The 51816-nt window shown below is 60.0% G+C and carries 48 protein-coding genes; 31 read left to right on the top strand and 17 right to left on the bottom strand.

Going from position 1 to position 51816, the window contains the following annotated elements; genetic code table 11:
• Positions 1 to 71: 71 nt before the first annotated feature.
• Both B7L09_RS11815 and B7L09_RS11810 read right to left on the bottom strand, forming a co-directional pair.
• The gene (locus B7L09_RS11815) at positions 72 to 575 is read right to left on the bottom strand and encodes a L,D-transpeptidase family protein (protein WP_094468951.1); all 504 of its coding nucleotides are present in this window, start codon (positions 573 to 575) and stop codon (positions 72 to 74) included.
• Positions 576 to 638: 63 nt separating this feature from the next.
• The gene (locus B7L09_RS11810; RefSeq protein WP_094468950.1) at positions 639 to 1190 is read right to left on the bottom strand and encodes an NUDIX hydrolase; all 552 of its coding nucleotides are present in this window, start codon (positions 1188 to 1190) and stop codon (positions 639 to 641) included.
• A 218-nt stretch (positions 1191 to 1408) separates the two neighbouring features.
• On the opposite strand from B7L09_RS11810, the gene B7L09_RS11805 reads away from it, so the two are divergent.
• The 5 genes from B7L09_RS11805 to purT all read left to right on the top strand — a co-directional run bounded on the left by B7L09_RS11805 (position 1409) and on the right by purT (position 4796).
• Entirely contained in the window at positions 1409 to 2008 is a 600-nt protein-coding gene (locus B7L09_RS11805; RefSeq protein ID WP_094468949.1) for a CoA pyrophosphatase, read from the top strand.
• Between the two features lie 54 nt (positions 2009 to 2062).
• A complete protein-coding gene (locus B7L09_RS11800) occupies positions 2063 to 2587 on the top strand; it encodes a gamma carbonic anhydrase family protein (RefSeq protein WP_094468948.1) in 525 nt (174 codons plus the stop codon).
• Entirely contained in the window at positions 2584 to 2799 is a 216-nt protein-coding gene (locus B7L09_RS11795) for a DUF1289 domain-containing protein (protein ID WP_094468947.1), read from the top strand. The genes B7L09_RS11800 and B7L09_RS11795 overlap by 4 nt, the downstream gene beginning before the upstream one ends.
• Positions 2800 to 3047: 248 nt before the next feature.
• Positions 3048 to 3515 carry a preQ0 transporter gene (locus tag B7L09_RS11790; RefSeq protein ID WP_094468946.1) on the top strand — a complete coding sequence of 156 codons (468 nt, stop codon included), beginning with the start codon at positions 3048 to 3050 and terminating at the stop codon, positions 3513 to 3515.
• 99 nt (positions 3516 to 3614) lie between these two features.
• Complete coding sequence (gene purT, locus B7L09_RS11785; protein ID WP_014719785.1) at positions 3615 to 4796, top strand: formate-dependent phosphoribosylglycinamide formyltransferase; 1182 nt, start codon at positions 3615 to 3617, stop codon at positions 4794 to 4796.
• A gap of 113 nt (positions 4797 to 4909) precedes the next feature.
• Here purT and B7L09_RS11780 read toward each other — a convergent pair whose 3' ends face one another.
• From B7L09_RS11780 to B7L09_RS11770, 3 genes are all read right to left on the bottom strand, one after another.
• Positions 4910 to 6223: an MFS transporter gene (locus B7L09_RS11780; RefSeq protein WP_094468945.1), complete on the bottom strand. Its 1314-nt coding sequence runs from the start codon at positions 6221 to 6223 to the stop codon at positions 4910 to 4912.
• A 310-nt stretch (positions 6224 to 6533) separates the two neighbouring features.
• Positions 6534 to 7769: an HlyC/CorC family transporter gene (locus tag B7L09_RS11775; RefSeq protein WP_094468944.1), complete on the bottom strand. Its 1236-nt coding sequence runs from the start codon at positions 7767 to 7769 to the stop codon at positions 6534 to 6536.
• Between the two features lie 12 nt (positions 7770 to 7781).
• The gene (locus B7L09_RS11770) at positions 7782 to 8594 is read right to left on the bottom strand and encodes a cytochrome C assembly family protein (RefSeq protein ID WP_094468943.1); all 813 of its coding nucleotides are present in this window, start codon (positions 8592 to 8594) and stop codon (positions 7782 to 7784) included.
• A gap of 210 nt (positions 8595 to 8804) precedes the next feature.
• Between B7L09_RS11770 and ffh the strand changes: the two genes are divergently transcribed.
• The 11 genes from ffh (at position 8805) to B7L09_RS11715 (ending at position 19312) form a co-directional block, all read left to right on the top strand.
• Positions 8805 to 10181 carry a signal recognition particle protein gene (gene ffh, locus B7L09_RS11765; protein WP_010207982.1) on the top strand — a complete coding sequence of 459 codons (1377 nt, stop codon included), beginning with the start codon at positions 8805 to 8807 and terminating at the stop codon, positions 10179 to 10181.
• 250 nt (positions 10182 to 10431) lie between these two features.
• Positions 10432 to 10683 (top strand): 30S ribosomal protein S16, encoded by a 252-nt coding sequence (rpsP, locus tag B7L09_RS11760; protein WP_003175899.1) that lies wholly within the window; start codon positions 10432 to 10434, stop codon positions 10681 to 10683.
• A gap of 5 nt (positions 10684 to 10688) precedes the next feature.
• Positions 10689 to 11225 carry a ribosome maturation factor RimM gene (gene rimM / locus B7L09_RS11755; RefSeq protein WP_064454004.1) on the top strand — a complete coding sequence of 179 codons (537 nt, stop codon included), beginning with the start codon at positions 10689 to 10691 and terminating at the stop codon, positions 11223 to 11225.
• Positions 11207 to 11980: a tRNA (guanosine(37)-N1)-methyltransferase TrmD gene (trmD, locus tag B7L09_RS11750; RefSeq protein ID WP_176457691.1), complete on the top strand. Its 774-nt coding sequence runs from the start codon at positions 11207 to 11209 to the stop codon at positions 11978 to 11980. Before rimM ends, trmD begins: the two co-directional genes overlap by 19 nt.
• A 45-nt stretch (positions 11981 to 12025) precedes the next feature.
• Entirely contained in the window at positions 12026 to 12376 is a 351-nt protein-coding gene (gene rplS, locus B7L09_RS11745) for a 50S ribosomal protein L19 (RefSeq protein ID WP_003175895.1), read from the top strand.
• A 98-nt stretch (positions 12377 to 12474) separates the two neighbouring features.
• Positions 12475 to 13371: a site-specific tyrosine recombinase XerD gene (gene xerD, locus B7L09_RS11740; protein ID WP_094468942.1), complete on the top strand. Its 897-nt coding sequence runs from the start codon at positions 12475 to 12477 to the stop codon at positions 13369 to 13371.
• A gap of 326 nt (positions 13372 to 13697) precedes the next feature.
• The gene (locus tag B7L09_RS11735) at positions 13698 to 14429 is read left to right on the top strand and encodes a DsbC family protein (RefSeq protein WP_094468941.1); all 732 of its coding nucleotides are present in this window, start codon (positions 13698 to 13700) and stop codon (positions 14427 to 14429) included.
• A 132-nt stretch (positions 14430 to 14561) separates the two neighbouring features.
• Positions 14562 to 15866, top strand: a complete 1305-nt coding sequence (locus B7L09_RS11730) for a homoserine dehydrogenase (protein ID WP_094468955.1) — start codon at positions 14562 to 14564, stop codon at positions 15864 to 15866.
• Positions 15867 to 15975: 109 nt separating this feature from the next.
• On the top strand, positions 15976 to 17385 hold the full coding sequence (thrC, locus tag B7L09_RS11725; RefSeq protein WP_094468940.1) for a threonine synthase: 1410 nt from the start codon (positions 15976 to 15978) through the stop codon (positions 17383 to 17385).
• A 121-nt stretch (positions 17386 to 17506) separates the two neighbouring features.
• Positions 17507 to 18862 carry a transporter substrate-binding domain-containing protein gene (locus tag B7L09_RS11720; protein ID WP_094468939.1) on the top strand — a complete coding sequence of 452 codons (1356 nt, stop codon included), beginning with the start codon at positions 17507 to 17509 and terminating at the stop codon, positions 18860 to 18862.
• A gap of 162 nt (positions 18863 to 19024) precedes the next feature.
• The gene (locus tag B7L09_RS11715) at positions 19025 to 19312 is read left to right on the top strand and encodes a DUF3509 domain-containing protein (protein ID WP_094468938.1); all 288 of its coding nucleotides are present in this window, start codon (positions 19025 to 19027) and stop codon (positions 19310 to 19312) included.
• Between the two features lie 166 nt (positions 19313 to 19478).
• Here B7L09_RS11715 and B7L09_RS11710 read toward each other — a convergent pair whose 3' ends face one another.
• Both B7L09_RS11710 and B7L09_RS11705 read right to left on the bottom strand, forming a co-directional pair.
• Positions 19479 to 20432, bottom strand: a complete 954-nt coding sequence (locus tag B7L09_RS11710; RefSeq protein WP_094468954.1) for a TIGR02285 family protein — start codon at positions 20430 to 20432, stop codon at positions 19479 to 19481.
• Positions 20386 to 21585: a CaiB/BaiF CoA transferase family protein gene (locus B7L09_RS11705; RefSeq protein ID WP_094468937.1), complete on the bottom strand. Its 1200-nt coding sequence runs from the start codon at positions 21583 to 21585 to the stop codon at positions 20386 to 20388. The genes B7L09_RS11710 and B7L09_RS11705 overlap by 47 nt, the downstream gene beginning before the upstream one ends.
• A 147-nt stretch (positions 21586 to 21732) precedes the next feature.
• Here B7L09_RS11705 and B7L09_RS11700 point away from each other — a divergent pair, with 147 nt between their 5' ends.
• From B7L09_RS11700 to B7L09_RS11685, 3 genes are all read left to right on the top strand, one after another.
• Positions 21733 to 22275, top strand: a complete 543-nt coding sequence (locus B7L09_RS11700; protein WP_094468936.1) for a YaeQ family protein — start codon at positions 21733 to 21735, stop codon at positions 22273 to 22275.
• A gap of 66 nt (positions 22276 to 22341) precedes the next feature.
• The gene (recJ, locus tag B7L09_RS11695) at positions 22342 to 24051 is read left to right on the top strand and encodes a single-stranded-DNA-specific exonuclease RecJ (RefSeq protein WP_094468935.1); all 1710 of its coding nucleotides are present in this window, start codon (positions 22342 to 22344) and stop codon (positions 24049 to 24051) included.
• Between the two features lie 267 nt (positions 24052 to 24318).
• Positions 24319 to 25425 (top strand): NADH:flavin oxidoreductase/NADH oxidase, encoded by a 1107-nt coding sequence (locus B7L09_RS11685; RefSeq protein ID WP_094468933.1) that lies wholly within the window; start codon positions 24319 to 24321, stop codon positions 25423 to 25425.
• Positions 25426 to 25606: 181 nt separating this feature from the next.
• Here the strand turns inward: B7L09_RS11685 and B7L09_RS11680 are convergent, their stop codons facing one another.
• Entirely contained in the window at positions 25607 to 27232 is a 1626-nt protein-coding gene (locus tag B7L09_RS11680) for a glucan biosynthesis protein D (protein WP_094468932.1), read from the bottom strand.
• 392 nt (positions 27233 to 27624) lie between these two features.
• Between B7L09_RS11680 and B7L09_RS11675 the strand changes: the two genes are divergently transcribed.
• Positions 27625 to 27810, top strand: a complete 186-nt coding sequence (locus B7L09_RS11675) for a hypothetical protein (protein WP_010462962.1) — start codon at positions 27625 to 27627, stop codon at positions 27808 to 27810.
• 53 nt (positions 27811 to 27863) lie between these two features.
• On the opposite strand, the gene B7L09_RS11670 is transcribed toward B7L09_RS11675, so the two are convergent.
• Entirely contained in the window at positions 27864 to 28373 is a 510-nt protein-coding gene (locus tag B7L09_RS11670; protein WP_094468931.1) for a BRO-N domain-containing protein, read from the bottom strand.
• Between the two features lie 441 nt (positions 28374 to 28814).
• Here B7L09_RS11670 and B7L09_RS11665 point away from each other — a divergent pair, with 441 nt between their 5' ends.
• The gene (locus tag B7L09_RS11665; RefSeq protein ID WP_094468930.1) at positions 28815 to 30068 is read left to right on the top strand and encodes an AAA family ATPase; all 1254 of its coding nucleotides are present in this window, start codon (positions 28815 to 28817) and stop codon (positions 30066 to 30068) included.
• 2 nt (positions 30069 to 30070) lie between these two features.
• The gene (locus B7L09_RS11660) at positions 30071 to 30697 is read left to right on the top strand and encodes an RloB family protein (protein ID WP_094468929.1); all 627 of its coding nucleotides are present in this window, start codon (positions 30071 to 30073) and stop codon (positions 30695 to 30697) included.
• A gap of 44 nt (positions 30698 to 30741) precedes the next feature.
• Here B7L09_RS11660 and B7L09_RS11655 read toward each other — a convergent pair whose 3' ends face one another.
• The 8 genes from B7L09_RS11655 to B7L09_RS11615 all read right to left on the bottom strand — a co-directional run bounded on the left by B7L09_RS11655 (position 30742) and on the right by B7L09_RS11615 (position 40824).
• Complete coding sequence (locus B7L09_RS11655) at positions 30742 to 32223, bottom strand: APC family permease (RefSeq protein ID WP_094468928.1); 1482 nt, start codon at positions 32221 to 32223, stop codon at positions 30742 to 30744.
• 228 nt (positions 32224 to 32451) lie between these two features.
• Positions 32452 to 33876: a gamma-aminobutyraldehyde dehydrogenase gene (locus B7L09_RS11650; protein WP_094468953.1), complete on the bottom strand. Its 1425-nt coding sequence runs from the start codon at positions 33874 to 33876 to the stop codon at positions 32452 to 32454.
• 175 nt (positions 33877 to 34051) lie between these two features.
• Positions 34052 to 34876: an ABC transporter permease gene (locus B7L09_RS11645; protein WP_094468927.1), complete on the bottom strand. Its 825-nt coding sequence runs from the start codon at positions 34874 to 34876 to the stop codon at positions 34052 to 34054.
• Positions 34866 to 35813, bottom strand: coding sequence for an ABC transporter permease (locus B7L09_RS11640; RefSeq protein WP_094468926.1), 948 nt, complete (start codon positions 35811 to 35813; stop codon positions 34866 to 34868). Before B7L09_RS11640 ends, B7L09_RS11645 begins: the two co-directional genes overlap by 11 nt.
• Position 35814: 1 nt before the next feature.
• The gene (locus B7L09_RS11635) at positions 35815 to 36852 is read right to left on the bottom strand and encodes an ABC transporter ATP-binding protein (RefSeq protein WP_094468952.1); all 1038 of its coding nucleotides are present in this window, start codon (positions 36850 to 36852) and stop codon (positions 35815 to 35817) included.
• 235 nt (positions 36853 to 37087) lie between these two features.
• Positions 37088 to 38239: a putative ABC transporter substrate-binding protein YdcS gene (gene ydcS, locus B7L09_RS11625; protein ID WP_094468924.1), complete on the bottom strand. Its 1152-nt coding sequence runs from the start codon at positions 38237 to 38239 to the stop codon at positions 37088 to 37090.
• 82 nt (positions 38240 to 38321) lie between these two features.
• Complete coding sequence (locus tag B7L09_RS11620) at positions 38322 to 39809, bottom strand: gamma-aminobutyraldehyde dehydrogenase (RefSeq protein ID WP_094468923.1); 1488 nt, start codon at positions 39807 to 39809, stop codon at positions 38322 to 38324.
• A 100-nt stretch (positions 39810 to 39909) separates the two neighbouring features.
• Positions 39910 to 40824 (bottom strand): LysR family transcriptional regulator, encoded by a 915-nt coding sequence (locus tag B7L09_RS11615; RefSeq protein WP_094468922.1) that lies wholly within the window; start codon positions 40822 to 40824, stop codon positions 39910 to 39912.
• Positions 40825 to 40999: 175 nt separating this feature from the next.
• On the opposite strand from B7L09_RS11615, the gene B7L09_RS11610 reads away from it, so the two are divergent.
• From B7L09_RS11610 to prfB, 9 genes are all read left to right on the top strand, one after another.
• On the top strand, positions 41000 to 41722 hold the full coding sequence (locus B7L09_RS11610) for a tellurite resistance TerB family protein (protein WP_094468921.1): 723 nt from the start codon (positions 41000 to 41002) through the stop codon (positions 41720 to 41722).
• Between the two features lie 256 nt (positions 41723 to 41978).
• Positions 41979 to 43601: a methyl-accepting chemotaxis protein gene (locus B7L09_RS11605; protein ID WP_094468920.1), complete on the top strand. Its 1623-nt coding sequence runs from the start codon at positions 41979 to 41981 to the stop codon at positions 43599 to 43601.
• On the top strand, positions 43601 to 44137 hold the full coding sequence (locus B7L09_RS11600; RefSeq protein ID WP_094468919.1) for a chemotaxis protein CheW: 537 nt from the start codon (positions 43601 to 43603) through the stop codon (positions 44135 to 44137). The genes B7L09_RS11605 and B7L09_RS11600 overlap by 1 nt, the downstream gene beginning before the upstream one ends.
• Positions 44134 to 45393, top strand: coding sequence for a CheR family methyltransferase (locus B7L09_RS11595; RefSeq protein WP_094468918.1), 1260 nt, complete (start codon positions 44134 to 44136; stop codon positions 45391 to 45393). Before B7L09_RS11600 ends, B7L09_RS11595 begins: the two co-directional genes overlap by 4 nt.
• Positions 45390 to 46073, top strand: coding sequence for a chemotaxis protein CheW (locus B7L09_RS11590; protein WP_094468917.1), 684 nt, complete (start codon positions 45390 to 45392; stop codon positions 46071 to 46073). Before B7L09_RS11595 ends, B7L09_RS11590 begins: the two co-directional genes overlap by 4 nt.
• Complete coding sequence (locus B7L09_RS11585) at positions 46070 to 48364, top strand: hybrid sensor histidine kinase/response regulator (protein ID WP_094468916.1); 2295 nt, start codon at positions 46070 to 46072, stop codon at positions 48362 to 48364. Before B7L09_RS11590 ends, B7L09_RS11585 begins: the two co-directional genes overlap by 4 nt.
• Entirely contained in the window at positions 48361 to 49371 is a 1011-nt protein-coding gene (locus tag B7L09_RS11580; protein ID WP_094468915.1) for a chemotaxis response regulator protein-glutamate methylesterase, read from the top strand. The genes B7L09_RS11585 and B7L09_RS11580 overlap by 4 nt, the downstream gene beginning before the upstream one ends.
• A 48-nt stretch (positions 49372 to 49419) precedes the next feature.
• Entirely contained in the window at positions 49420 to 50421 is a 1002-nt protein-coding gene (locus tag B7L09_RS11575) for a diguanylate cyclase (RefSeq protein WP_094468914.1), read from the top strand.
• A 278-nt stretch (positions 50422 to 50699) separates the two neighbouring features.
• Positions 50700 to 51795 (top strand): peptide chain release factor 2 gene (prfB, locus tag B7L09_RS11570; RefSeq protein ID WP_141213455.1). Its coding sequence is split into 2 segments (ribosomal slippage): positions 50700 to 50771 and positions 50773 to 51795, totalling 1095 coding nucleotides; the frame shifts between segments, so codons are not numbered across the junction.
• The last annotated feature ends 21 nt before the right edge of the window (positions 51796 to 51816 follow it).

Raw genomic sequence — 51816 nt, 5'->3', positions numbered from 1 at the left:
CGGTCAGACACGTAGCTAGAGAGCAGCAGGTGGCTTTGTGTGGCGAGGGAGCAAGCTCCCTCGCCACAGGATTACGGACGAATCTCGATCATCGTGCCATCCGGCACCAGGCCCCAGACCTCACGCATGTCCATGTTGCGCATGGCAATGCAGCCGTCGGTCCAGTCCAGGGTGTGGAACCACTGCTCCGGGTATTCCTCGGTGTCGGGCGTACCGTGGATCATGATCATGCTGCCTGGCCTCACGCCTTCGCGGCGCGCACGGGCGGAGTCGCTGATATTCGGGTAGGAGATGTGCATGGCCAGGTTGAAGCGGTCGCTGGTCTTGCGCCAGTCCAGCCAATAGAAACCTTCGGGCGTGCGTTTGTCGCCTTCCATCAGTTTTGGTCCCTTGGGCCGTTTGCCCAGGGAAATGCGATAGGTCTTGAGCGGCTTGCCGTCATTGATCAATTGCAATTGGTGGGCGGATTTGAGCACCAGAACTTTTTCGATGACTTTGCCGTTCAGGGTTTCCGCAACGGAAGCCTGTGACAGGGTGACGAACGACAAGCAAAACACGGCAAGCAACCAGCGCATTGAAACGATATCCCTGAGAGGTGTCGCGACTATTTAGTTATAGGTGATTCTGGAGCCAGGACTTTAGGTGATGGCAGGCTGAGCAAGCGGCGGGATCGACTCGGATCGCACGGGGTAGACCTCGGTCCGCCGGTCAGCGAAGAAGCATTCTAAGGTACGGCCCACCGTGCGGAAAGCCAACTCTGACCACGGGATGTCGGCTTCGTCGAAAAGCTGCACTTCCAGGCTCTCGGGACCGGCGGAAAAATCCAGGTCCACCAGCTCCGCGCGAAAGAACACATGCACCTGACTGATGTGCGGCACGTCGATCAGCGTATAGATGCTCAGGTTGCGCACCCGCGCGCAGGCTTCCTCGGCCGTTTCGCGAACGGCTGCCTGCTCGATGGTTTCACCGTTTTCCATGAAACCGGCGGGCAGGGTCCAGTAACCGAGCCGAGGCTCGATGGCGCGTCGGCACAGCAATACTTTCGAGCCCCAGGTCGCCACGCAGCCGGCGACGATGTTGGGGTTCTGATAGTGAATCGCCTGACAGCTGTCACAGACAAAACGCAGGCGCGAGTCGCCTTCGGGGATGCGCTGGGTGACCGGGTTGCCGCACTGACTGCAAAATTTCATGCTGGGGTTCCTGAATGCTGCGCCTATCTTGGCGTGCGGCGGTGCCTGTCGGCAAGTTGTCGTTTAGCGACATGCAGTGGTTATGGGGTTGGGCGGCCGGTGCGATTGGTGCATGATGCAAGGTAGCGAATAAATCGAGAAGACTCATGCTGGACGAGCTACTTCACCGGGTANCGATTGGTGCATGATGCAAGGTAGCGAATAAATCGAGAAGACTCATGCTGGACGAGCTACTTCACCGGGTAAGCAACCACACGCCGCGTACCCTGGAATCTGATCGACGTTTCCCCGAAGCCGCGGTGCTGGTGCCCATCACCCGCAGTGACGAACCGGAACTGGTTCTGACCCTGCGCGCCAGCGGGCTCTCGACCCATGGCGGAGAAGTCGCCTTCCCCGGTGGGCGACGCGACCCCGAAGACCCGGACCTGATCTTTACCGCACTGCGCGAAGCCGAAGAAGAAATCGGCTTGCCGCCCGGCCTAGTGGAGGTCATCGGCCCGTTGAGCCCGCTGATCTCCTTGCACGGCATCAAGGTCACGCCTTATGTCGGGGTAATTCCGGACTTTGTCGAATACCTGGCCAACGATGCCGAGATCGCCGCCGTGTTCAGCGTACCTCTGGAGTTCTTTCGTGAGGATCCGCGGGAACACACCCACCGCATCGACTACCAGGGGCGCAGTTGGTACGTGCCGAGTTATCGTTACGGCGAGTACAAAATCTGGGGGCTGACGGCGATCATGATTGTCGAGCTGATCAACCTGCTCTATGACGACGAGATCAGTCTGCATCACCCGCCCAAAAGCTATATCAATACTTGAAGCCATCGTTCGTATGGCGTGAAACGCGGCTGCCTGAGCCTTGAGGACAATAAGATGAAATATCGCCTGGGCGACGCCCGCGTCGAGACTCATCCACGCAGCTGGGTGGCGCCGAATGCCACGCTGGTTGGCAAGGTCAAGCTGGAGGAGGGCGCCAACGTCTGGTTCAACGCGGTGTTGCGTGGCGACAACGAACTGATCCTGATCGGCAAGAACAGCAACGTGCAGGACGGCAGCGTGATGCACACCGACATGGGCTATCCGCTGACCCTGGGCACCGGCGTGACCATCGGTCATAACGCCATGCTGCATGGCTGCACCGTGGGTGATTACAGCCTGATCGGTATCAATGCCGTGATTCTCAACGGCGCAAAAATCGGCAAGAACTGCATCATCGGTGCCAACTCGCTGATCGGCGAGGGCAAGGAGATTCCCGACGGTTCGCTGGTCATGGGCTCGCCTGGCAAAGTGGTGCGTGAGCTGACCGAGCCGCAAAAGAAAATGCTGGAGGCCAGCGCTGCGCACTATGTGCACAATTCGCAGCGTTACGCCCGTGATCTGGTCGAGCAGGAAGAATGAACGCCACCGAACGACCGGTCCTCTCGCCATGCGTGAACATCTGCGCGTTGGACGAAGATGATATTTGCACCGGGTGCCAGCGCACCGTGGATGAGATTACGCGCTGGAGTCGCATGGACAACACCGAGCGCCGAGTGGTGTTGGGGCTGTGTCATGAGCGGGCGAAGTCGAGTGGGTTGATCTGGATGCTGCCTTCCAGATCCGATTCCTGAGCCTTGTGAGCCTTGTGAGCCTTGTGAGCTTTTGTGGCTGATGAGGTTTTTTGTGGCGAGGGAGCTTGCTCCCGCTGGGTTGCGAAGCAGCCCCATAGATGACAAACACATTCAACCTGACACACCGCGCCCCCTGATTTCAGGGCCGCTTCGCGCGCCAGCGGGAGCAAGCTCCCTCGCCACCGGGTTAATTGTGAGCCCGAGATAAAGTAATCTGTGCGCCAAATTGACAGGTATCCCGCCACCCCATGTTCTTCCTGATCGCCTACATCAGCAGTGTCGTGCTGATTAACTTCGCTTTCTCCACCGCCCCGCACCTGGACGTTATCTGGTCCGCCTGGGGTGGCCTGGTGTTTATCCTGCGCGACATGGTGCAAACCCGTTTCGGCCACGGCGCGATCATTGCCATGCTTGCAGCGCTGGTCCTGTCGTATGTCACTTCCGATCCGTCCATCGCGCTGGCCAGCGCCACGGCATTCGCGGTGTCCGAGTGCATCGACTGGCTGGTGTTCAGCATCACCAAGCGCCCGCTGCATGATCGCCTGTGGATAAGTTCGGCGCTGAGCATTCCCATCGACACCTTCATCTTCTTCGGCATGATCGATGCCTTCACCCCGGCCGTGATCCTTACCGCCATGGGCTCCAAGTTCGCCGGCGTGACGGTCGTGTGGCTGATCATGGCCTGGCGCTTGCGCAAACAGGCTGTCGCCAGCTGAAGCCAAACCTTGCGGTTCATGTAAAATGCCGCGCTTTCTCCCCATGGGACGCGCGCCAGGCGCCGCGACCCTCGATGATCCGCTTCTTGAGGACCTGAGATGACCCGTATCGGAACTCCATTGTCGCCAACCGCGACCCGCGTTTTGCTGTGTGGCTGCGGTGAGCTGGGCAAGGAAGTGGTAATCGAACTGCAACGCCTGGGCGTTGAAGTGATTGCCGTGGATCGCTACGCCAACGCGCCTGCCATGCAGGTCGCCCACCGTAGCCATGTGATCAACATGCTCGACGGCGCCGCCCTGCGTGCCGTGATCGAAGCGGAAAAACCGCACTTCATCGTGCCGGAAATCGAAGCCATCGCCACCGCCACCCTGGTGGAGCTGGAGGCCGAAGGCTTCACCGTGATCCCGACTGCGCGCGCCACGTCGCTGACCATGAACCGTGAAGGCATCCGTCGCCTGGCCGCTGAAGAGCTGGACCTGCCGACTTCGCCGTACCACTTTGCCGACACCTTCGAAGACTACAGCAAGGCCGTGCAGGACCTGGGCTTCCCGTGCGTGGTCAAGCCGGTGATGAGTTCGTCGGGCAAGGGCCAGAGCCTGCTGCGCAGCACTGATGACGTGCAGAAAGCCTGGGATTACGCCCAGGAAGGCGGGCGGGCGGGTAAAGGTCGCGTGATCATCGAAGGCTTCATCGACTTCGACTACGAAATCACCCTGCTGACCGTGCGCCACATCGGCGGCACCACCTTCTGCGCGCCGGTCGGCCACCGTCAGGAGAAGGGCGACTACCAGGAATCCTGGCAGCCGCAAGCCATGAGCCCGATTGCCCTGGCGGAATCCGAGCGCGTGGCCAAAGCGGTCACTGAGGCGCTGGGTGGTCGCGGCCTGTTTGGCGTGGAGTTGTTCATCAAGGGCGATCAGGTGTGGTTCAGCGAAGTGTCGCCGCGCCCGCATGACACTGGCCTGGTGACCCTGATTTCTCAGGACTTGTCGCAATTTGCCCTGCACGCTCGCGCGATTCTGGGCCTGCCGATTCCGTTGATCCGTCAGTTCGGGCCTTCGGCTTCGGCGGTGATCCTGGTGGAAGGGCAGTCCACCCAGACGGCATTCGCCAACCTCGGCGCCGCCTTGAGCGAGCCGGACACGGCGTTGCGTCTGTTTGGTAAGCCAGAAGTGAATGGTCAGCGTCGGATGGGTGTGGCGTTGGCGCGGGATGAGTCGATTGAGGCGGCTCGGGCTAAGGCAACGCGTGCTTCGAAGGCTGTTGTAGTAGAACTCTAAACCGNGTCGCGGCTATCGCGGGCAAGCCCGCTCCCACAGGGTTTTCGGTTGATCACAAATTTTGTGCACACCTGAAATTCTGTGGGAGCGGGCTTGCCCGCGATGGCGTCTTATCAGGCAACCCGATTCAAATCGTTATGCCGCGTCTCCTTCAGGCACAGCACNGCGATCAAGCTGAGCAGCGCTGCCGCCGACACATACCCGCCGACATAACTCAGCCCGCCCATCGCCACCAGCTTGGTCGCGAAGAACGGCGCCGCCGANGCCCCGACAATTCCGCCCAGGTTGTAGGCAGCCGACGCGCCGGTATACCGCACATGCGTTGGAAACAGCTCCGGTAGCAACGCGCCCATCGGTGCAAACGTCACACCCATCAGAAACAGCTCGATGCACAGGAACAGCGCCACGCCCCAGGTCGAGCCGTGGGTCAGCAGCGGTTCCATGGTGAAGCCCGACAGAATCGCCAGCACTGCGCCGATGATCAGCACCGGTTTGCGCCCGTAACGGTCGCTGGCCCAGGCTGACAGCGGCGTGGCGGCGGCCATGAACAGGACGGCGAAGCACAGCAGCCCGAGGAAGGTTTCGCGGCTGTAGCCGAGTGTCGACACGCCATAACTCAACGAAAACACTGTCGAGATGTAGAACAGCGCATAGCACACCACCATCGATCCGGCACCCAGCAGCATCGGCGCCCAGTACTGGCTGAGCAGCTCGACCAGCGGGATCTTCACTCGCTCCTGACGTGCCATGGCGTTGGCAAACACCGGGGTTTCGTGGAGTTTGAGGCGCACATACAGGCCCACCATCACCAGCGCAGCGCTGAGCAGGAACGGAATACGCCAGCCCCATGAGCGGAACTGCTCGTCGTTCAGTGTCATGGCCAGCGTCAGGAACAGGCCGTTCGCGGCCAGAAAGCCAATTGATGGGCCCAATTGCGGGAACATGCCGAACCAGGCGCGCTTGCCCTTTGGTGCGTTCTCGGTCGCCAGCAATGCTGCGCCGCCCCATTCCCCGCCCAGCCCGAGGCCCTGGCCGAAACGCAGCACACACAACAGAATCGGAGCCCAGGCGCCGATGCTGTCATAGCCCGGCAGCAAGCCGATCAATGTGGTGCACACACCCATCAGCAGCAACGAGGCGACCAGGGTTGATTTGCGCCCGATACGGTCACCGAAATGGCCGAACAGCGCTGAGCCCAATGGGCGGGCGATGAAGGCGATGCCGAAGGTCAGGAACGACGCCAGCATCTGCGCGGTGCCGGACGTCTGCGGGAAGAACACCGGGCCGATCACCAGCGCAGCAGCAGTGGCGTAGATATAGAAATCGTAGAACTCGATGGCGGTGCCGATAAAACTCGCCGTGGCCACGCGGGTGGCGGAGTTCGTCGGTTGGGTAGGCGCGTCGCTATAAGTCGTGCTGGTCGTCATGCGGTTATCCCTGACAGTCATGTGCCCCAGTGGAGCGAATTATTATGGTCGAACACCCAGGGATGTGGGAGTGAGGCGCGGCCGCTGCTCAAGGTAGGAACAGTCGTCGGTGTGGTGCGGATAATGCCGATGGTCTGGCCGGAACCTGCTGCGTGCGGGGTAAGCACGTGGTTCGGCGGGGGCTTGGGTAAGCGGATTCGATTATAGGAAGGTGGCTAACGATCAAACAAGTGGCTTGGGCTGAGTGATGGTTTTTGTGGCGAGGGCCCTCGCCACAGATAAACCCCACACCCCAGGCAGGTGTCAGGGTTTAGACAACGGCTGGAACCGAGCTGGTATGCCAGATCAGCACGCGCGTAACGCGGTTGTCTTCCGTCTCCAGAATTTCCAGGCGATAACGCCCGATCTTCAGGCACACCGCGCTGTCCGGAATCGTTTCCAGCGCCTCGGTCACCAGGCCGTTGAGGGTCTTGGGGCCATCGCTGGGCAGGTGCCAGCCCAGGCTCTTGTTCAGTTCGCGGATCGAGGCGGCGCCGTCGATGATGAAACGGCCATCGGCCTGCGGATGGATATGCGGGTTGTCCAGGCTGTGCTGACTTTCGAATTCGCCGACGATTTCTTCGAGAATGTCTTCCAGGGTCACGATGCCGAGCACTTCGCCGTACTCGTCGACCACCATGCCCAGGCGTCGCTGCTGCTTGTGGAAATTCAGCAGCTGCAGTTGCAGCGGCGTGCTTTCCGGCACGAAGTACGGTTCGTGGCAAGCGGCGAGCANNGCATCTTTGGTCAGGCTGGCATCAGGCAGCAGGTGTTGGATCTGCCGGGTATTGAGCACCGCTTCGACCTGGTTGATGTCGCTGTGAAACACCGGCAGGCGTGTGCGCTTGTTGTTGCGCAGTTGCTCGATGATCTCTTCAAGGGAGTCGTCGAGGTTGATCCCGTCGACGTCACTGCGGGGCACGAGGATGTCGTTGACCGTGATGTTGTCGAGCGCGTGGATGCCCGACAGCGGGTGCGGGCGGCAGACGGCTTGATCGTGATCGTCCTTGCGCTCGTTGGGGCTCTCGTCTTCGCTCTGTTGCACCACTTTGACCTTGCGGGCAAACGGTCGCATCAGCAGCCGGGTGAAGCCATTGAGCAGCCAGGCGGCCGGGTAGATGATTTTCAGTGGAGCACCGAGCAGCGTGTTGCCCAGGGCCAGGACGGCGTCGGGATAGCGCACGGCGAGGGCGCGCGGCAGGTAGTCGGAGAACACCAAAAGCGCGACTCCGGCGCCGAGGCAGGCAATCCATGGACCGTTTTCCGCCCAGATGAAGATCGCCAGCAAGGTGCTGATGACCACTGCCAGTGCGCGGCACAAGGTATTGCAGAAAATCAGGCTGTTGAGCGGGAAGCTCAGTTTCGCGACCGGTTTGTCGCTGGAACGCGAGGCGGTGCGCTGGGCCAGCAAGTGCTGTTGCGCCGTTTCGACGGCGGTAAACAGCCCCGACCATAANANCAGCAAGGTGATTACCGCGAGCATCGGCCCAAGGGGCAAGTTGTCCATGATCGCTGCCCGTCAGATATGCAGGATGTATTCGCGAACCAGCTTGCTGCCGAAATAGGCCAGCATCAGCAGGCAGAAACCGGCCAGGGTCCAGCGGATCGCTTTGTGCCCACGCCAGCCGAGACGGTTGCGACCCCACAGCAGCACGCTGAAAACGATCCAGGCCAGGCACGCCAGCAAGGTTTTGTGCACCAGGTGCTGGGCGAACAGGTTTTCGACGAATAGCCAACCGGAAATCAGCGACAACGACAGCAGTGTCCAGCCGGCCCACAGGAAACCGAACAGCAGGCTTTCCATGGTTTGCAGCGGCGGGAAGTTCTTGATCAGCCCGGACGGGTGCTTGTTTTTAAGCTGGTGGTCTTGCAGCAGCACGAGCAACGCCTGGAACACGGCGATGGTGAACATGCCGTAGGCAAGGATCGACAGCAGGATGTGCGCGAGAATGCCCGGCTCTTCGTCGATGACCTGCACCGTGCCGGCGGGGGCGAACTGCGCCAGCAGCACCGTGGCAACGCCGAGCGGGAACAGCAATATAAGCAGGTTTTCCACCGGGATTCGCGAACAGGCCAGCAGGGTCAGGGTGATGACGGCGGCGGCGATCAGGCTGGCGGCGCTGAAAAAGTCCAGGCCCAGGCCGACCGGCGTCATCAGATGCGTGAACAGGCTGGCACTGTGGGCCAGCACGGCAAGCACGCCGAGCGTGACCAGCAGGCGTTTGTTCGCCTTGGCGCCAGTGGCCAGGCGAGTGCCTTGATAGATAGTCGCAGCGGCGTATAAAAGGGCGGCGGCGAGGCTGGGTAGCAAACTGGGTGACAAGGGGACCATAAATCCTGTTAGGCAAGCCCGAAAGGCGCTGAGTTTGGCATAGAACCCCCGTAGCACGAAAGACCATGCAACCTGACGACGAGGTGTCCGCCAGACGCAGTCTTCGCTATAATCCGCGACCTGCCCACGCCGCAGGCTCGCCGAGCACATGTTTATTCCGGTCTGGGCCGCCATTATCCCGGTCTACACAGGGCCTGAAAGGATCGCGCAATGTTTGAAAACCTGACTGACCGTCTCTCGCAGACGCTGCGCCACGTAACCGGCAAGGCCAAGCTGACCGAGGACAATATTAAAGACACCCTGCGTGAAGTGCGCATGGCGTTGCTGGAAGCCGACGTGGCCTTGCCNGTGGTCAAGGACTTCGTCAACTCGGTCAAAGAGCGCGCGGTCGGCACCGAAGTGTCCCGCAGCCTGACCCCGGGCCAGGCCTTTGTGAAGATCGTCCAGGCCGAACTCGAAAGCCTGATGGGCGCGGCCAACGAAGATTTGAACCTCAGCGCCGTACCGCCAGCGGTTGTGCTGATGGCTGGTCTGCAAGGTGCGGGTAAAACCACCACCGCCGGCAAGCTGGCGCGCTTCCTTAAAGAGCGCAAGAAGAAGTCCGTGATGGTGGTGTCGGCCGACGTGTACCGTCCGGCGGCCATCAAGCAACTCGAAATGCTTGCCGGCGAAGTGGGGGTGACCTTCTTCCCGTCTGACCTGAGCCAGAAGCCGGTCGACATCGCTAACGCGGCTATTAAAGAAGCCAAGTTGAAATTCATCGACGTGGTTATCGTCGATACCGCCGGTCGCCTGCACATCGACGAAGAGATGATGGGCGAGATCAAGGCGCTGCATGCCGCGATCAACCCGGTCGAAACGCTGTTCGTGGTCGACGCCATGACCGGCCAGGATGCGGCCAACACCGCCAAGGCCTTCGGTGACGCACTGCCGCTGACCGGCGTGATCCTGACCAAGGTCGACGGCGACGCCCGTGGCGGTGCCGCGCTGTCGGTGCGTGCCATCACCGGCAAGCCGATCAAGTTCATTGGTATGGGCGAGAAGAGCGACGCGCTCGAGCCGTTCCACCCAGAGCGGATCGCCTCGCGCATCCTCGGCATGGGTGACGTGCTCAGCCTGATCGAACAGGCCGAAGCCACCCTCGACAAAGACAAGGCCGACAAACTGGCCAAAAAGCTGAAGAAGGGCAAGGGCTTCGACCTCGAAGACTTCCGCGACCAGCTGCAACAGATGAAAAACATGGGCGGCCTCGGCGGCCTGATGGACAAGCTGCCGAACATCGGCGGTGTGAACCTGGCGCAAATGGGCAATGCCCAGGGCGCGGCAGAGAAGCAATTCAAGCAGATGGAAGCCATCATCAATTCCATGACCCCGGCCGAGCGCCGCGACCCTGAGCTGATCAGTGGTTCGCGCAAACGTCGGATCGCCATGGGCTCCGGCACCCAGGTGCAGGACATCGGTCGCTTGATCAAGCAGCACAAGCAGATGCAGAAGATGATGAAGAAATTCTCCGCCAAAGGCGGAATGGCCAAGATGATGCGCGGCATGGGCGGTATGTTGCCCGGCGGTGGCATGCCCAAAATGTAAAGTATTCGAGCGCAAGCATGCTTGCGCTCCGACCCACAAGGATGTGGGATCTCCAGCAAACCCGCGGTTAGCGGGAGCTGACTCGCCGTTTTAACCGACGGCTCTATAGCAGATCTGAGTGGCACGCTGATAGGCGCCAGAAAAAGTCATTTGCAAAAGTCCGGATATTCCTTAGAATATGCGGCCTTTCGGGCACCTATGCCCGCTGTGCATTTAGATTTGCAGCACCGACTACAGGAACGATGTTCACATGCTAACAATCCGTCTTGCCCTTGGCGGCTCCAAAAAGCGCCCGTTTTACCACTTGACCGTAACCGACAGCCGCAACCCGCGTGACGGTTCGCACAAGGAACAGGTTGGTTTCTTCAACCCTGTTGCTCGTGGTCAAGAAGTTCGTCTGTCCGTGAACCAAGAGCGCGTAGCCTACTGGCTGAGCGTTGGTGCACAGCCATCCGAGCGTGTTGCCAAGTTGTTGAAGGACTCGGCTAAGGCCGCAGCCTGAGCAATATGAACGCGACGCCAGCTGTTGCTGATGATTTGATCGTTATCGGCAAGATTTACTCTGTTCATGGCGTTCGCGGCGAAGTGAAGGTGTATTCCTTTACTGATCCGACTGAAAACCTGTTGCAGTACAAAACCTGGACGCTCAAGCGCGAAGGGAGTGTGAAACAGGTCGAGCTGGTCAGTGGACGCGGGAGCGATAAGTTCCTGGTCGCAAAGCTCAAGGGTCTTGATGATCGTGAAGAAGCTCGTCTTCTGGCCGGTTATGAGATCTGCGTGCCGCGCAACCTGTTCCCTGAATTGACCGACGGCGAGTACTACTGGTACCAGCTGGAAGGTCTGAAGGTTATTGATCAACTGGGGCAATTGCTCGGGAAAATCGATCATCTTCTGGAAACCGGCGCCAATGATGTAATGGTGGTCAAGCCTTGCGCTGGCAGCCTGGATGATCGCGGACGCCTGTTGCCGTATACCGGGCAATGCGTGTTGGCCGTCGACCTGGCAGCGGGCGAGATGAAGGTGGAATGGGACGCGGACTTCTAAGCGTGGCTAATTTGCGCATTGAAGTGATCAGTTTGTTTCCCGAGATGTTTTCCGCCATCAGCGAGTACGGCATCACCAGTCGGGCGGTGAAACAGGGGCTGTTGCAGCTTACCTGTTGGAACCCGCGAGACTACACGACGGATCGACATCACACTGTGGACGATCGCCCATTTGGCGGTGGCCCGGGCATGGTGATGAAGATCAAGCCCCTGGAAGACGCGTTGGCCCAGGCCAAGGCAGCAGCCGGGGAGGCGGCGAAGGTGATTTACCTGTCCCCCCAAGGCCGTCAACTGACTCAGTCGGCGGTGCGCGAGTTGGCGAATCTGGATGCATTGATCCTGATTGCCGGTCGCTATGAAGGCATTGACGAGCGGTTTATTGAAGCTCATGTCGATGAAGAGTGGTCGATTGGGGACTATGTCCTGTCTGGCGGCGAGCTGCCGGCGATGGTCCTGATAGATGCGGTTACACGACTGCTGCCTGGAGCTTTAGGGCATGCGGACTCCGCGGAGGAAGACTCCTTCACGGATGGTTTGCTGGATTGCCCGCACTACACCCGACCGGAGGTGTATGCGGATCAGCGTGTTCCCGACGTATTGCTAAGTGGCAATCACGCACACATCCGGCGTTGGCGTTTACAGCAGTCCCTTGGTCGGACCTATGAACGACGCGCCGATCTTCTGGAAAGCCGCTCGCTTTCTGGAGAAGAGAAGAAGCTGCTCGAGGAATACATCCTCGCGCGGGACGATAGTTAACAACGTATCGATGGTAGGTCCGATGACTTACCTTAGGAGCACAGCATGACTAACAAAATCATCCTTGCACTCGAAGCAGAGCAGATGACCAAAGAGATCCCTACCTTTGCCCCAGGCGACACTATTGTCGTTCAGGTGAAAGTGAAGGAAGGCGACCGTTCGCGTCTGCAAGCGTTCGAAGGCGTGGTAATCGCCAAGCGTAACCGTGGTGTGAACAGTGCTTTCACTGTTCGTAAAATCTCCAACGGTGTTGGCGTAGAGCGTACTTTCCAGACCTACAGCCCGCAAATCGACAGCATGGCCGTTAAGCGTCGCGGTGACGTACGTAAAGCCAAGCTGTACTACCTGCGTGACCTGTCCGGTAAAGCAGCTCGCATCAAGGAAAAACTGGCTTAAGTCCAGCTTCCCGATGCAGAAAAAAGCAGCCTACGGGCTGCTTTTTTGTGCCTGAAATTTGTCAATTTGCCGGTAGTTTNCCAGTGACCTGAGCCACTATGCCCGCCATCGATCATCCCCTGATAGACCAATTCCTCGACGCGCTCTGGCTGGAGAAAGGCCTGTCCGACAATACCCGCGATGCCTATCGCAGTGACTTGGCCCTGTTCAACGGCTGGCTGCAGGAGAAAAACCTCGAACTGATCAATGCCGGTCGCGAGCTGATCCTTGATCACCTGGCCTGGCGCCTTGAGCAGAACTACAAGCCTCGCTCCACTGCGCGATTTCTATCTGGCGTGCGTGGTTTTTATCGCTACCTGCTGCGGGAAAAGCTGATCGCGGTCGACCCGACCCTGCAAATCGATATGCCGCAACTGGGCAGGCCGCTGCCCAAGTCTCTGTCGGAAGCAGACGTGGAAGCGCTGCTCGAGGCGCCCGACCTGAGTGAAGCCATCGGACAGCGTGACCGCGCCATGCTCGAAGTGCTCTACGCCTGCGGGCTGCGGGTGACTGAACTGATCAGCCTGACCCTGGAGCAAGTCAACTTGCGTCAGGGCGTGCTGCGCGTCATGGGCAAAGGCAGCAAGGAGCGACTGGTGCCGATGGGCGAGGAGGCGATTGTGTGGGTTGAGCGCTATATGCGTGATGCCCGTGGCGAATTGCTCGGCGGGCGGCCCAGCGACGTGCTGTTCCCCAGCCTGCGCGGTGAGCAGATGACCCGCCAGACCTTCTGGCACCGTATCAAGCACCAGGCCAAAGTGGCTGGGATCGGCAAGGCGCTGTCGCCACATACGTTGCGCCACGCGTTTGCCACCCATTTGCTCAACCACGGTGCGGATTTGCGGGTGGTGCAAATGCTGCTGGGGCACAGTGACTTATCCACAACCCAGATTTACACCCACGTCGCGCGCGCACGTCTGCAGGAGATGCACGCCAAGCATCACCCGCGCGGCTGACAGAACCCGAGATGGAGGGCAGTGGCCCGTCGTGGCGAGGGAGCTTGCTCCCGCTGGGGCGCGAAGCGACCCCAAAACCATGGACCACGGTTAATCAGGAAAATCGAGGTGCCTGTTTTACGACTGCTGCGCAGTCGAGCGGGAGCAAGCTCCCTCGCCCCAATAAGTGTTATCAAATGCGCACCATTATGTGTGTTGCGTCAGCCGGAGTCGGCCACAGGGGCCTTATGTGGTAGGCTTTGCCGGTTTGCACGATGGGCGGTTATGACCCGGTGTTTCGGCACGGGCGTTCTGATCGTCCCATTTGTCCGCCTTCAGGAGTTCTCATGCGTCTGATCCAGATTTTCGCCGCCGCAGCCATTGCGTTGGTCAGTACCTTTGCCGTCGCCGATGACGCGGCCGACAAAGCCATTCGTAAAAGCCTGGAAAACCTCCAGCTGGAAGTACCCGTAGAAAGCATCTCCGCCAGTCCGTTGCCGGGCCTGTACGAAGTCAAACTGCAAGGCAGCCGCGTGCTCTACGCCAGCGCCGACGGCCAATACGTGGTGCAGGGCTACCTGTTCCAGCTCAAGGACGGCAAGCCGGTCAACCTGACCGAGAAAGCCGAGCGCCTGGGCGTGTCCAAGTTGATCAACGGCATTCCAGTGGCTGAAACCGTGGTTTACCCGGCCATCGGCGAGACCAAGACTCACATCACCGTGTTCACCGACACCACCTGCCCGTACTGCCACAAGCTGCACGCCGAAGTGCCTGCGCTGAACAAAATGGGTATCGAAGTGCGCTACGTCGCGTTCCCGCGCCAGGGCCTGGGCTCGCCGGGTGACGAACAACTGCAAGCCGTATGGTGCTCGGCCGACAAGAAAGCCGCCATGGACAAAATGGTCGATGGCAAGGAAATCAAGTCGGCCAAATGCGCCAACCCGGTTTCCAAGCAGTTCGCCCTGGGCCAGTCGATTGGTGTGAACGGTACACCGGCCATCGTTTTGGCTGATGGCCAAGTAATTCCGGGCTACCAGCCTGCGCCACAAGTTGCCAAACTGGCGCTGGGCGCGAAATAATTCGCATCGTCATGGCCAGCCTTTGACGATCATGGTCCGGCGGCACCATTGCCGGGCCATTAATAGAGAGCCGCGAGCATGCGGCTGTTTTCACGGCCGGCCTTGAGTCGGCCGTTTCATGGGGAGTTCTCAGTGAAACCGGTCAAAGTAGGCATCTGTGGGTTAGGGACCGTCGGTGGCGGCACCTTGAACGTACTTCAGCGTAATGCTGAAGAAATTTCCCGCCGTGCAGGGCGTGGGATTGAAGTGGCGCAAATTGCCANGCGTACGCCAAAGCCTCAGTTCCAAACGACCGGTATTGCGATTACCAACGATGTCTTCGCCGTGGCCACGAACCCTGAGATCGACATCGTCATAGAGCTGATGGGCGGCTACACCGTTGCCCGCGAGCTGGTACTCAAGGCCATCGAGAATGGCAAGCATGTGGTCACCGCGAACAAGGCACTGATCGCCGTTCACGGTAATGAAATTTTCGCCAAGGCGCGCGAGAAGGGCGTGATCGTTGCGTTCGAAGCGGCTGTGGCCGGCGGCATCCCGGTGATCAAGGCGATCCGTGAAGGCTTGTCCGCCAACCGTATCAACTGGGTGGCCGGCATCATCAACGGCACCGGCAACTTCATCCTCACCGAAATGCGCGAGAAGGGCCGTACCTTCGAAGACGTGCTGGCCGAAGCCCAGGCGCTGGGTTACGCCGAAGCCGACCCGACCTTTGACGTGGAAGGCATCGACGCGGCCCACAAGCTGACCATCCTGGCCTCCATCGCCTTTGGTATCCCGCTGCAGTTCGACAAGGCCTACACCGAAGGCATCACCAAGCTGACCACTGCCGACGTGAACTACGCCGAAGCCCTGGGCTACCGCATCAAGCACCTGGGCGTGGCGCGCAGCACTCCGGCCGGTATCGAGCTGCGTGTGCACCCGACGTTGATCCCGGCCGACCGCCTGATCGCCAACGTCAACGGCGTGATGAACGCCGTGATGGTCAACGGTGATGCAGCCGGCTCCACGCTGTTCTACGGCGCCGGTGCCGGTATGGAACCGACGGCCTCCTCGGTCATCGCCGACCTGGTGGACGTGGTCCGCGCCATGACCAGCGACCCGGAAAACCGCGTGCCGCACCTGGCCTTCCAGCCGGACTCGCTGTCGGCCCACCCGATCCTGCCGATCGAAGCCTGCGAAAGTGCCTACTACCTGCGCATCCAGGCTCAGGATCATCCGGGCGTACTGGCCCAGGTCGCGAGCATCCTGTCGGAGCGTGGCATCAACATCGAATCGATCATGCAGAAGGAAGTCGAGGAGCAAAACGGCCAGGTGCCGATGATCCTGTTGACCCACCGCGTGCTCGAACAGCGCATGAACGATGCGATCGCCGCGCTGGAAGCCCTGGCCGGCGTGGTCGGTCCGGTCGTTCGGATCCGCGTCGAGCACCTGAACTAAGCCGTTATCGTTCACCGGGCCTGCGTGCGGGCCCGGGTTTGCGAACACTGTCGTTCACCGGGCCTGCGTGCGGGCCCGGGTTTGCGAACACTGTCTATTGGAGCCAGTCATGCGTTATATCAGTACCCGCGGCCAGGCACCGGCCCTGAATTTCGAAGACGTTTTGCTGGCAGGCCTTGCCACTGACGGCGGCCTGTATGTGCCGGAAAACCTGCCACGTTTCACCCAGGAAGAAATTGCGTCCTGGGCGGGCCTGCCGTACCACGAGCTGGCGTTCCGGGTGATGCGCCCGTTCGTCACCGGCAGCATTCCGGATGCGGATTTCAAAAAGATTCTGGAAGAGACTTATGGCGTGTTTTCCCACAGCGCCATCGCCCCTCTGCGTCAGCTGAACGGCAACGAATGGGTGCTGGAGCTGTTCCACGGCCCGACCCTGGCGTTCAAGGACTTCGCCCTGCAATTGCTGGGTCGCCTGCTCGATTACGTGCTGGAAAAGCGCGGCGAGCGTGTGGTGATCATCGGCGCTACGTCCGGTGATACCGGTTCGGCCGCCATCGAAGGTTGCAAGCACTGCGAAAACGTCGACATCTTCATCCTGCACCCGCACAAGCGCGTGTCGGAAGTGCAGCGTCGCCAGATGACGACCATTTTCGGTGAAAACATCCACAACATCGCCATCGAAGGCAACTTCGATGACTGCCAGGAAATGGTCAAGAACAGCTTCGCTGACCAGAGCTTCCTGAAAGGTACGCGCCTGGTGGCGGTAAACTCGATCAACTGGGCCCGGATCATGGCTCAGATCGTCTACTACTTCCACGCGTCCCTGCAGTTGGGCGGCCCGGCGCGTTCGGTGTCGTTCTCGGTGCCGACCGGCAACTTCGGCGACATCTTTGCCGGCTACCTGGCGCGCAACATGGGCCTGCCGATCAACCAGTTGATCGTCGCCACCAACCGCAACGACATCCTGCACCGCTTCATGAGTGGCAACCAGTACGTCAAGGAAACCCTGCACGCCACATTGTCGCCGTCCATGGATATCATGGTGTCGTCGAACTTCGAACGCCTGCTGTTCGACATGCACGGTCGCAATGGCGCCGCGCTGGCTGGCCTGATGGACAGCTTCAAGCAGGGCGGCGGTTTCAGCGTCGAACAGGAACGCTGGACCGAAGCCCGCAAACTGTTCGATTCCCTAGCCGTGGATGACGCGCAAACCTGCGAAACCATTGCCGAAGTCTACGAGCAAACCGGCGAACTGCTGGATCCGCACACCGCCATCGGNGTGAAGGCCGCACGCGAATGCCGTCGCAGCCTGGANATTCCAATGGTGATCCTCGGCACGGCCCATCCGGTCAAATTCCCGGATGCAGTGGAGAAAGCCGGCGTAGGAAAAGCGCTTGAACTACCTGCACATCTTTCTGATTTGTTTGAGCGAGATGAGCGTTGCACCGTGTTGCCGAACGATTTGAAAGCCGTGCAGGCCTTTGTCAGTCAGCATGGCAACCGCGGCAAGCCTCTGTAACCGGTAAAAGCTGTCACATTTTGAAGCCCGTCTCCTGACGGGCTTTCTCATTTCTGCATGCCACACTTGTCGTGTTTTCGCCCCAGAAAGGATGGGCGAGTTGATTGCGAAGGAAGTGGTAATGCTGTTTTTCAGAGGGTTTAAGCCAGCCGTGTGCTGGGTGTTTTTGATCGGCGTCCTGGGCTTGGTTCAAGCAGGGGCGGCCGCGCAATTGGCGACGCCGGAGTCCAGGGGGGCAGGCGTCGGCGCAACCATCGAACTGGATGCTCAGGAATTGAGGTGGATTGCCGAGCACCCGCAAGTCATCGTCTCGTCGGTGCAATACCCGCTTTATCTGTTCAAGGATGAACACGGTCAGTGGAGCGGTCTGAACAACGATCTGCTCAATCGCATCAGTGCCATGACGGGCTTGCAGTTTGTTCACGAGGAGTCGTTTTCCACCGACCAGCTGCTCGGGCGTCTGGAAAGTGCCGAGGCGGACATGAGCACAACGCTGGCAATGAATGACGAGCGTAAGGCGTTCCTGGATTTCAGTCATGCGTTCGGTGGCGCTGGATGGGTGTTTGTCGGACGGGCAGATGCCCCCGTCGTGCACTCCCTGACGCAGTTGGCGAAAAGAGTGCTGGTGTTGCCGGCCCGGCACGCACTCGAAGGCACGATTCGCCGCGACTACCCGGCGATCGAATTGCGCACGGTCAAGACTTACGCCGAGGCCAGGGCGCTGGTTGAAAGTGGTGAAGCCTTTGCCACCATTGAAAATGAAATCGGGGCGCAGCTCTATCCGTTAGGGCAACTCAAGGTCGGGCGCGCCGTGGAGGGCAAATGGGAGGCTGATCACCTCGCGGTACGCAAAGGTCAGTCGCCGTTGCTGAGCATACTCAACAAGGCGCTTGAGGCCTTTCCTGCGGCCGACTTGCGCGCCATTCGCCTGAAATGGCTCAGCGGTATCGCTCCCGTCGAGTCACCTTCTCGCTGGCGGCAGATGACTCACTGGTTTTGCTGGGGCATGTTTATCGTCAGCCTGTTCGGACTGCTTTCCTTGCTCTGGAGCCGCAGGCTCGCGGCGCTGATCAAGCAGCGCGTAGACGCTGAGAAGGGGCTCGGCGATCAGCTTGCTTTCCAGCATGCGTTGATCGACGCCATGCCCGATCCGATGTTTGTTCGTGATCTGCAAGGGCGCTTGATCATGTGCAACAAAAGTTATGAGGAGAGTCTCGGCACCCGTTTTGACCAGGTTCAGGGGCGACGGCTGGTTGAGCTCGATGTGCTGCCGGCGGAAACCGCAGCGCTGCTGCATGCTGAATTCATGGCGCAGATGGAGACCCGAAAGCCACGCTTCAGTGAACGTCAATTGCTGTTCAACAACGGTGTCCGGGACATCTACCAATGGACGGTGCCGTTCTACAGCGCCGACGGCCAATTGCGAGGGTTGCTGGGGGGATGGACTGATATCGGTCACCGGACAAGGCACCTGTGAACAGGCTGTTTTTTCCCTGTCATCTTTGCCGTGCATGCTCTATCGACCAGAGACGCCGACGCGTCTGCACCTGGAATCCAGAACTTTCTTCTCGGGCCGGTGGTCATTTACTGTGAACACGCCCCAGGCACTTTGTTTTCGGACTATTGAGTGGTGATCGAGATGGAAAGTATCAGTCTATTGCTCGGTGAGGCTCTGAGCCCGTATCAGGTCACGCTGACCCCGTCGGGCGCCCATGGCGAATGCCTGGTGACACTGAAGAATGCGACCGGCGCAATCGTGGTCGAACGGGCGTTCAATCAAGCTCAGTTAACCGATTACCGTCTGCTGACGGATGTCGTCGACGGTTTGCACCGTGACGTGCTGATTGCCGAAGGACGGCTGGAACCCTGCGTCATCGCGGCGCTGCGCAATGCGGCCCAGGATAAGGTCCTGGCCAATCGAAATTGAATTGTTCTTTTGTGGGAACCTTCCTGCACTCAGGTCGTCAGACCATGTAACAGCAGGATCAAGCATTGTGCTCCGGTGCTTGTGGCTTGTTGTACTGGTCTTTGTAGGCCACGTTTAACCCCGAGTTGTCTCCCCACTGCTCGGGGTTTCTTTTGCCTGCGATTTGTCACGGCTGCGCCTGATGCTCGAAAAACACTCTGGATTCTTCGAGGTAAGCGCTGCGACTTTCCGGGTCGAGCCACGCGGCGTAGGCCTCGCTCAACTGGGCGCGGGGAAGTTTGCGCAGCAGCTGATTGATCTCGACGATCGCTTGCCGGCCGATGGGTGTGTCGGTACAGCCTATATAACCGGACAAGAATTTTTCCGCGCCGCGAATCGGGTAAAACTGCAGCTCATCCTCCGCGATTCCCTGCTGCTGGGCCTGGTAACGGATTTCCGGGCGATAGCCCAGTAGCATTTGCAAACGGCCCAGGCGCTGCATCTGCAACAGGCTGGCAAGGGCATCGTTACCGTAATGGGGAGCCAGTGCGTCCGGTGGCGCCAGTTTTAGCAGCGTGTCGAGGACTTGGCCGTAACTGCGCTCGGCGACGACCCCGATTTTCTTTTGGCCACTGGCCAGCAGAGCCGCAAGATCGACTTCGCCGTCGATCAGAAAAGGATCCAGCTGCGCGCGGTCTTCCCGGCGGACGACAAGTCCATTGCTCACCGCGCGGAAGGCCGGAATGGAGAACGCAATCCATTGTTCGCGCTCTTTGGTCCAGACCAGTGACGGATCGCAGGTAAACGATTCTTCGCGGAGCATTTGCATGGCGCGGGCCCGGTTGACTCGCATCAGGGTGTGCTCGTATTGCGGCATCCCGGCTATCAACAGCGGCAGGATCTGATCGACAATCCCCTGACCTTTTTTCGGACCTTCAAAGATCATCGTGGGTGGCAAGTCGCGGAGTAACCAGATCAGCGTCATCGCGGATGGGGCCAGCCCGGCGAGAAGAAGCGTAACCAGCAGCGCGCGCACCACCCGCCCGCCATGCGTCAGGCAGAATCTGATGGACTGCGCTAGCCGGCGCCTCAGCTTAGATGGCTCCGTCTTTGCGCAGCTGTGCAATCTGCGACGCGTTATAGCCAAGTGCCTGGAGTACCTGTGCGTTGTGCTCACCCAGTTGTGGCCCGACCCATTCGCAATCGCCGGGTGTCTCAGAGAGTTTCGGCACAATCCCCGGCATCTTGAAGTCTTTACCGTCTGGCAGCTTGGCCTGCAGGAACATTTCCCGGGCCAGGTACTGCGGATCGCTGAACATGTCTTCGGCGCTGAAGATCCGACTGACAGGTACATCGGCCTGATTCAGCTGCGTGAGTACGGTGTCCAGCGGCTGCGANTTGACCCAGCGATCAATCACCCCGTAAATCTCGTCNCGGCGGCTATCGCGTCCGTCATTGCTCGCCAGCTGCGGGTCATTGGCCAGGTCTTCGCGGCCGATGGCGCTCATGAAACGCTTGAAGATTGCATCGCCATTGGCGCCGATCTGCACATGCTTGCCGTCGGCAGTGGTATGAATCGATGACGGCGTGATGCCGGGCATGATGTTGCCGGTGCGCTCGCGAATAAACCCGAACACGTCGAACTCCGGCACCATGCTTTCCATCATGGCGAAGATTGCTTCATACAGCGCCACATCCACCACTTGGCCNAGCCCGCCGTTGACCTCACGATGACGCAGCGCCATCAGCGCGCCGATGACCGCCCACAAGGCGGCAATCGAGTCGCCGATGGAAATCCCCGTGCGTACCGGCGGGCGGTCTTCGAAACCGGTGATATAGCGCAAGCCGCCCATGGATTCACCGACGGCGCCAAAACCGGGTTGATCCTTCATCGGCCCGGTCTGGCCGAACCCCGACAGCCGTACCATCACCAGTTTCGGGTTGAGAGCGTGCAAGACGTCCCAGCCCAGGCCGAGTTTTTCCAACACGCCAGGGCGAAAATTCTCGATCAGGATGTCCGCTTCGCCCAGCAGTTTTTTCAGGATCGCGAGGCCGTCCGGGTGTTTCAGGTTCAGGGTCAGGGACTTTTTGTTGCGGGCCTGGACGAACCACCACAACGAGGTGCCTTCGTAGAGTTTTCGCCATTTGCGCAGCGGATCACCGCCGTCGGGGGATTCGATCTTGATCACTTCGGCACCGAATTCGGCGCAGATGCGTGACGCAAACGGGCCGGCGATCAAGGTGCCCAGTTCGATGACTTTCAGACCTGAGAGCGGTTTGGCGGTGAACGGCATGCTGGATCCTGTAGGACAAAGGCTGAGCGGATATAGCCTTTTAACATAGCCCAATGTCAGACGACCAAGCTTCATCGCCTTCTATTCGTTGATTGCCTACTGCATCGGTTAGACTGGCCGCCTTTCCCTGTCTCTAGAAGCCCGTTCATGGCCCAGCCGTCCACGACCTACAAATTCGAACTCAACCTCACCGACCTTGATCGCTCGGTGTACGAGAGCGTCAAACAGACCATCGCCCGCCATCCTTCGGAAACCGAAGAGCGCATGACCGTGCGTCTTTTGGCCTACGCACTTTGGTACAACGAGCAGCTGTCGTTCGGTCGCGGTCTGTCAGACGTGGATGAACCCGCCCTGTGGGAAAAGAGCCTGGACGACCGTGTCCTGCACTGGATTGAAGTCGGCCAGCCTGACGCCGATCGTCTCACCTGGTGCTCGCGCCGTACCGAACGCACCAGCTTGCTAGCCTACGGCAGCCTGCGCGTCTGGGAAACCAAAGTGATCCCGGCCATCAAAAACCTGAAAAACGTGCACATCGCAGCCGTGCCTCAGGACGTCCTNGAGACCCTGGCCAAGGACATGCCGCGCGTTATCAAGTGGGACGTGATGATCAGCGAAGGCACGATTTTCGTCACTGACGACCGTGGTCAGCATGAAGTCCAGTTGCAGTGGCTGAGCGGCGAACGCGGCTGATTTTTCGCCGTTCGTCCGCGTTATCCGGTTTTATCCTACGTATTCAAGAGAAGCACCTGTCACCCCATGCGCATCGAACCTCGCCTGTTGCCCGACACCCTGCCATTCCTCGGCGACCTGCCGCCGCTGCTGACGCGTCTTTACGCGGCGCGGGGCGTGCAATCGGAGGCGGAACTGGACAAGAGCCTGGCGCGGTTGATTCCCTACCAGCAGCTCAAGGGCATCGACGCGGCGGTGGACCTGCTGGTGACCGCCCTCGAGCAGCGCCAGCGCATCCTGATCGTCGGTGACTTCGACGCCGACGGCGCCACGGCCAGCACCGTGGGCACCCTTGGCCTGCGTTTGCTCGGCGCGGCCCATGTCGATTACCTGGTCCCCAACCGTTTTGAGTACGGTTATGGCCTGACGCCGGAAATCGTCGCCGTGGCGCTGCAGCGCACGCCGCAGTTGCTGATTACCGTGGATAACGGCATCTCCAGCGTCGAAGGCGTGGCGGCGGCAAAAGCGGCGGGGTTGAAGGTGTTGGTCACTGACCACCACTTGCCCGGCGATGAATTGCCGNTGGCCGATGCTATCGTCAATCCGAACCAGCCCGGTTGCGAATTTCCGAGCAAGGCACTGGCCGGCGTCGGGGTGATTTTCTATGTGTTGATGGCCCTGCGCGCGCGGTTGCGCAGCCTNGGCTGGTACGACAACACGCCGCAACCGAACATCGGTGAATTGCTCGACCTGGTCGCCCTGGGCAGCGTCGCCGACGTGGTGCCGCTGGATGCCAACAACCGCATCCTGGTCCATCAGGGGCTGGAGCGTATTCGCGCCGGTCGCGCCCGGCCGGGGATCAAGGCGATCCTTGAGGTCGCCAAGCGCGACCATGCCCGTATCACCTCGACCGACCTGGGCTTNATTGTCGGCCCTCGCCTGAATGCGGCGGGGCGCCTGGATGACATGAGCCTGGGCATCGAATGCCTGCTCACCACCGACTTCGCGGCGGCCCGGGAAATGGCGGCGCAACTGGACGGCATGAACCAGGACCGTAAATCCATCGAGCAGGGCATGCAGCGCGAGGCGCTCGCCCAGCTCAAGGACTTGCCGGTGGAATCGATGCCCTACGGTTTGTGCCTGTTCGACCCGGAATGGCACCAGGGCGTCATCGGCATTTTGGCGTCGCGCATGAAAGAGCGCTATTTCCGTCCGACCATTGCCTTTGCCGATGCTGGCGATGGTTTGCTCAAGGGCTCGGGGCGTTCGGTTCAGGGCTTTCATATTCGTGACGCCTTGAGCGTGGTGGCCGCGCAGCATCCGAACCTGATCAGCAAGTACGGCGGCCACGCCATGGCGGCCGGTTTGACCTTGCCCGAGGCGAATTTCCCNCTGTTTGCCGAGGCCTTTGACGCAGAAGTACGCAGGCAATTGCGCGAAGAAGACCTGACCGGCCGTCTGCTGTCGGACGGGGTTTTGGCGGTCGAAGAATTTCATCTTGAACTGGCTCGTGCCCTGCGCCATGCCGGGCCTTGGGGGCAGCACTTCCCTGAACCTTTGTTTCATGGCGTGTTTCAGTTGGTTGAGCAGCGCGTCGTCGGCGAACGGCACCTCAAAGTGGTGCTCAAAAGTGAATGTGGCTCGGTGAAGCTTGATGGCATCGCCTTCGGTATCGACCGCGACATCTGGCCGAATCCGACCATCAAGTGGGTGGAAGTGGCCTACAAACTCGACCTCAACGAGTTTCGAGGGAACGAGACGGTGCAGCTGATGATTGCCCACATCGAACCGCGTTGAGCCTTTCGCGAGCAGGCTCACTCCTACAGGATTTGCGCAAACCCTGTGGGAGTGAGCCTGCTCGCGAAAGCGATCTTTCTGACACCCAATCCCTCGGAACCCTCCCTCATCCCCCGATGTCGACTAGGCTCTAAGCACTGCTTGATTATCCTTGTGACGTCTTGTCCAATTTTTGCCCGCGGGGGCGGGTGCTGCGCCTTTTTCCTGTCACTCGTCGACTTTTCAAACAGAACCCTGGAGCCTGCCCACTGATTCGAGAGGTGCCCCATGAGTCTGCTGCTTGAACCCTATACCCTTCGTCAATTGACCCTGCTCAACCGGATTGCCGTCTCGCCGATGTGCCAGTATTCATCCGACGATGGCCTGGCCAATGACTGGCACCTGGTGCACCTGGGCAGTCGCGCCGTCGGCGGCGCCGGGCTGATTTTCACCGAAGCCACGGCGGTCACGGCCGACGGGCGCATCACCGCCGAGGACCTCGGCTTGTGGAATGACGCACAGATCGAGCCGTTGCAACGCATCACGCGCTTTATTGCCGCCCAAGGCGCGGTCGCGGGCATTCAATTGGCGCACGCCGGACGAAAGGCCAGCACCCACCGGCCGTGGATCGGTAAGCATGGCAGCGTCAAACCCGAAGACGGTGGCTGGGTGCCGGTAGGGCCGTCGCCGATTGCTTTCGACCCGCAGCACACCCCTCCGAAGCCGCTGGATGAAAGCGAGATTGCTGAGGTCATTCAGGCCTTTGTCGCCTCAGCCAAGCGAGCGCTGACGGCCGGTTTCAAAGTGGTCGAAGTGCACGCCGCTCACGGTTACCTGCTGCATCAGTTTCTTTCGCCATTGAGCAATCAGCGACGCGATCAATATGGCGGCTCTTTCGAGAACCGCATCCGGCTGGTGCTGCAAGTCACCGAAGCGGTACGGGCGGTCTGGCCGGAGGAGCTGCCGGTATTTGTGCGAGTGTCGGCCACCGATTGGGTTGAAGACGGCTGGAACCCTGATGAAACCGTGGAACTGGCGCGCCGCCTCAAAGACCTNGGCGTGGACCTGATAGACGTTTCGTCGGGCGGTACCGCGGCCAACGCCGAAATTCCTACAGGTCCGGGCTACCAGACCCGCTTTGCCGAACGTGTGCGCAAGGAGTCAGGCATCGCCACCGGCACGGTAGGAATGATTACCGAACCGGCCCAGGCCGAGCACATCTTGCGCACCTGCCAGGCGGACATCATCTTCCTNGCCCGTGAGTTGTTGCGTGATCCGTATTGGCCGCTGCATGCCGACGACGACCTGGGCGGGCGCAAGGCGATTTGGCCAGCGCAATANCAACGGGCGACGCACCGGGATCAGCCGATTCATGAGTCGGATTTGCGTGATTGAGGGATGCTGTAAAACCAAAAAGCCCCGATCGAGTTGATCGGGGCTTTTGCGTTTCCGGGCTGAAATTTTTGTTGTTTGACCTGCCGTCATCGCGAGCAAGACACAGATTTTGTATCCAACGAAGAACCCCTGTGGGAGCGAGCTTGCTCGCGATGGGGCCAGTCCAGACACCGACTTACTATCAGGTGTACTTACGCTTATCCGGCGCTGGCGGGAAATACTGGTACAACCAGGTCTCACTCAACGTCCGGTCATTGGTGCGAATGAACAACCGCAGCTCAACCGGCGCCACGCTGTCATTGGTCGGGTACCAATCGAAGGTAATCCGATAGCCCTTGATGTCATCCAGCACCAGCACGTTGAAATCCTTCACCTCGCCGTTCGAGCAGGTCACCACGGGCTCGATCCCCGCACCTTCCGGCAAACGGTCCAGGCCGCCACCGGTGAAGTCCACGGCAAACCGGCGTGCCCATACTTCGGGGTAGTGCTCGCCCGGTGCCCAGCCCTCGGTAAAGCCGCCCATGCCTGAGCGGGTCGCATTGACCCGCGCCAGCGGCGTGCTCACCGGTGGCAGGGCGCTCCAGTAGAGCTTGTAGCCGTAGTTCAGGGAATCACCGGCCGCGACCGGTTTCTTAGGGGTCCAGAACGCCACGATGTTATCCAGGGTTTCGCCGGTGGTGGGGATTTCCAGCAGGTCGATCGAGCCTTCGCCCCAGGCGGTGGTCGGTTCTACCCACAGGCTTGGGCGCTTGCTGTACCAATCCACGGTGTCCTGGTAGCTGGCGAACTCATGGTCGGTCTGCACCAGGCCGAAGCCTTTCGGGTCGGTGTCGGCGAACGCGTTGAATTGCAACTTTTCCGGGTTGTTCAACGGGCGGCAGATCCATTCGCCGTTGCCGCGCCACATCGCCAGCCGATCCGAATCGTGGATTTGCGGGTGGAGGGTGTCGCACATACGGCGCTCGTGGGTGCCGCAGCTGAACATGCTGGTCATCGGCGCGATGCCCAACTGTTCAATCGTGGTGCGCGCNTTGATGTGAGCGTCAATCTCCATCACCACGCGTTCGGCCTGGCAATCGATGTCAAAGCGATAGGCGCCAGTGGCGCTCGGCGAATCCAGCAGCGCGTAGACCACAAAGCGGGTGCTGTCCTTGCCCGGGGTCTCGAACCAGAACTTGGTGAAGTCCGGGAACTCCTCACGCTTCTTCGCGTAGGTATCGACCGCCAGCCCGCGTGCCGACAGACCGTACTGGCCAGTGGCGTCTACTGCACGGAAGTAGCTGGCGCCGAGGAAAGACAACACGTCATGGCGATCCAGTTCCGGCGCCTTGAACAGCTTGAAACCGGAGAAACCCAGGTCGCCAGTCAGCTGCTTGGTGTCGACCGTGGTTTTTTCATAGTTGAACAGGGAAGGGCGGAAATGCACTTCACGGGCCTGGCGGGTCTTGGGGTCGACGCTGTGCATGCGCACCGGCGTCTTGAAGCCCATGCCGACGTGGAAGAATTGCACGTCGAGCTGGCCGTTCAGTTCCTTCCACAGCGAGTGGTTGCCGTCATAGCCGATGGCATTGAAATTCTGCGGGGTCATGGTCGCCAGCGTCGGCGGCAGCACCTGTTTGGTGTCTTTATACGCGGTGCCGGCGAGCTGCTTGGCCTGAATCTTCAGCGCTTCGAAATCGAACGCCTGGGCAGCGCCATCAGCCGTGCCGTTACCCGCCCAGGCACGGGAGGCCAGCAGGCCAGTGGCCGACAAACCGGTGTAGGCAGCGATGGCCATGGATGCTTTGAGCAAATTCCTGCGGTGCATAGAGACAACCTGTCGTGAGCAAATCCCGCGCCGTTCCTGGCACGTGCTGGATCAGAAATAACGGTTCGGACATGCCTTCGGCCAAACGCAACGGACTTTAAACAGATAACAAATAGCTTAAACCGTTCGGTTGCAGAGAAAAAATGATTGGTAGCACTTTGATGATGCGGCAATGAAACAAGAAATGTCGGTTAAGTTTTCCGACAGCACTTTCTGATTTATAGGGCATTTCTGCTTTTTTTGACTAATTACTCTAAAAACCGCTTTTCAGCGCCGCGAATGTTCCTATTCTGTGTTCATGACCGGCTCTGTCCTTCAGGCTGGCGGCTAATGAAAAGGATAGGGCGATGCGGTTTTTGAAGTTTTCTCGGGCTTATAGAAGGACATCGTCCATGACGAAAGTACAAGGCATCACTGAAATGCTGGGAATATTCCCTTGCCTGGCGACCGGGCGACGAAGGCATCGCCTCAGTTCGGACGAAATGAAGTTGCTGGAGCGGTATCGCGAGCTGTCGGAGAACGACCGGATTGCGATGCGGTATCTGGTGGATGCGATGCGCAGTGTTTCGCGGTTTTGAGCGCTAAGCCAAGGGGCGGACTGTGAAGTCTGCCCCTTTTATTCACCCTACCTTCAACTGCACGTGCCCACGATGGTGAACGGTCGCTGTGCCTGCATCAGGTCAGGCATGTCCCGCCACTTGATCCACGCTTGATGCTGCCAATGCAACAGTGGCACCGAGATGCCTGCCCACTGCAATGAACTCAAGCTTGGAATGTTATCCACAGCCGCTTTCGACTCACGCAGCGTTGGAATGACTTCGTTGCTGAGCCACTGACGCAGGTTTCGGTTTTCCGGGATGAAATGATGGACTAGCAGCGCATACATTCCCGATTCGCTGACCATCAGTGATTCGACGGTTTTGCCATCCTTCAGCAACCAGACGTATCGGCGTTGATCGGGATCGAGTTTCAGGGTGAGACGTTGGTCCAGCGGACGGCCCATCAAGCGACCGAGGTCCTGGACGCAGAACCAGGCTTGGTTGTCCTGCATGAACGCGTGAAGGAAGCGGTTGTGGCGGGTGAAGACGGTAGGGATGAAATGAGGATGGGTTTCAGACGGATTTAGCGTGTGCTTAAGCATTTTTTCGACTCCATGTTGAAAAAAGAGCCGCCACTAATCCTTCGACAGATTATGGGTGGCGGACCGTGCGGCGTTCGAAGTCGGGACATTCTCGATCAACATGCAAGCCAAGAGGCCCGCGCCACACGGCCCACCATAAAGCGAAACTGAAAGGCAAAAAATTGCCCCAGTTCATATGGGGGCGCGGATGCGCCATGTTGATGATTTACCGGCTTCGACCCCGGGTCGCTGATTTGGCAGCGACGAGGTCAAGCCTATCGTCCAGGCGCTCGCGGCGCCAAGTCTACTCTGGCGCCGCGTGTTGTAGGAATTGGAGCTTTTACCGGAAGGCTTGATCTGTAGGAATTTCCTGTTTTTGCGTGAAGTGCAGCCCGACTGCGCCGAACGGCTGTTTTTTCCTTTATTTTTTGCGCTTTCAGGAATGAACTGCGGGTTCGCTGCATGCTGATTGAATTTTCTGTTTCCAATTATCGCTCCTTCCGCGACAGGCAAACCCTGTCCATGGCTGCGACGCCGCGCTTGAGTAAAAAACGCAACCTGTTCGCTCCGCCCGTAAATGGAGAAAAACTACCGGACTTGTTGAAGGTGGCTGCGATCTACGGGCCGAATGCGTCCGGTAAATCTTCGCTCATCCGGGCGATGGGGATCATCGGACAGCTGCTCACCGCATTGCCTTCCTCAAATGATGAACCGCTACCGGTCTCGCCATTTCGTTTTGACTCGCAACTTAAAAACGAACCCAGTTCCTTCGAATACAACTTCATTCAACGTGGGCTCCGATATCGTTTTGTTCTACGCCTGACGGCTCAGCGGATTATCGAGGAACAACTGGTTTCATATCCCAAAGGCAAGGAAACGCTGCTGTATCAGCGTCGTTTTGTAGAGGAGGCAGAGCAGTATGTCTTTGGGGCAAGTCTTGAGGGAGGTAAAGAAGTCCACCGTGCATGGCGGCATCTCACGAGCCCAAAAATGTTGTTTATTTCACAGGCGGTGGCGAACAGTAGCGAAGAGCTGACCCAGTTGCGGGCTCCGTTTAGCTGGTTTCAATCAGGTCTGCTGGTTATTGAGCAGAACAACATGATGGGGCTGTCTGCGGCGTCAATCAGATTTCTGAAGATGGCCTCGGATCACACTGGAAACTTGCGAGATTTTCTAAAGGAAGTGGATATCCCGGTGTCAGCTATTCACCTCGACACCGAAGACGCAGAATCTTTTCGCTGTACAAAAAAACTCACACTCAAGGAGTTCTTTGCGGCGGCCCAAAAAGACAAAGTCACCCTGACGCATACGAGCCTTTTAGGAAAAGCCGAATTCGATTTTTCAGAGGAGTCCGGCGGTACAAAAAACCTGATCGGTTTCTGGCTGCCCTGGTTCATGATCAATCACGCCGATGGTAGCGGGATTCTTTCTGTCGATGAATTGGACAGCAGCCTTCATCCCTCAATAGTCGATGGCCTGATTGAGAAACACTTGGAGAGTGGGCTGGGTACTCAACTGATCTTTACCACCCACGACACTCATCTAATGAATGCCAAAGCACTTCGACGCGATCAGTTCTGGATCACCGAACGCGATGCTAACGGTGCGACCTGTCTTTTTTCGGTTCGCGATTTTGAAGGCAGGGAAGGAGAAGACGTCGAAAAACGCTACTTTGAAGGTCGTTATCGCGGGTTACCGTTGATAAGGCGAGGTTGATCATGGCGCGTTCAATACGGCTGTTTGATCGGAAGGCACCCCGGTTCAAACCTCAACCCAAAGTGCTGATCCTTTGTGAGGACAGTCAGTCAGGTAAGCGATATCTGGAGGATGCGGCCTTTCACTTTCGTGCCAATGCTCAGGTTGAAGTTGCCCATTGCGGCGTGACTCATCCTAGCGGGATTGTCGAAAGAGCAATTGCACGGCAAAGAGACTTCGATAAGGTTTTTTGTGCCTTGGACCGTGACACTCACCTTTGCTTCGACCGTGCGGTCGACTTGGCAAAACCGCATCCCAAGATAAAAGTGATAGCGTCTTTTCCCTGTTTCGAGTTTTGGTTGCTACTGCACTTTGGCTACAACAGAAAGCCATTCGCTGCTGCAGGTGGAAAATCCCCTGGCGAACTTGTTACCAAGAGTCTTAGGGGCCAACCTCTGATGGAGAATTATGAGAAGGGTAAAAATGTCAGTCATTTTGATCTACTCCTGGGTGAGCCATTTCAAAGGGCGAGATCTTTAGCGCCAAAGATTATCGAGGATGTCGCCATCAGTGGCGAACCCAACCCGAGCACCGAAATCCATCTGCTGATGGACGAGTTCGAAACCCTCTCCAAACCTCAGCCGATCTAACACCAAGCGTCCAGCCGGCATCGCTGCGGGCTGGACAATGGCTATTACCGACTAACCTTCCACGCATCCCCCGCCGGCGCAGTCCCGTGGTCATACGGCTTGGCCAACCACATGTACAACAACCCCAACCCAATAACGATCGCTGTACTCAACACCATCGCATAGTTGATGTACCACGCCGCATCCGGTGTGCGCGGCCAGGCCATGTTGATGATCGCGCCGACACCGTAAACCAGCGCGCCGATGTTCACCGCCCAACCCCATCCGCCGAGGGTGAATTTGCCGCTCGGTTTCCAGCCTTTCAGGCGTGCGTAAAGTGCGGCGAGGACGATCATCTGGAACGCGAGGTAGATGCCGATGGCCGCGAAGCTGACGATGGTTGCGACGGCATCTTGCAGAAAGAAGCCGAGGATGATGATCAGCGCCGGCAGGACGCCGGACACGAACAGTGCAGCAACCGGCACCTGAGTCGTAGGGGAGATCTTCTTCAGCAGTGAGCTGCCGATGACCATTTCATCCCGGGCGTAGGAGTACAGCAGACGACTCGCCGCCGCCTGCAGGCTGATGACGCAGGAGATGAAGGAAATCATCACCACGCCCATCACCACTTTCGAGCCGACCGGGCCGAAGGCGTTGTTGAGGATGGTGGTGACCGGGTCTTTGTCGGTGCCGCTGATCACGGCTTGCATGTCCGGCACGGCGAGGATCAGCGCCAGGCAGGCGAACATCGCCGCGATGCCGCCGATGTAGATGGTCATGCGCATGGCTACCGGGATCTGTTTGCTTGGGTTCGGGGTTTCTTCGGCCACGTCGCCGCAGGCCTCGAAGCCGTAGTACAGGAACATCCCCGCCAGCGAGGCGGTGAGGAAGGCCGGCAAATACGAGCCGTCAATGCTGATATCGAAGGTGTTGAACAACACGCTGATCGACTGGTGACGCTCGAAGATCAGCAGGTAGACGCCAACGATCACCGCGCCGACCAGCTCGCAAAGGAAGCCGAACATGGCGATCCGCGCCAGCATTTTGGTGCCGCTGAGGTTGACCAGGGTGGCGAACAGCGTCAGGAACAGCGCGATGACGATGTTGGTGTTATTGCTCGGTTCAAAGCCCATCATCGCGGCCAGGTAAGGGCCGGCACCCACTGCAACAGCAGCGATGGTCACGCACAGGGCGATGGAGTAGATCCAGCCGACCATCCACGCCCAGCGCTTGCCCACCAAGCGACGAGCCCACGGGTACACGCCGCCGGAAATCGGGAACTGCGAGACCACTTCACCGAAGATCAGGCACACCAGCAACTGGCCGCAACCGACCAGTAAATAAGCCCAGAACATCGGTGGCCCACCGGCGGCCAGGCACAGGCCGAAGAGGGTATAGACCCCGACGACCGGGGAGAGGTAAGTGAAGCCCAGGGCGAAGTTTTCCCACAGGCTCATGCTGCGGTTGAAGTTCGAGGTGTAACCCAGCTTGCGTAGCTGCTCGGCGTCGCTGTCGGCAACGGATGGGGATAGTTCGGGTGTACTCATGGTGTGTCAGCTCCGGAAAATCGGCAGATTTCGGATGTCCGAAACCGTGGCGGGGCCTTGGAGGCGCTGCCCGGATCGGTGGTTATTGTTTTGGTTGTCTGGCGTTGAACCCTGGTGGTGCGTGGTGCCGGTTTCTACCTTGAAACCGAGGTGATGCCTTCGCGGGCAAGCCTCGCTCCTACAGGTACTGCGGCGAACCTGTAGGAGCGAGGCTTGCCCGCGAAGCTTTTAATGCTTGAACATTACATGCCGCACAACGGTGTAATCCTCCAGCCCATACATGGACATGTCCTTCCCGTAGCCAGACAGTTTCTGACCGCCATGGGGCATTTCGCTGACCAGCATGAAATGCGTATTCACCCAGGTGCAGCCGTATTGCAAGCGGGCAGACAAGCGATGAGCGCGACCGACGTCCGAGGTCCAGACCGACGACGCCAGGCCGTAGTCCGAATCATTGGCCCAACCCAGCACCTGGGATTCATCGATGAACTTGGTCACCGACACCACAGGCCCGAACACTTCGCGACGGACGATTTCGTCATCCTGCTGGGCATCTGCCAACACCGTCGGTTCGAAGAAGAACCCATTACCTTCCACAGACTTGCCACCGGTGACCAGGCGAATATGCGGTTGCGCCACGGCACGCTCGACAAACCCGGCCACACGGTCCCGGTGCTGCGCTGTGATCAGCGGGCCCAGTTCGGTCGACGGATCATCCTGCAACCCATACTTGATGCTGCTGACCGCCTCGCCAAGTTTCTCGACGAATTTTTCGTAGATGCCTGCCTGCGCATAGATGCGGCAAGCGGCGGTGCAATCCTGCCCGGCGTTGTAGAAACCGAAGGTGCGAATGCCTTCCACGGCGGCGTCAATATCGGCGTCGTCGAAGATGATCACCGGGGCCTTGCCGCCCAGTTCCATGTGCATGCGTTTGACGCTGTCGGCGGTGCTGGAAATGATGTTCGAACCGGTGGCGATCGAGCCGGTCAACGAGACCATGCGCACTTTCGGGTGCGTGACCAATGGGCTGCCAACGGTAGGCCCACGGCCGAAGACGAGGTTGAGCACACCGGCCGGGAAGATTTGCGACGCCAGTTCTGCCAGACGCAACGCGGTCAGCGGGGTTTGTTCTGACGGCTTGAGCACCACGGTATTACCGGCGGCGAGGGCCGGGGCGATTTTCCAGGCGACCATCATCAGTGGGTAGTTCCACGGCGCGATGGAGGCGATCACGCCGACCGGGTCGCGGCGGATCATCGAGGTGTGGCCAGGCAAATATTCGCCGCCCGCCGAACCGCTCATGCAACGGCTGGCGCCGGCGAAGAAACGGAACACGTCGGCAATCGCCGGGATCTCGTCGTTCAGCGCGGCGCTGTAGGGCTTGCCGCAGTTGTCCGATTCCAGTTTGGCCAGCTCTTCGCCGTGGGCTTCGATGACGTCGGCGAGTTTGAGCAGCAGCAGCGAGCGTTCCTTCGGCGTGGTTTGCGACCAGCTTTCGAAGGCGCTGTCGGCGGCACGCACGGCCGCATCGACCTGGGCTTCGCTGGCTTCGTTGATTTCCACCAGCACACGACCGAGGGCCGGGTTGAACACCGGTTGGGCGGGGCCTTCGCCGTCGATCAGTTGGCCATTGATCAAGAGTTTGGTTTGCATGGCATTGTCCTCTTCAAAACTGTTGTTGTTCTTCTGTGGAAACCGGCCCCCTGTGGGAGCGGGCTTGCCCGCGATGAGGCCATCAAATTCGACATTGATGTTGGATGACACACCGCTATCGCGGGCAAGCCCGCTTCCACAGGTTCCGGTTCCCACATTGGGAGATTGTTGTTCGTTATTTCCCGCCGCTACCCGCCACGCTCTCACCCCCCCGGGTCAGGTAATAGGCGCCGAGAATCGGCAGCATGGTCACCATCATCACCAGCATCGCGACGACGTTGGTCACCGGCACGTCCCGTGGGCGGCTGAGCTGGTTAAGCAGCCACAGCGGCAGGGTGCGTTCATGGCCGGCGGTGAAGGTGGTGACGATGATTTCGTCGAACGACAGCGCAAACGCGAGCATGCCGCCGGCCAGCAGCGCCGAGCCAAGGTTCGGTAGCACGATGTAGCGAAAGGTCTGCCAACCGTCGGCGCCGAGGTCCATCGACGCTTCAATCAAACTGTGCGACGTGCGGCGCAATCGGGCGATGACGTTGTTGTAGACGATCACCACACAGAAGGTGGCGTGGCCGACGATGATGGTGAACATCCCCGGTTCGATCCCCAGCGTCTTGAAGGTCGCCAGCAACGCGATCCCGGTGATGATCCCCGGCAACGCAATCGGCAGGATCAGCATCAGCGAGATGCCTTGCTTGCCGAAGAAATCCCGCCGGTACAACGCCGCCGACGCGAGCGTGCCGAGGACCATCGCAATCAGTGTCGCGATGGCGGCAATTTCGGCTGACAGCTTGATCGCTTCCAGTACATCGGGCCGCGAAAACGCCACGCTGAACCAATGCAGGGTGAAGCCCTTGGGTGGAAAGCTGAACGCGGCTTCTTCGGTGTTGAAGGCGTATAGGAAGATGATCAGGATCGGGAAGTGCAAGAACACCAACCCGCCCCAGGCTGCGATTTTTAATCCAACAGAAGCCTGCCCCTGTGATGAAGAGTCAGAGTGCATCGAAGGCCCCCAGTCGTTTGACGATAGTCAGGTAAATGGCGATCAACACAATCGGTACCAATGTGAAGGCCGCGGCCATCGGCATGTTGCCGATGGCCCCCTGCTGCGCATACACCATGCTGCCGACGAAGTAGCCCGGCGGGCCGACCAGTTGCGGCACGATGAAGTCGCCCAGGGTCAGCGAAAAGGTGAAGATCGAACCGGCCGCGATGCCTGGAATCGATAGCGGCAGAATCACCTGCATGAAGGTCTGGCGTGGCTTGGCACCCAGGTCAGCCGACGCTTGCAGCAGCGACGGCGGCAGGCGTTCCAGCGAAGCCTGGATCGGCAGGATCATGAACGGCAGCCAGATGTAGACGAACACCATGAAACGGCCCAGGTGCGAGGTCGATAAAGTGCTGCCGCCTACGCCGGGAATGCCCAGCACGAATTGCAACACCGGCTCCAGCCCCAGGTGTTGAACGAACCACTGCGCGACGCCGCCCTTGGCCAGCAGCAAGGTCCAGGCGTAAGCCTTGACGATGTAACTGGCCCACATCGGCAGCATCACCGCGATGTAGAAAAACGCCTTGGTCTTGCCGGTGGTGTAACGCGCCATGTAATAGGCAATCGGGAACGCGACGATGGCACTGGCGAGCGACACGACGATGGCCATGCTCAGCGTGCGCAGAATGATGTCGAAGTTCGACGGCTGGAACAGCGCTGCAAAGTTCGCCAGGGTCAGGTCCGGGGTGACCGCCATGGTGAAGTCATCGAAGGTGTAGAAGCCTTGCCACAGCAGCACCAGCAGCGAACCGAGATAGATCGCGCCGAACCACAGCAGCGGCGGCACCAGCAGCAGCGACAGGTAGAAGTTCGGTCGGCGATACAGCAGGTTGGAAAACCTGCGCAACGGCGAACCGCCGGCCGGGGTTTGAGGGATAGCCACGCTGGTCATCTCACACCCCGCCGACAACGTTGTCGTGCAGCGGGATCATCGCCTCACGCGCCCAGCGTGCGCTGATGCGTTGCCCGGTCTGATGCTGGGCGCTGACGTCCAGCCATTGCACGTTGGCCTGGCTGATGTTCAAGGTCTGGCCGTTTTCCAGTTTCAGTTCATAGCGTGTGGCGCTGCCCTGGTACTGAATGTCGTGGAGCAAGCCGCTGACTTCAATCTCGTGGCTGGCCAGCGGGCCTTCGGCGAAACGCACGTGTTCCGGGCGAATCGAAAACGGCTGTGGATTGCCACTCAATTGCTTGGCCAGATCGCCGCGAATCACGTTGGAGGTGCCGACGAATTCCGCGACGAACGTGGTGGCCGGTTTCATGTAGAGATTGCGCGGGGTGTCGACTTGCTCGATGCGTCCTTTGTTGAACACCGCCACGCGGTCGGACATCGACAGCGCTTCGGTTTGGTCGTGGGTGACGAAGATGAAGGTGATGCCGAGCTGGCGTTGCAGCTTCTTCAATTCGCTCTGCATCTGTTCGCGCAGCTTCAGATCGAGGGCGCCCAACGGCTCGTCGAGCAGCAGCACGCGAGGGCGATTGACCAGGGCGCGGGCCAGGGCCACACGCTGGCGCTGGCCGCCGGACAATTGCACCGGTTTGCGCTCGCCGTAGCCGCCGAGGGCGACCATGTCGAGGGCTTCTTCGGCGCGTTTCTGCCGTTCGGCTTTACCGACGCCTTTGACTTTCAAGCCATAGGCGACGTTGTCGAGCACGTTCATGTGCGGGAACAGCGCGTAATCCTGAAACACGGTGTTGACGTCACGCTCATACGGCGGCAGCCCGGCGGCTTCTTCGCCATGAATTCGGATAGAGCCTGCGCTCGGTTGTTCGAAACCGGCGATCAGGCGCAAACAGGTGGTCTTGCCCGAGCCGGAAGGGCCCAGCATGGAAAAGAACTCGCCGTCCTGGATATCGATGGAAACCCGGTCAACGGCCTTCACTTCGCCGAACTGACGGGAAACGTTGGTGAACTGGACTGCAAGCGTCATGGTGCGGTGCTCCAAAAAGGCGAGGGCCGTCACAGCGGCCCTGCCTGGACTTCTGAAAAATCTGGATCAACTTTCTGGCTGGAAAACTTATTGTGATGAGGGAGCTTGCTCCCGCTGGAGTGCGCAGCACTCCCAAAAGGACTGATGCGGTTTCTCTGATTGACCGCATTGACTGGTTTTGGGGCGGCTTCGCCACCCAGCGGGAGCAAGCTCCCTCGCCACAGGGGACGGTGTGTTATCTGCCGCCCATGATCGCGATGTAGTCCTGGGTCCAGCGGCTGTAAGGCACGAACTTGCCCCCTTCAGCCTGCGGGGTTTTCCAGAAAGCGATTTTCTCGAACTGGTCGAAACCGTTGGTCTTGCAACCTTCGGCACCCAGCAATTCACTGCCGGTACAGGCCGCCGGAACTGCAGGCAGCGAACCAAACCATGCCGCCACATCACCTTGGACTTTCGGTTGCAACGACCAGTCCATCCATTTGTAGGCACAGTTCGGGTGCTTGGCTTCGGCGTGCAACATCGTGGTGTCGGCCCAACCGGTGGCGCCTTCTTTCGGGATGGTCGAGGCGATCGGTTGTTTCTCGTTGATCAGGCCGTTGACCTGATAGGGCCAGGCGCTGGACGCGACCACGCCTTCGTTTTTGAAGTCACTCATTTGCACGGTGGTGTCGTGCCAGTAGCGGTGGATCAGCGGCTGCTGAGCGCGCAACAGATCGAGTACCGCCTTGTACTGGGCTTCGGTGAGTTGGTACGGGTCCTTGATGCCCAGTTCCGGCTTGGTGGTCTTCAGGTACAGCGCCGCGTCGGCGATGTAGATCGGGCCGTCGTAGGCCTGCACGCGGCCCTTGTTTGCCTTGCCGTCCGGCAAGTTCTGCGCATCGAACACCACGCCCCAGCTGGTCGGCGCGGTTTTGAATACGTTGGTGTTGTACATCAGCACGTTCGGGCCCCACTGATACGGGGTGCCGTAGGTCTGTTTGTTAACCACGTACCACGGCGCATCTTTCAGGCGTGGGTCGAGGCTTTTCCAGTTCGCAATCAACGCGGTGTTGATCGGCTGCACACGCTTGCCGACGATCAACCGCAACGAGGCATCGCCCGACGCCGTCACCAGGTCATAACCACCCTTGGCCATCAGGCTGACCATTTCATCGGAAGTTGCCGCAGTCTTCACATTGACCTTGCAGCCGGTTTCTTTCTCGAAACCGGTCACCCAGTCGTAGGCCTTGTCGCTTTCGCCACGTTCGATGTAGCCGGGCCACGCCACGATATCCAGCTGACCTTCGCCAGCACCGACCGCTTTAAGCGGTTCGGCGGCCTGGAGACTGGCGCTGGCCAGCAGCGCCGTGGTGATTGCACTGAGCAGTGCGGTCTTGTGCACGAACATGGGAATTCCCTCTTCTTTAATTATGGTCGGGGCAGTTGTGAACGTGGTGAAGCATGCCGTTAGCGGCTTGTTATTAGCGTAGTCAGAGATGCTGTCCGTGGCGCGCCATGATGTGCCGCACCACGCTGTAGTCCTGAAGCGAATCGCTGGATAAGTCTTTGCCATACCCGGACCGTTTAAGGCCGCCGTGAGGCATTTCGCTGACCAGCATGAAATGGCTGTTGATCCAGGTGCAGCCGTACTGCAAGCGCGCCGCGACCTGCATGGCCTTGTCGAGGTTCTGCGTCCAGACCGAGGAGGCGAGGCCGTACTCCGAATCGTTGGCCCAGTCCACGGCTTGTTCGAGCTGATCGAAGCGGGTAACGGTGACCACCGGCCCGAAGACTTCGCGCTGGACGATCTCATCGCTCTGCTTGCAACCGGCCAGCAGCGTCGGCTGGTAATAGAAGCCGGCACCGGAATGCACCGCCGCTCCGGTCACCCGTTCAATGTGCGGCTGACCCAGGGCGCGTTCGACAAAACTGGCCACGCGGTCGCGTTGGCGGGTGCTGATCAGCGGGCCGATCTCGTTGTCGGCGTCGCGTTTACCGGCAAAGCGCAAGCTGCTGACCGCCGCGCCGAGTTCGGCCACCAGACGGTCGTGAATCCCGGCCTGTGCATAAATCCGGCAAGCCGCGGTGCAATCCTGCCCCGCGTTGTAATAACCGTAAGTGCGCACGCCTTCGACCACGGCCTGGATGTCCGCATCGTTGCAGACGATCACCGGCGCTTTGCCGCCGAGCTCAAGGTGCGTGCGTTTGAGGGTTTTTGCTGCCGCTTGCAGGATTTTCTGCCCGGTGACGATATCCCCGGTCAGCGACACCATGCGCACTTTGGGATGGCTGACCAAGTGACTGCCGACACCTTCACCGCCGCCGCAGACGATGTTGATCACGCCACGTGGAAGGATTTCGGCCAGTGCAGGCGCCAGGGCCAGAATCGACAGCGGCGTGTGTTCGGACGGTTTGAACACCAGCGTGTTGCCGGCGGCGAGGGCCGGGGCGATTTTCCACGCGGCCATCATGATCGGGTAGTTCCACGGCGCAATCGAGGCGACCACGCCAATTGGATCGCGCCGGACCATGCTGGTGTAGCCCGGCAGGTATTCACCGCTGAGCTGGCCGGTCTGGCAGCGCACCGCACCGGCGAAGAAGCGGAACACATCGACCGTCGCGCTCAAGTCGTCCTGACGGGCCAGGTGCAACGGCTTGCCGCAGTTCAGGGATTCCAGACGGGCGAGGAGGTCGGCTTGTTTTTCGATGGCGTTGGCGATGTCCAGCAACAGGTTCGAGCGTTGCTGCGGTGTGGTCCGCGACCAGCCGGCGAACGCTCGGTGGGCGGCAAGGATGGCGGCTTCGACTTGCTCGGTGCTGGCTTCGGCGATGTGGGTCAGTACTTCCCCGGTGGCGGGGTTGAGGATCGGTTCGACAAAACCCTGGCCCGCGACCAATTCGCCATCGATCAACAACGCGGTGAACAACGGGGTCTGCGCGCCAGCCATTTTTCGGGTTCTCTTTTCTTGTATGGCCATGGTGCTCCCAGTGACTGGGGCCCGGCCGTCTTATTGATGGAGCAAGACTAGTGCGCGGGCCCGAGGTCGACAAATTCTAAATACTGAAGGTGGCGTTCGATTAAATAGATGGCTTGCGCCCGCCGTGGGGTTGTTCGCGGGCGACGGTCAAAAACGGGTCCACCAACGCCGGGCGCGCGGTGCCGCGACGCCAGGCCAGGCCGACGTCGAGGGTCTGGCTCAGGTCGGCAATCGGCCGCGCTTCGATGATGTCGCCCTCCAGGGACCAGGGGCGGTAGGTCATGTCGGGCTGGATCGATACGCCCAGACCTGCGGCCACCAGGCTTCGAACGGCTTCCGTCGACGCGGTTTTCAGGGTGATGCGCGGTTGCAGGCCGGCCCCGCACCACATGCGGTGGGCGTTGCGGTCCATTTCGTCGACGTTGAGCTGAATCAGCGGCTCGCGGGCCACATCGGCGAGGTTGATGCTGTCGTGTTCCAGCAACGGATGCTGGGCCGGCAACCACAACCGATGGGGCGAGTGGGTCAGCACTTCAGTCTGCAAGGCATGGCGGTCTTCGAGGTTGGACAGGATCAGCACGCCGACATCGATCTCGCCGCTGACCAGCAAATGCTCGATATAGGGGCGTTCGTCCTCCATTACCCGGATCTCGACATTGGGGTAGGCGCGCTGGAAACGGGTGAGCAAATCCGCGAGGTAGTAACCGGCCACCAGGCTGGTCACGCCAATGATCAACTGGCCGGCGACCTGGTCGGTGCTTTGTTGCAGGCTGCGTTTGGCGTTATCCACGGTCGCCAGAATCAGGTGCGCCTGGCGCAGGAATTGATGGCCCTGATGGGTCAGGCTCATGCCCTTGGCGTGCCGGTTGAACAGGCCGACGCCAATCTCTTCTTCGAGTTGCTGGATCGCCAGGGTCAAGGTCGATTGGGAAATGAACGCGGTTTGCGCGGCGGCAGAGATCGATCCGGTCTCGGCCACGGCGATGAAATGACGAATCTGACGCAAGGTCATCATGGGGAATACCCGGTGGGCAGTTTTTATAGATTCGCTTGAGTGTATATCGCTTTTATCGATGACCCTGTTTTTCCAGGCAACATCCAGAAGCACTCTCGTCCCCGGTCTCCGGGCACTTTCGTTCTAGGCTGGTGGCCTTATGTGTCCGGTTAACCCCTTTCGTGGAGGCGGCAAAATGAATACGCGTGGATTGCTCGATCAACTACTCAAGTCCGGTCAGGACCTGATGCAGAACAAGGCCGGCGGAAATCAAAACAAATCGTCCAGCGGTGGATTGGGCGGATTGCTCGGTGGCGGCGGTGGTTCGGGCGGGCTCGGCGGTTTGCTTTCTGGCGCGGGCGGTGGTGCTTTGGCGGCCGGCGCCATGGGTCTGTTGCTTGGCAGCAAAAAGGCCCGCAATGTCGGCGGCAAAGTCGCCATCTACGGTGGCCTCGCGGCACTCGGTGTTATTGCCTACAAGGCTTACGGCAACTGGCAGGCCCAGCAGGGCACGGCGCCGAAGACCGAGCCGCAAACACTCGACCGTCTGCCCCCGGCGCAAGTCGAGTTGCACAGCCAGGCGATTCTCAAGGCGTTGGTTGCAGCGGCCAAAGCCGATGGCCACGTTGATGACCGTGAGCGCGCATTGATCGAAGGCGAGTTCACCAAGCTCGACAACGATCAGGAATTGCAGCAGTGGCTGCATGCCGAACTCAGCAAGCCGCTCGACCCGACAGAAGTCGCCCGCGCGGCGAGCACGCCGGAAATGGCTGCCGAGATGTACATCGCCAGTGTGATGCTAGTGGATGAGGAGAGCTTCATGGAGAAGTCCTACCTGGATGAACTGGCACGGCAGTTGAAGCTGGAGCCGGGGTTGAAGGCTGAGTTGGAGAAGCAGGTGCGTCAGGCGTCCCTGTAAGGTTGATCGCCTTCGCGGGCAAGTCGAATCGCCGCACCGCGAAGGCGTCTCAAGCCGCACCACCTCCCGAGGCTAATCTACGACTCATTTCTTCCGCCACGCCCCTGCGACCCGCCACCCGATCCACCGCAAAGCCCTGGCCCAGAGGCCTCCTGCCGTTTTCGCGCACAAGGTCGAGAACTGCCAAGCCTTCGTCTTATAAATGAGACACCCTCAGCTATACTTCGCAGCATTTGAACCGCCCCGAGGACTGACTGTGAAGAACTGGACGTTGCGCCAACGGATCTTGGCTAGCTTTGCGGTCATTATCGCCATCATGTTGCTGATGGTCGTCGTCTCGTATTCGCGGCTGTTGAAGATTGAAGCCAGTGAAGCCAGTGTTCGAGACGACGCACTTCCCGGGGTCTATTACAGCTCGACGATTCGTGGCGCTTGGGTCGACAGCTTTCTCCAGATTCAGGAAATGCTGGGCTTGAAGGAAGGGCAGGGCATCAGTGCCGAAGACGCCGCTGACTTCAAAAGCTACGAAGCGCGTGTGCAGGAAGCGATGAGTAACTATCGCGCCACCGTTACTACGGATGAAGACAAGGTCGAATTCGCGACCTTCGAAAAACTTCATGAGGAATACGGCAAACTCCTGGCCGCGGTGCTCGACCTGCATAAGCGAAATCAAGAGGCCGACGCCATCAAGTTGTTCAACGAACAACTGACCCCGGCCTGGACTGCGGGACGCGTAAAGCTCAATGACATCCTCCGCGAAAACAAAGCGGTGGCTGATCAGGACATCGCGAACATCGACGATGCCGTGATTACCGCGAAAGTCATCATGGGCATTTCCCTGCTGGTCGCGATATTGGCTGCCGGCCTCTGCGGTTTGCTGTTGATGCGCGCGATCATGGCGCCGATGAACCGCATTGTGCAGATCCTTGAAATCATGCGCGACGGCGACCTGAGCAAACGCCTGAACCTGGATCGCAAGGACGAATTCGGCGCCGTGGAAACCGGCTTCAACGACATGATGACCGAGCTGACGGCCCTGGTGTCCCAGGCGCAGCGTTCTTCCGTCCAGGTCACCACGTCGGTGACCGAGATCGCCGCCACCTCCAAGCAACAACAAGCCACCGCCACCGAAACCGCCGCCACCACCACCGAAATCGGCGCGACGTCCCGCGAAATCGCGGCCACCTCCCGTGATCTGGTGCGCACCATGACCGAAGTTTCGACAGCCGCCGACCAGGCATCGGTCGCCGCCGGTTCCGGCCAGCAAGGCCTGGCGCGCATGGAAGAAACCATGCATTCGGTGATGGGCGCCGCCGACCTGGTCAACGCCAAGCTGGCGATCCTCAATGAGAAGGCCGGCAACATCAACCAGGTGGTGGTGACCATCGTCAAGGTGGCCGACCAGACCAACCTGCTGTCGCTCAATGCCGCCATCGAGGCCGAGAAGGCTGGCGAATACGGACGCGGATTTGCCGTGGTCGCCACCGAAGTGCGGCGTCTGGCGGACCAGACTGCCGTCGCCACCTATGACATCGAGCAGATGGTGCGCGAGATCCAGTCGGCAGTGTCGGCGGGCGTGATGGGCATGGACAAGTTCTCCGAAGAAGTCCGGCGCGGGATGTTCGAAGTGCAGCAAGTGGGCGAGCAACTGTCGCAGATCATCCATCAGGTGCAGGCCCTGGCGCCGCGGGTGTTGATGGTCAACGAAGGCATGCAGGCCCAGGCCACCGGTGCCGAGCAAATTAATCACGCGCTGGTGCAATTGGGCGATGCCAGCAGCCAGACCGTGGAGTCCCTGCGCCAGGCCAGCTTTGCCATTGATGAACTGAGCCAGGTGGCCGTAGGGCTGCGGGGCGGCGTCTCGCGATTCAAAGTCTGATGAGCGAGCTCGCGGCCAAACGCAGCGCGGTGATGCCGGTAAAGCACGCGTTGTTTCTGCTGTTTCGCATCGGCAATGAACGTTATGCCTTGCAGGCGCGCGAAGTGGCCGAGGTGCTGCCGCGTCTGCCATTGAAGCCGATTGCCAAGGCGCCGGACTGGGTCGCCGGGGTGTTCGCCTATCGCAGCGCGGTGGTGCCGGTGATCGACCTCAGTGCGCTGACGTTTGGTGAACCGGCGCAAGCCCGCACCAGTACCCGGCTGGTGCTGGTGCACTATTGGCCGGATGAGCAGACGCCTTCACAGTTGCTCGGGCTGATTCTGGAACAGGCCACCGACACCTTGCGCTGCAACCCGGCGGATTTTAAACCCTATGGCCTGGACAACCGCCAGGCGCCCTACCTGGGGCCGGTTCGTGAAGATGCCCAAGGCTTGCTGCAATGGGTGCGGGTGGCCGATCTGCTCGATGAGCAGGTGCGCGCGCTGCTGTTTCCTTCGCCACCGCTGGACCCTGCATCGCTTGAGGTGCGGCCATGAGCAGCGATCAGCGGTTTTTCGATTTCCTCAAGGAGCGCATCGGCCTTGATGTGACGTCGGTGGGACCGGCGATCATCGAGCGTGCGGTGCGCCAGCGCAGCACGGCCTCCGGGGCGCTGACGGCCGATGAGTATTGGCACACGTTGCAAGGTTCGCGGGACGAACAGCAGGCGTTGATTGAAGCGGTGATCGTTCCCGAGACCTGGTTTTTCCGCTACCCGGAGTCCTTCGCGACCCTGGCGAAACTGGCCATCCAGCGTTTGGCCGACATCAACAACATGCGCGCGCTGCGGATTCTCAGCCTGCCGTGCTCCACGGGCGAGGAGCCGTACTCCATCGCCATGGCCTTGCTTGATGCCGGACTCAAGCCGCATCAGTTCAAGGTTGAAGGCATGGACGTCAGCCCGCTGTCGGTGGAGCGCGCCAAGCGNGCGCTGTACGGCAAGAATTCGTTTCGTGGCCAGGACATCGAGTTTCGCGAGCGGCATTTCACGGCCGAAGAAGACGGCTACCGCCTCAACGAGCGAGTGCTTGAACAGGTGCGTTTGCAGGTCGGCAATCTGCTGGATCCGGCGCTGCTGGCCAGCGAGCCACCCTATGATTTTGTGTTCTGCCGCAACCTGCTGATCTACTTTGACCAGCCGACCCAGAAGCAAGTGTTCGACGTGCTCAAGGCCCTGACCCACGTGGACGGCGTGCTGTTTATCGGCCCGGCCGAAGGCAGCCTGCTGGGGCGCCATGGCATGCGCTCGATNGGCATCCCGCAATCTTTTGCCTTCAGCCGTCAGAGCGTGCCCGAGCCTCTGCCAGTCTTTGTTCCGACACCGCTGCCGGTGCGCCAGCCGGTGCGCAGCGTGACGCCGCCGCCCGTGCGCAATCGTCCGTTCGCAACCCTCACACCGCCGGCCGTCACGCCAAAAGCCTCGGACGCTGCCGCCTTGCTGGCCAACATCGCGGCCCTCGCCAACGAAGGCAAAAGTGCCGAAGCCCGCGCCGCCTGCGAAGGTTATTTGCGCAATCACGAACCGGTGGCCCAGGTGTTTTATTGGCTGGGTCTGCTCAGCGATGTCACCGGCCGAGTCCTCGAGGCCCAGGGTTTTTATCGCAAGGCGTTGTACCTCGAACCGCAACACCCCGACGCGTTGATGCACCTGGCCGCCTTGCTGCAATCCCAGGGCGACACGGCGGGAGCGAAAAGATTGCAGGACCGCGCCGCCCGCAGCGAACGCGCCGCCGACAGTGAGCGTAAACGATGAACGCCTCCGACACCTTGAGCCTCACCCATAAAGATGCCCAGGCCATCGACGATTGCTGGAACCGTATCGGCATCCATGGCGACAAGTCCTGCCCGTTGCTGGCCGAGCATATCCACTGCCGCAACTGCTCGGTGTACTCCGCCGCCGCCACGCGTTTGCTCGACCGCTACGCCTTGCAACAGGACGATCGCGAGCAGGTCCCGGTGGCGGTCGAAATCGATGTGAAAACCCGCTCGCTGCTGATGTTTCGGCTTGGCGAAGAATGGCTGGGCCTGGCCACTCGCAGCCTGGTCGAAGTGGCGCCGTTGCAAGCGATTCATTCATTGCCGCACCAGCGCTCCCAGGCCCTGCTCGGCGTGGCGAATGTGCGCGGTGCTTTAGTGGCGTGCCTGTCTTTGGTGGAACTGCTAGGTCTCGATGGCACTGCCAGCGTGGCGTCTGGCGCGCGCGTGATGCCGAGGATGCTGATCATTGCCGCCCACGGCGGGCCAGTCGTGGTACCGGTGGACGAAGTGGACGGGATTCACGCCATCGACGAGCGCATCCTCGATGCCGCATCGCAGTCCGGCACCCAGGCCAGCGCCAGATACACCCGGGGCGTGTTGCATTTCAAGGGTCGCAGCCTGCGNTGGCTGGATGAGGCGCAATTGCTGTCCGCCGTGACCCGGAGCCTCACATGACCCCCGACCAGATGCGCGATGCCTCGCTGCTGGAACTGTTCAGCCTGGAAGCCGATGCGCAGACCCAGGTATTGAACGCCGGTTTGCTGGCCCTGGAGCGCAACCCGACCCAGGCCGATCAGCTGGAAGCCTGCATGCGCGCCGCGCATTCGCTCAAGGGCGCCGCGCGGATTGTCGGCGTGGACGCCGGGGTCAGCGTGGCTCACGTCATGGAGGATTGCCTGGTCAGCGCCCAGGAAAACCGCCTGTACCTGCAACCCGAACACATTGACGCCTTGCTGCAAGGCACTGATTTGCTGATGCGCATTGCGACGCCGAGTAACAATCCCGGAGCGGCGGATATCGAAGCCTATGTGGCACTGATGGCGCGGTTGCTGGATCCGCTGGCGCTGGCCGCGCCGATCAGCACGCCGATCGCCCCGTTCATGACCGAGTCCGAGCCGGAGCCCGAAGCACTCGCGCCCAAGGTCGAGGAATTGATTCCGGCCGCCGAACCGCCCCCCGCAGAACCGCCGAAAAAGCCCCGGCGCACCACCGAAAACGGCGAACGCGTGTTGCGCGTCACGGCCGAACGCTTGAACAGCCTGCTCGACCTGTCGAGCAAATCCCTGGTCGAAACCCAGCGACTCAAGCCGCACCTGGCCACGATGCAACGCCTCAAACGCATGCAGAACAATGGCCTGCGGGCGCTGGAAAACCTCAACGTCCACCTCAAGGAACATGCTTTGAGCCTCGAAGCCCAGGAAGCCCTGGGCGATGCCCGGCGGTTGCTGGCTGAGGCGCAGCAATTGCTGGTGGAAAAAAACGCCGAACTGGACGAGTTTGCCTGGCAGGCCAGTCAGCGGGCGCAAGTCTTGTACGACACCGCGCTGGCCTGTCGCATGCGGCCGTTTGCCGATGTACTCGCCGGGCAGGTGCGCATGGTCCGCGACCTTGGCCGCAGCCTGGGCAAGCAGGTGCGCCTGGAGATCGAGGGCGAAAAGACCCAGGTCGACCGCGACGTGCTGGAAAAGCTCGAAGCGCCGCTCACCCACTTGCTGCGCAACGCTGTCGATCACGGCATCGAATCCCCCGAGCAACGCCTGCTCGCCGGCAAGCCTGAGGAGGGTCTGATTCGTCTACGCGCCTCCCATCAAGCCGGTTTGCTGGTGCTGGAGTTGAGTGACGACGGTCACGGCGTCGATCTGGAAAAGGTCCGCCGCAGCATCATCGCGCGGCAGCTATCCCCCGCTGAAACCGCTGCCCGGTTGAGCGAAGAGGAGTTGCTGACCTTCTTGTTCCTGCCGGGTTTCAGCCTGCGCGACACGGTCACCGAAGTATCCGGGCGTGGCGTCGGCCTGGACGCGGTGCAGCATATGGTTCGCCAACTGCGCGGCGCGGTGGTGCTGGAGCAGACGGCGGGGCAGGGCAGTCGCTTCCATCTGGAGGTGCCGTTGACTCTGTCGGTGGTGCGCAGCCTGGTGGTGGAAGTCGGTGACGAGGCGTATGCGTTTCCGCTGGCGCACATCGAGCGCATGTGCGATCTGGAGCCGGCGGACATCGTCCAGATCGAAGGGCGTCAGCACTTCTGGCACGAAGGCCGGCATGTCGGCCTGGTTGCCGCCAGCCAGCTGTTGCAGCGCCCGGCGAGCCAAAACAGTCAGCAAACCCTGAAAGTCGTGGTGATCCGCGAGCGCGAGGCGATTTACGGGGTGGCGGTCGAGCGGTTTATCGGCGAGCGGACATTGGTCGTATTGCCGCTGGACGAACGTCTGGGCAAGGTGCAGGACATTTCCGCCGGAGCCTTGCTCGACGACGGCTCGGTGGTGCTGATCGTCGACGTCGAAGACATGCTGCGCTCGGTGGACAAACTGCTCAACACCGGGCGTCTGGAGCGGATTGCCCGTCAGGGCAGCCAGGTCGTGGAAGCGGCCCGCAAACGGATTCTGGTGGTCGACGATTCGTTGACCGTTCGCGAGTTGCAGCGCAAGTTGTTGCTCAATCGCGGCTACGACGTGGCCGTGGCGGTCGATGGCATGGACGGCTGGAACGCGCTGCGTTCCGAAGACTTCGACTTGCTGATCACTGACATTGATATGCCACGCATGGACGGTATCGAACTGGTGTCTTTATTGCGCCAGGACAATCGCCTGCAATCGCTGCCGGTGATGGTGGTGTCCTATAAAGATCGCGAAGAAGACCGCCGTCGTGGACTGGACGCCGGAGCCGACTATTATCTAGCCAAAGCCAGTTTTCATGACGATGCCCTGCTTGATGCAGTGGTTGAGCTCATCGGAGGAGCGCGGGCATGAAAATAGCGATCGTCAATGACATGCCGATGGCGGTGGAGGCCCTGCGCCGTGCCCTGGCATTCGACCCGGCGCATGAAGTGGTCTGGGTTGCCGGCAATGGCGCTGAAGCCGTACAGCGTTGCGCCGAACTGACGCCGGACCTGATCCTGATGGACTTGATCATGCCGGTGATGGACGGCGTAGAAGCCACGCGGCAGATCATGGCCGAGACCCCGTGCGCCATTGTCATCGTCACGGTCGACCGGCAGCAGAACGTGCACCGGGTGTTCGAGGCCATGGGCCACGGTGCGCTGGACGTGGTCGACACACCAGCCCTCGGTGCCGGCAATGCCCAGGAGGCCGCCGCGCCGTTGTTGCGCAAGATCATGAACATTGGCTGGCTGATTGGTGACAAGGGCAATCGGGAGCGATCCGCCCCCAGCCCGCTGCGCAGTTCGGCCTCGCGCCAGCGGTTGGTTGCGATTGGCTCGTCGGCCGGCGGGCCGGCGGCGCTGGAAGTCCTGCTGAAAGGTTTGCCCCGAGACTTTCCGGCGGCCATCGTGCTGGTGCAGCATGTGGACCAGGTGTTCGCCGCCGGCATGGCCGAGTGGCTCAGCAGCGCCAGCGGCCTGAAAGTGCGTCTGGCTCAGGAAGGCGAGCCTCCTTTGGCAGGCACAGTGTTGCTGGCGGGCACCAACCACCACATACGCCTGTTGAAAAACGGCACGCTGGCCTACACCGCCGAACCGGTCAACGAGATCTACCGGCCGTCCATCGACGTGTTTTTCGAGAGCGTCGCCAGCCACTGGAACGGCGATGCCGTCGGCGTATTACTCACCGGCATGGGCCGCGACGGCGCGCAGGGGCTTAAACTCATGCGCCAACAGGGCTACCTGACCATCGCTCAGGACCAACAAAGCAGTGCGGTTTACGGAATGCCGAAAGCGGCAGCGGCCATCGACGCCGCCGTGGAAGTTCGCCCACTGGACAAGATAGCGCCACGATTGCTGGAGATTTTCCCAAAATGAAGACTTTTCACAGCAATCCTGGCCCAGGCAGCATTCAGGTGACCGCACATGACTGACTTACAACTCGACGACTTCAAGACCGACGAAAACGCCGCCATGGTGTTGCTGGTGGACGATCAGGCGATGATTGGCGAAGCGGTGCGTCGCGGGTTGTCGAACGAAGACAATATCGACTTCCACTTCTGCGCCGACCCACATCAGGCGATCGCGCAGGCGATTCGTATCAAACCGACGGTGATCCTGCAGGATCTGGTGATGCCCGGGTTGGACGGCCTGAGCCTGGTACGTGAATACCGTAACCATCCGGCGACCAAAAATATTCCGATCATTGTCCTGTCGACCAAGGAAGAGCCGTTGATCAAAAGCGCGGCGTTCTCGGCCGGGGCCAATGATTACCTGGTCAAGCTGCCGGACAATATCGAGCTGGTGGCGCGCATTCGCTATCACTCGCGCTCCTACATGACGTTGTTGCAGCGGGATGCGGCCTACCGTGCGCTGCGGGTCAGCCAGCAGCAGTTGCTGGACACCAATCTGGTGCTGCAACGGTTGATGAACTCCGACGGTCTGACCGGGCTGTCCAACCGCCGCCACTTTGACGAATACCTGGAGCTGGAATGGCGCCGTTCCCTGCGTGATCAGAGCCAGCTGTCGCTGCTGATGATCGATGTCGACTACTTCAAGACCTTCAACGACAGCTTTGGCCATGTTGAAGGTGACGAAGCCCTGCGCAAAGTCGCCGCCGCCATCCGTGANGCCAGCGCCCGACCGTCGGACCTGCCAGCCCGTTACGGGGGGGAAGAATTTGTCCTGGTGCTGCCCAACACCACACCGGGCGGCGCGCGGCTGGTGGCGGAAAAACTCCGCCTCACCGTGGAAGCGCTGAAGATTCCGCACATTTTCCCCAGCGAAGGCTCTAGCCTGACCATCAGCATCGGCCTGTCGACCATGACCCCGCAGCAGAGCAGCGATTGCCGGCAACTGATCTCGGCGGCGGACAAGGGGCTGTACCTGGCGAAGAACAATGGGCGTAATCAGGTGGGGATCGAGTGATTTGCAGTTTCTACCGTGCGACGTAGAACCTGCGGGAGCCGGGCTTGCCCGCGATGACGGTCTGTCAGTCGATGAAAGTATCGACTAATGCGGTATGTCAGGTAATGAATCAGTGACTGACCCACCGCATTCGCGAGCAAGCCCGCTCCCACATTTGGATCTTCATTGTTCTTGAGATCGGATGCAGACCCGCCTTTTCGCCAAGCGGGCTGCCGTTCGCGTCTCTTTGTCGTTATACTCGTCGGCTTTCAAAAGTTCGCCAACGAGTGCTGCCCGCCATGGAAATCAACCCGATCCTTAACACCATCAAGGACCTGTCCGAGCGCTCCGAAACTATTCGGGGGTATCTTTGACTACGATCAAAAGCATGAGCGTCTGACCGAAGTCAATCGCGAGCTTGAAGATCCGGCTGTCTGGAACAAACCTGAATACGCCCAGGAACTGGGCCGCGAGCGGTCGCTGCTGGCTCAGATCGTCGAAACCCTCGACGAAATGCACAGCGGTCTGGCCGATGCCAAAGATTTGCTGCTGATGTCCGCCGAAGAAGAAGACCAGGCCGCCGTCGATGACGTCGCTGCCGAAGTCGAGCGCCTGCGCGAGTCGCTGGAAAAACTCGAATTCCGTCGCATGTTCAGCGGTGAGATGGACGCGAACAACGCCTACCTGGATATCCAGGCCGGTTCCGGCGGCACCGAGGCCCAGGACTGGGCCAACATCCTGCTGCGCATGTACCTGCGCTGGGCTGACAAGCGCGGTTTCGACGCAACCATCATGGAGCTGTCAGCCGGTGAAGTCGCCGGTATCAAAGGCGCGACCGTGCACATCAAGGGTGAATACGCCTTTGGCTGGCTGCGTACCGAGATTGGCGTGCATCGCCTGGTGCGCAAGAGCCCGTTCGACTCCGGCAACCGTCGCCACACTTCGTTCTCCGCGGTGTTCGTGTCACCNGANATCGACGACAAAGTGGAAATCGAGATCAACCCGTCGGACCTGCGAATCGACACCTACCGCTCCTCCGGCGCCGGTGGTCAGCACGTAAACACCACCGACTCGGCCGTACGTATTACCCACGTACCGACCAACACCGTGGTCAGCTGCCAGAACGAACGTTCCCAGCACGCGAACAAGGACACCGCCATGAAAATGCTGCGGGCCAAGTTGTACGAGCAGGAAATGCAGAAGCGCAACGCGGCTTCGCAGGCGCTGGAAGACACCAAGTCGGATATCGGCTGGGGTCACCAGATCCGTTCTTATGTGCTCGATGCGTCGCGGATCAAGGATCTGCGCACTAACATCGAACGCAGCGACTGCGACAAGGTGCTCGACGGCGATATCGACGAATACCTGGAAGCCAGCCTGAAATCAGGGCTGTAAANCGTCAGTCAAGACCTTAAG

Source organism: Pseudomonas mandelii (assembly GCF_002251635.1).
GTDB lineage: Bacteria > Pseudomonadota > Gammaproteobacteria > Pseudomonadales > Pseudomonadaceae > Aquipseudomonas > Aquipseudomonas mandelii_B.
The sequence above is the reverse complement of the archived record's forward strand: the minus strand, read 5'-3'. Positions and strand labels throughout refer to the sequence as shown.

Coding starts and splice junctions, on each gene's coding strand:
- B7L09_RS11805 (WP_094468949.1), top strand. CDS start 1,409: ATGCTGGACGAGCTACTTCACCGGGTAAGCAACCACACGCCGCGTACC.
- B7L09_RS11795 (WP_094468947.1), top strand. CDS start 2,584: ATGAACGCCACCGAACGACCGGTCCTCTCGCCATGCGTGAACATCTGC.
- B7L09_RS11645 (WP_094468927.1), bottom strand. CDS start 34,876: ATGCACTCTGACTCTTCATCACAGGGGCAGGCTTCTGTTGGATTAAAA.
- rimM (WP_064454004.1), top strand. CDS start 10,689: ATGAACGCGACGCCAGCTGTTGCTGATGATTTGATCGTTATCGGCAAG.
- B7L09_RS11640 (WP_094468926.1), bottom strand. CDS start 35,813: ATGACCAGCGTGGCTATCCCTCAAACCCCGGCCGGCGGTTCGCCGTTG.
- B7L09_RS11620 (WP_094468923.1), bottom strand. CDS start 39,809: ATGGCCATACAAGAAAAGAGAACCCGAAAAATGGCTGGCGCGCAGACC.
- B7L09_RS11715 (WP_094468938.1), top strand. CDS start 19,025: ATGGAAAGTATCAGTCTATTGCTCGGTGAGGCTCTGAGCCCGTATCAG.
- B7L09_RS11580 (WP_094468915.1), top strand. CDS start 48,361: ATGAAAATAGCGATCGTCAATGACATGCCGATGGCGGTGGAGGCCCTG.
- B7L09_RS11660 (WP_094468929.1), top strand. CDS start 30,071: ATGGCGCGTTCAATACGGCTGTTTGATCGGAAGGCACCCCGGTTCAAA.
- xerD (WP_094468942.1), top strand. CDS start 12,475: ATGCCCGCCATCGATCATCCCCTGATAGACCAATTCCTCGACGCGCTC.
- B7L09_RS11600 (WP_094468919.1), top strand. CDS start 43,601: ATGAGCGAGCTCGCGGCCAAACGCAGCGCGGTGATGCCGGTAAAGCAC.
- B7L09_RS11585 (WP_094468916.1), top strand. CDS start 46,070: ATGACCCCCGACCAGATGCGCGATGCCTCGCTGCTGGAACTGTTCAGC.
- rpsP (WP_003175899.1), top strand. CDS start 10,432: ATGCTAACAATCCGTCTTGCCCTTGGCGGCTCCAAAAAGCGCCCGTTT.
- B7L09_RS11735 (WP_094468941.1), top strand. CDS start 13,698: ATGCGTCTGATCCAGATTTTCGCCGCCGCAGCCATTGCGTTGGTCAGT.
- B7L09_RS11770 (WP_094468943.1), bottom strand. CDS start 8,594: ATGGTCCCCTTGTCACCCAGTTTGCTACCCAGCCTCGCCGCCGCCCTT.
- ydcS (WP_094468924.1), bottom strand. CDS start 38,239: ATGTTCGTGCACAAGACCGCACTGCTCAGTGCAATCACCACGGCGCTG.
- B7L09_RS11610 (WP_094468921.1), top strand. CDS start 41,000: ATGAATACGCGTGGATTGCTCGATCAACTACTCAAGTCCGGTCAGGAC.
- B7L09_RS11655 (WP_094468928.1), bottom strand. CDS start 32,223: ATGAGTACACCCGAACTATCCCCATCCGTTGCCGACAGCGACGCCGAG.
- rplS (WP_003175895.1), top strand. CDS start 12,026: ATGACTAACAAAATCATCCTTGCACTCGAAGCAGAGCAGATGACCAAA.
- B7L09_RS11615 (WP_094468922.1), bottom strand. CDS start 40,824: ATGATGACCTTGCGTCAGATTCGTCATTTCATCGCCGTGGCCGAGACC.
- B7L09_RS11815 (WP_094468951.1), bottom strand. CDS start 575: ATGCGCTGGTTGCTTGCCGTGTTTTGCTTGTCGTTCGTCACCCTGTCA.
- B7L09_RS11650 (WP_094468953.1), bottom strand. CDS start 33,876: ATGCAAACCAAACTCTTGATCAATGGCCAACTGATCGACGGCGAAGGC.
- B7L09_RS11800 (WP_094468948.1), top strand. CDS start 2,063: ATGAAATATCGCCTGGGCGACGCCCGCGTCGAGACTCATCCACGCAGC.
- B7L09_RS11670 (WP_094468931.1), bottom strand. CDS start 28,373: ATGCTTAAGCACACGCTAAATCCGTCTGAAACCCATCCTCATTTCATC.
- B7L09_RS11665 (WP_094468930.1), top strand. CDS start 28,815: ATGCTGATTGAATTTTCTGTTTCCAATTATCGCTCCTTCCGCGACAGG.
- trmD (WP_176457691.1), top strand. CDS start 11,207: ATGGGACGCGGACTTCTAAGCGTGGCTAATTTGCGCATTGAAGTGATC.
- B7L09_RS11675 (WP_010462962.1), top strand. CDS start 27,625: ATGACGAAAGTACAAGGCATCACTGAAATGCTGGGAATATTCCCTTGC.
- purT (WP_014719785.1), top strand. CDS start 3,615: ATGACCCGTATCGGAACTCCATTGTCGCCAACCGCGACCCGCGTTTTG.
- B7L09_RS11720 (WP_094468939.1), top strand. CDS start 17,507: ATGCTGTTTTTCAGAGGGTTTAAGCCAGCCGTGTGCTGGGTGTTTTTG.
- B7L09_RS11635 (WP_094468952.1), bottom strand. CDS start 36,852: ATGACGCTTGCAGTCCAGTTCACCAACGTTTCCCGTCAGTTCGGCGAA.
- B7L09_RS11790 (WP_094468946.1), top strand. CDS start 3,048: ATGTTCTTCCTGATCGCCTACATCAGCAGTGTCGTGCTGATTAACTTC.
- B7L09_RS11810 (WP_094468950.1), bottom strand. CDS start 1,190: ATGAAATTTTGCAGTCAGTGCGGCAACCCGGTCACCCAGCGCATCCCC.